This window comes from Marinomonas sp. BSi20584 (assembly GCF_002792415.1).
Lineage (GTDB): Bacteria > Pseudomonadota > Gammaproteobacteria > Pseudomonadales > Marinomonadaceae > Marinomonas > Marinomonas polaris.
Genome location: NZ_KZ454869.1, coordinates 1 through 57671, shown reverse-complemented (window position 1 = coordinate 57671; position 57671 = coordinate 1). Strand labels below are relative to the sequence as shown.

Below are 57671 nucleotides of genomic sequence, written 5' to 3'. Positions count from 1 at the left end.
AAATGCCACCATGCTAGCGTCTCATGCTGATAATTTTTCTAAAGCCGTATCCTCACTGGCTTTTGTTTGGCGTCACTTAACCCCAGATCAAATTTACACAGTTGGACGCTGGCCAGTGGCTAGTTCACTAACAAAAACCCTATTATCGCTTTTCCACCTCCATAATCACGATAGCTCTATCGCGCTTATGGATAACACGCCGTTAAAGGAACTACTCTCAAATCATTTGGACTTTTCGAGAATAAATAATGCAATTGATAAACATCAACTGAAAGCTTTGGCTATCACTGCAATGAGTTACAGTACAGGGGAATCGACTACTTTTTTTCAAGGTACTCCTGAGTTACAGGCCTGGCAAGGAAACCGACGAAAAGGTGTGGCAGCAAACCTAGGGGTCGATCACCTATTAGCATCTAGCGCTATTCCAACAATATTTCCTGCCCATAAAATTCATAATCACTATTATGGCGATGGCGCTATACGCCAAAAATCTGCAATTTATCCTGCTCTTAAATTAGGCGCAGATAAGCTATTTATCATTGGCGTGAGTGGCAACCGAAGTGCAAAGAAGTGGGCAACACAGGAAAAAGACGTCGACACTAGTGCACCGAGTATGGCTCAAATTCTCGGACAACTATTAAATAGCGCATTCATCGACAATCTTGAAGACGATATCTATCAATTAGAAATCATGAATAGTCTTATTCGCGATCTTCCAAAGGACAAACAAGCCAATCACCAAAACCTCCCTACGGAGACATTAATTATTTCTCCATCAGAAGAGCTAAATGAGATAGCTCATCATTACATAGCAACTTTACCTAAGAACATTAGAATTCTTTTAAAAGCCGCCGGAGGTTCAACAAGAGAAAAAATCAGTTCTGCAGCGAGTTACTTACTCTTCACACCACAGTATTGTCGAGCATTAATGGATTTAGGATATCAAGATGCCATGTGGGAAAAGGATCGAATCATCGCTTTCTTTGAAAATAGCCATTAATCACTAAATCAATACGTGCCTGCAGCCCTTAATGGCGCTTGATGATATAACCCATGAATTCAGGCGCTGCATATTTTTAAACCCAAGTGAGCTGCAAAGTTCTATACTGCCTTGATTTTCACTGCTGTCTTGATGTTTAGAAACCGCATCAAGTAACTGGCTCATATCATTCGGATAAGACTCTGTGAGGCGACGAATTAACTGAGCTGTCACTCCTTCACTAGGCTCTATGATTTCGCATTCACTTCCCAGTATTTGCTCAAACAAATGTTTAACCAAAGGATAATGAGTGCAAGCCAATACCAAGGTATCGATATTTTGAGCGAGCATTTCTTGGCTTAATTGCTCAATGGTTTGTTTAACTTTTTCTTCTGTTTCTGGCCAAGCATCAATGTCAAAGGCTAACGTTGAGCTAGACATAATAGATACATGACTGTCCTCTTTCCAAAGATCGATCAATTGATTTAAGCGCGGACTTTCAGCTGTTACAGGTGTTGCCAGTACCGCCACTCTGCGTTTTTTACTAAGGCGAAAAGCAGGTTTTACAGCAGGCTCTACACCTATAATTGGCAACAATGTGCTAGCTCGAAGTGCATCAATCGCCGCCACCGTCGCGGTATTACAAGCAACAACAATGGCGCAAACCTTTTCATTCTCAAAAAACCGTCCAACTTTTACTAGTCTATCTTGTAATTGAGTAATGCTTTTACTGCCATATGGTGCAAAAGCATCGTCGGCCAAATACACCAGATCAAGATAAGGATGTTTTTGGTGTATGGCATTAAGGATGGTTAATCCCCCTGCTCCTGAATCCATCACGCCAACTTTCACTTAAGTTTCTCCATACCAAGAGGCAACTGAACGGGCTCTCGCTCCAAGTGAACACCATACTTATCGAAAACCGATTGTTTTATTTGCGCTTCTAACTCTAGTAAAGCAGTCGCGTTGGTTTCTGAATGATTCACTAACACCAACGCCTGTTTTTCATACACACCGACACCTTGATATTGCTTACCCTTCCAACCAGCTTGATCAATCAGCCATCCTGCAGCCAATTTAAAACCTCCTTCAAATGGAAAAGATACCAGATTAGGAAAGCACTCTTTTAATTCATCATGCTGGATTTTGCTAACAATCGGATTTTTAAAAAAACTACCTGAGTTTGCTAACACTGCTGGATCAGGTAGTTTTTCACTTCTAACGCGACATACAGTATCAAACACAGCTTGAATGTTTGGCTTTCCTTCAATTCGTTCAGACAATCCGCCATAGCTTAATAAAAGTTCTGATTGTTTTTTCAGTGACAATTCAACCGAGGTTATGAGCAATAAATCCTTCCATTGACATTTGAAATAACTGTCGCGATAAGCAAACCCGCAGTCTCTACCGTTTATCCAGTAAACATCGCCAGTGTTTCTATTGATAACTTGAACACGAGCTAAGACATCTTTTATTTCAACACCGTAAGCGCCGATATTTTGTACTGGAGCAGCACCAGTAGTACCTGGAATTAAAGCGAGGTTTTCTATTCCATACCATCTTTGAGCGACAGCGTATTCAACTATTTTATGCCAGTTTTCACCAGCAGCAACGGTCAAACTAACAAGGTTACCTGCGTGCTCTCTTGCATTGATACCAGAGAGTCGATTAATGACAACAAGGCCAGAAACATCTGCTGAAATAAGCAAATTACTGCCACCGCCAATCATGGTGATAGTTTGTTGAAAATATTTTGCCCAGGCAAGTAAGGCTTTTAATGCCTCCAAGGTATCTGCTATCGCAAAATATTCAGCAGAGTAATCAAAGCGAAAAGTATTATATGTGGCTAAGGAAACATTTTCTTGAATGGAATTTTCAATGCGCTGCGCAAAAGCATCTTCGGTATTGAATCGCATTTTCATTGTCTGATTTAATCTTCTCTATTTGAATGAAGGTGATGCACAAACGAATCAGCTATCCGACAAAGGTGTTTTCTCATCTCAGTAAAGCCTTCATCACCACCATAATAGGGATCCGCTACCTCACCAAACGCAGCATGATCATAAAACTCACCGAACATAACTAATCTAGCTTTGCTGTCTTGAGGTTGGATTTTTTTGATATTGGACAGATTCTCTCTGTCCATCGCCAGAATCCAATCAAACTTATGAAAGTCATCTTTAGTCACTTGCCGAGCTTGTTGACGGCTAATATCAATGCCAACCTGATGAAGCGCTTTAATAGATCGTGAGTCTGGCGGGTTGCCCAGGTGATAAGCCGCTGTTCCAGCCGAATCAAGCTCTAAAAATACATCACGCTTAGCTGCAACACTTTCTAAAATACCCTGCGCCGCTGGTGATCGACAAATATTGCCTAAGCACACTGTCAGCACTTTATAGGATTTCATTTTGCCGAGCCAGTATCTAAACGTTCATCAGCTGTTAATGTGCGCGCTTCTGTTTCCAACAAAACTGGAATGCCGTCGCGAACTGGATATGCCATGCCGCCCACTTTGCTAATCAATTCAGTTCCGTCTTTACTTAAAGTAAGGGAAGCTTTAGTAACAGGACAAACAAGGATATCAAGTAAGGTTTTATTCATGGGTATGATCCATTTTTATAAGGTTAATTTTTTCTAAAAATGCTTGTTGAAAGCTTGTTGGTAACACTAAAGACACCGGCAAATACCAAATATTTGAATTCGATAATTCAAGAGATTGGCACTTCACTGCATCTTTCTCAGTCATAATTACAGCACCATCAGCTGGGATATCGGTTACTTCAAACGCATGATGATCAATAAACCACTGATGAGTGATGTTTTTCTTTTGTAATCCAAAGCGTTCTAGCGTTGCCATAAAACGTTCGGGGTTACCAATTCCCGCCATGATATGCCAGTTTGAATTACCTGAAAATGCTTCATGGCAATCTAGACTCTTGGTTCCATCCAATGAAATCAATTTAGAGGACACTAGCCTTGTTAAAGTGACTGGCAAATTCAAAGCTTCTAAGGGCTTAGTCATCGTCTCAGAAACACTAACGACAAAATCTACTTCGGCAAGTCGTTCAATGGGTTCTCGCAGTGGACCAACAGGTAACAAATGTCCGTTACCCACGCCTCGTGTCGCATCCAGCATTGCAATCTCGAGATCTCTATTGAGCTGATAATGCTGCATGCCATCATCACTCACCACGACATTCACGTCTGTTGTACTTAGTAGGAGCTTTACCGCTTCATCCCTTTTAGGGAAAACCACCATAGGACAAGCGGCTCGTCGAGCCAGCATCACAGGTTCGTCACCAACTTCGTTAGGCAAGCTATCTGGATATACATGTGTCGGCGTGTCCATTTTTGCGCCATGGCCTCGGGAAACAATACCTGGGTGAAACCCATGTTCAATTAAAAGCTCACATAGCGCCACAACCATGGGTGACTTTCCCGTTCCACCAACGCTAATATTTCCCACAACAATCACTGGAACCGGAGCTTTGTATGAGAGTTCTGGATGAGCTAAAAAAGCTTTGCGTTTATTATGCACCGCTTTTTTAATCAACGGCTGTAGCGGCCGAAATACATTTGTCCAACCACAACGACCATACCAGGAACGTGTAAATAATGACTCTACGCTCACTGGACCGGCTCTTTCTGTGCAGTATGGGCAAGTTTTGTAATACCAAGACTTGCTGCCGCATCGTAAACCCGTAGAACCATGTCATAAGATGCTTTCGCGTCTGCGGTAATAATCAGCGGTCGAGTATAATCCCCTGCAGTTACTTCTTTTAAGCCTTGAATTAAAGTACCGACTTTTTCATTGATAAGTGTCTGGCCATTAATGACATACTGACCATCTGCTGTAATCACCAGTTCTACGTTCTTAGAGCGATCAGAACTTGGGGCATTTGACGTTGCGGTTGGCAAATCAATCGTCAACTCAGTACTTTGGTTAAAAGTCGTGCTAACCATAAAGAAAATAAGTAATAAAAAGACGACGTCGATCAGAGGCGTTATATTGATTTGAACGTCATCTATTTTTTGACGACGGAATTTCACTGTGCGACTCCTGACTTATCTCGATCACCATGCAGCGAATCAATCAACTTAGTGGATTGCTGCTCCATAGTGACAACAAGCTCATCTATTCTACGACTAAAAAAACGATGGAAAATCAAAGCTGGAATAGCAACACCAAGACCTGCCGCCGTTGTTAGTAATGCTTCAGAAATGCCGCCAGCCAATAACGCAGTATTGCCTGCGCCACTTTCCATCAACACTGAAAAGACTTTAATCATACCGACAACCGTACCCAACAAGCCAAGTAATGGCGAAATCGCTGCAATTGTACCAAGCGTATTCATAAAACGTTCTAATTCATGAATAACATGACTTGCCGCTTCCTGAACACTTTCTTTCATTGCGCCACGACCATGCTTTGAATTTAATAGTCCCGCAGCAAAAATAGAAGCCAGCCCAGTTTTAGCCTGCATTGAACGAATGTACTCAATGGTCATTCTGTCATCACGCAATCTCGCCATAACATCAGACAAGAGCCCCTTTGGTGCAACACCCGCTTTGCGAAGCGTCCAAAAACGCTCAATAATAATAGCCAGCGTAAGGATGGAACACGCCATTAACGGCCACATGAAAAAACCACCAGTTTGAATAAAGGCTAACACTTCGCTCTCCAATTTAAGTTTGCACGTAATTTAACACACTCTCTAACTTTTCTACACGTTTGCAAGTGTCAGATTTTAAGAGAAAAAATGAATAGATACAGGAAGAATGGCGTATTGAAACACGGCTGCTTTGAAAATAAAAAGCCAAAGATTCGTCAGCAGAAATCACCAACCAATCAACACTTAATGCATCCAGCATCGCCAGTGTTTGCTCTGATTCCTTTCGTTTTAGTATTACCCACTCAATACCGTAATCTAGCAGCATTTGAGGAGTGAGATCCTTCACTGCTCTAGGCGATAAAATGTAAGCATTCTGTCGTTCCGATTTCAAATAAGAACCAAACACCAGTCTTGAAGGATCAGCACCAGCCCAAGAGTCAGCTAACAATAATTCATTTTGCTCTAAAATAATTAGGCTATTTTCTTTATTTTTCAGAGTAATGTCAGCATTTGAGCCATTAAATAACATCGAAGAAAATAAAACACACCAAATACCAAGTGCACAAACAAGCCCCCGATTTAAAGGGCTCTGATAAACCCAATAGCCTATCAGCAGCAACATGATTAATCTCGGAACACTTGAAGTAAATTGCTCAAAAAATAATAAGGGCAATTCAAAAGCGGTCCAATCCACAGGTGTCATTACGTAATAGAGCAATCTATCTAATAACTCATAACTATACGTCGACCCAATAACCGATGCCTCAAAGGAAGATAACACTCCCCATGGAAACCATAAAAAAGCCGCGAAAGGAATCAGTAAAACATTAACTAGAATAGAGGCACTGGATATAGCTTCTTGCCACCCTAATATCAACACCATTGAGGCGGTACTAAGCATGACTTGCACCATGAGTAATCGTGACAATTTTGCTGACGTTTGGCAGTAGCCAATTAGCAAGTACACCATACTAAAAGACAGCCACAATCCTGGGCTAAGTACTGCTCTAGGGTTAATAAGTAGCACTAGCCACAAGGCAAAAGTAATGATGCCATATGGTGAGACTTTCAGAGTCAACATGCGAGAGCACAAATAAACACTGAGCATAATCGATGCTCTTACCACAGGCTCTCCCCAGTTTGTTATATAAGCATAAGCAAGTAACAAGGGCATGACAATTATTGCATCACAATGCCAGCGAGTTAGACCAGAAAGCATTATTTGATTGGGTAACAACCTCCAAACAGCTCTACTCACCAAGCATCCGATAGCGAACATAAAACCAGTATGTAACCCCGAAACGACAAATAGATGAGCCAAGCCAAGCGTACGAATTACCCAAGTATCTCGTTCACTCCATAAATCATTCTGCCCTAACAGCAAGGCTTTGGAGAAGCGCCAAGAATTGAATGCCCCAAACATCATATCAAGCTTAGTGAGCAGCTCATCACGGAAAGAGAAATGAACCTGGTCAATACTAGAAAGATCCTTATCAGAAAATTGAATAGTTAGCTGGGCAACTTGTCTTTTTACATAGAGCTGCTTTTGCCACCACGGCCCATTTTTATCTGGTAACAAGATACTTTTTAGCTCGCCTCGATATGATAAATTCGAACGAGATTCGTGAATGGAAGCCTTACCAGACCCTGTCAGATAAAAATTATCTTGTCTTTGTCTTTGGCCTTTTCCAGAGAAATACACAATACTGACCGGACCTATTTCAGACAAATCCCATTCATTTGAAGATTGATCCTGGTTGACGATTAAACTTTTCCTTTCAAAATCAACAAACACCACGCTACCAGCCTGTAAAAGCAAAGATGGTGCAGGTAGAAGTTCACTAGAAATGATCGAAATAAAGGAGAGAAGTGTCAAAAACAAAACTATTAAACGCTTTGACCATATTAAGTAGAGACACACTAGAATGATATGAGTAGAATACACCCACAAATAATCGCTCGGCACCAGTATGGCGCCCATCAATATGGACAAACTACTTAGTAACATAAGACCTCCTTGTCTTAGATCGCTAAATTATTTTTTACCTGATTATGCCGAAGAATTATCTTAAAAAATTCATACCTAATCCAGAAAAGTTAAAGCAAAGTAAAGCCTTGGGCCTTTTAGGTGCTCAAATTTATGAAGCCAACTTATGGCATTTAAATCGTAAATCTGTAGCAAGAGCTTTCTTTAACGGCTTATTTTGGGCCTTTATTCCGATGCCATTTCAAATGCTTGCATCGGCCTTACTTGCGGTACCGCTGCGAGCAAATATTCCTTTGTCAATTGCTCTCGTATGGATTACCAACCCCCTAACTATGCCCTTTGTGTTTTATTTCAACTACAAGGTCGGTACGTTAATTTTAGGTTCCCATGACGAAAAAAACTTTCAACTCTCCGTTGAATGGATCTGGGATAAAATGGAACATATTTGGATGCCGCTTTATGTTGGATCAATTGTATCAGGTTTGATTGTTGGTGCGATCAGCTATGCCGCAATCACCATATTATGGCGTCTTCATGTCATCAAACGCTGGAAAGAGCGCAAACTTAGAAACAACAAATAATTCATTTTAGTAAAAACAAAAAAAGCCAAGATTTTTAAATCTTGGCTTTTTTATGACTCAAAAAACTTAACTCAACTAAACATTAGTTTGCTTTAGCGGATGCAAAGCTCCTTGCGATAAACGATAAGCGCAATCCATCCAGCTCAACATTTTCTCATCATGAGTAACCACAAGAAACGCCATATCGTAAGTAGTTTTAAGTGTATTAATAAGGTTTTGAATTTCTAGAGAGGTAGTTTCATCTAGATTACCCGTTGGCTCGTCCATCAATACACAAGCAGGTCGATTTGCCAAGGCACGAGCAATCGCAACACGCTGCCGCTCTCCGCCGGACAATTGAGAAGGCTTATGATTAAAACGATCTTTTAGACCAACCTGACCCAAAAGCTCCTCTCCACGCTGTTTGGCTTCTTTTTTATCCATGCCAGCAATCCACATTGGCATCAATACATTTTCTAACGCCGTAAACTCAGGCAATAGGTGGTGAAATTGATACACGAACCCCATTTCTTTATTTCGCATCTTAGCCCGCTTTGAGTCCTTCATGCTAGACCAAGACACACCCGCCAAACTAACATCACCTGTTGTAGCTAAATCCAGACCAGCCAAAAGGTTCAGTAATGTCGTTTTACCTGAGCCCGATGAACCAACAATGGCACAAGCTTCACCTTTACTTAAGGTTAGATCGATAGAGCGAAAAACGTCGACCACCTGCTTACCGTCTTGATATTGCTTAGAAAGTTCACGACATTCTAAAACGATACTGTTATTCATAACGCAGTGCCTCCGCAGGTTCTACTTTCGAAGCTCGCCAAGCCGGGTAAATAGTTGCCGCTACCGTCATAATAAATGCAGATATAACAATTAGCTTCACATCAGGCCATTGAAGCTCTGAAGGCAAGTAGTTAATAAAATAGACGTCCGCACTTAAAAACTGGACATTTAATAATGTCTGTAGAGCAGCAATAATTTCACTCACATTGAGCGCTAAGGTTACACCCAAGACGACACCAATAAGCGTCCCAAGCATACCGATAAACATCCCTTGAACAACAAATATCCACATAACCTGACTCGAGGTTAAACCCATTGTTCTAAGAATAGCGATATCGTTACGTTTATCTGTTACCACCATTACCAAGGTCGAAACGATATTAAAAGCAGCCACGGCGACAATTAACAACAGCAATAAACCAATCATGGTTTTTTCCATCTTTATCGCTTGAAAAAGACTGCCATGAGTACGAGTCCAGTCGCTCACTCTATTTTGCCCTGGCACAGCTCGGGCGATATCCCAAATGCGTGAAGGAGCCACAAATAAATCATCGAATGAAATTCGCAGCGCTTCCACATCGTCAGCTTTATAGCGCTTTAACTTAGCCGCATCTGTAATATTGATGTAAGCAAGACTGCTATCTAACTCGGCCCCAACTTCAAAGGTTCCCACCACAGTAAATCGCTTGAGAACAGGCGCAACACCCGCAATAGACACATTAGCTTTAGGTAATATAGCCGTTACTTTATCGCCTATATCGACTCTTAGCATCTTGGCTAATTGAGCACCGAGGACGATCCCAAAGCTAGTATCCTTGAGGGCATCTAAAGAACCAGACGCAATATTGTCGCCAATGATTGAGACTTTTTTCTCCATGTCTGGGTTTATGCCATTTAAAATAGCTCCATGAACACTTTCGCCAGACTGAAACATGACTTGCGCTTGGATATGTGGAGCAACGCCAACAACATCAGGCATTTTAGCAACCAGCTTTGCTGTATCACGCCAATCATTGAGCACTGGATCTCCCCACAAAGTCGCATGAGGAACCATACCTAATATCCGTTGACGTAATTCACGGTCAAAGCCATTCATTACAGACAAAACAGTAATAAGAACCATCACACCGAGTGCAAGACCGGCAATAGAAGAAAAGCTAATAAAGGAAATGAAGTGATTGGAGCGTTTTGCTCGGGCATAACGCAGACCGATAGCAAAAGGAAGGAAGTTAATCAATGTATGTCCTTGTATGACAAGCTTGCGTGGTAAAAATAGAGGAGCAAAGCTCCTCTATTTTGGACTAAGTTACCAATCCGCTTATGCGTCGAAATCGATACCTATACGACGACCTACATCTTCGTAAGCTTCGATCACGCCACCCAAGCCTTGGCGGAAACGATCTTTATCTAATTTTTCTTTGGTTTTAGCATCCCATAAACGGCAGCCATCAGGAGAAAACTCATCGCCCAATAAAACCTCACCCTTATATAGGCCAAATTCCAATTTGTAATCAACTAGAATCATGCCGCCTTCTGCAAAAATCGCTTTTAATACATCATTCACCTTGAATGTAAGCTCTTTTGCTTTAGCTAGGTCAGATGTTTTTGCCCAACCGAATGATTCAACATGAGATTCGTTGATCATTGGATCACCTAATGCATCGTTCTTTAAAAACAATTCAAACGTTGGTGGGGTAAGAGTAATACCCTCTTCAACACCTAAACGTCGGCATAGACTACCAGCAGCAACATTTCGAACGACACACTCAACAGGTATCATATCAAGACATTTAACCAGTGATTCTGTATCGCTTAAAAGCTTTTCAAAATGTGTTGGAATGCCTGCTTCCTGTAATTTTGTCATGATGAATGCATTAAACTTATTGTTCACCATACCCTTACGGTCAAGCTGTTCAATTCTTTTACCGTCAAATGCAGAGGTGTCATCACGAAACACTAGAACCATTTTGTCAGGATCATCTGTACGAAATACAGATTTTGCCTTACCTGCATATAGCTCTTGTCGTTTTTCCATTGGAGGGTCTCCGGTTTTCTTTTGTGAGGGGTTAATCTAATTAAATTTAATTTACAAAACGTTGCGCCAAGTGATACGAAACCACTTCAGGTAAGTCCATAGAGGAAACATCAATAACTAAAAAGTCACCTGCTTTTTGATGAGTTATTTTGTAGGAATATTCACGCTCTTCCCAGCTAACATCATCCAAGTTTCGGCGAATAGTTTTAAGTGATTTTATTTTATCACTATCTACTAATGGCAACGTTAGATCTACAACGTCACCAACACGAGCTACGTCTTCTGGCGGAACTGGCGCAAGTAATTGGTTTGATCCAGGTATAAGATAAATACCTGCTGCGTTCAATTTAGCTTCAACATCAGAAGGTGAAACCTTATCACCTAGATGAATTGCAAATATTCCATGATGATCTACCCAAATAGGAAAAGATGCCGCATCACCACGATTAGAAAGATATGCAGATGATTGATTCAGCTGACGTCCCACTGTCCCCCATAAACGTACAGCGACAGAATAAGCGTCATCATTTTGAACTGGACTCATCCAATTTCCTGGGCCGACATCTTGCTGCTCATCACGAAATTGTACTGTAACCAATGTTTTACCTTCTTCTTGTTCATTGAAGCGAAAAGAGAATGCAGTTTGAGCTGGATGAATACGAGTAATATCGCTCCATAATGATGCCCACCAACCTTGCGGATGAAAATCAAATGGCACACTTATTATCTGATCATCGCTTTGTGAAGCAATCGATGCCCCATCGCCATGAAGTGCGGTAAGAAAATCTGTAACAATACGTTTCGTTTGAGCAATATCAGCAGGGACAGTGAACTCAATAGCATCATCTTGCTCTTCAGTACCAACAGCAACCATTGGATAAAATACAAATGGAGCCCTAGGCGTAGTATACGCAGTCTTCCCTTCTAGGTTAGCAATGTTTTTTTCATTAGGGATAACTAAAACATCGCTTGCTGGCATAGATCCAGCCGGCATATCCAGTGTTGAAGTAACTGGTTTTTCTTCTTGATAATCATCTGAATGATCCGTGAAAAAAACACTGCACCCAGACAACAAAATAGTCAACGAGCTTGCGCTCACCAACTGTAAGGTAAACTTATTCATACTAATAAAACTCCAGCTTCTATCATGGCTTGTCGAACGGCTGAATGATGCTGTTCAGAAAGAGGTGTGAGCGGCAATCGAATTCCTTCTTCGCATAGTCCTAGTTGACTACAAGCCCATTTGACAGGGATAGGATTAGACTCTAAAAATAAATTTTTATGAAGCGAAGAAATCGTTGTATCAATTGAATGTGCTTGATCCGCTTTTCCAGCTAATGCTGATTCAGCTGCTTGGGCAACGGCTTTAGGCGCTACATTTGCCGTAACGGAAATATTTCCTTTACCACCCAAAAGCATCAATGAAACTGCCGTTGGATCATCTCCAGAGTATACGGCAAAGCTTTCTGGTAAGGCTTTAATCAATGCCTCACCGCGCTCTAGATTACCAGTAGCGTCTTTTATACCAACAATATTCTTAACCGAAGCTAGACGCACCACAGTATCATTTTGCATATCGCACGCAGTTCGACCCGGTACGTTGTATAGAATTTGAGGGATATCAACTGCATCTGCTATCGCTTTAAAATGCTGATACAAACCTTCTTGAGTTGGTTTGTTGTAATAAGGAGTCACAAGTAAGCAGGCATCTGCGCCAGCTTCTTTAGCACTACGAGTAAGGTCGATGGCTTCATGTGTTGCGTTTGCACCAGTGCCTGCAATAACAGGAACACGACCATTAACCGTATTAACAACCTGACGAATCACATTAGCATGTTCTACTGGTGTAAGAGTGGAAGATTCACCTGTGGTTCCTACGGCTACGATCCCGTGAGTACCCTCGTTAATATGAAACTCTATTAGATCATCTAATTTTTTAGTATCTACAGCGCCATCTGGTGACATAGGTGTGATAAGCGCAACTAAACTACCTGTGATCATTTCGAGTCTCCGATAAAATTATAAGCGCGCCTATAGTAACGTCCAGACTCTTGTTTAACAATAATTGACAGACGTAAAGCCGGAGTAAATTAACAAGAAACGCCATTCGGGAGGATTTTTAACTGATGTCTTGTTAAGCTAACGACTGCTAAACAAATACTAATAATAGGCAAACTATTTTTCTTTAAATATTTCGTTGAACTGTAGAGAAACTTTATGACAATCGAAATCGGACAAATTGCACCAAACTTTAACGCCAAAGATCAGAACGGCGACACCATTACACTAAGCCAATTTAAAGGCAAAAAAGTCGTTTTGTATTTTTACCCTAGGGATTCCACTCCTGGATGTACAGCTCAAGCTTGTGACTTACGTGATAACTACCAAGCACTATTAGATCAAGGTTTTGTAATTCTTGGGATCAGCACCGACACAGAGAAAAAGCACCAAAACTTTATCGCCAAATATGATCTACCTTTTCCACTGATCGCAGATACAGAGAAAGAAGTGCATGAATTGTATGGCACTTGGCAACTAAAGAAATTTATGGGCCGTGAATCAATGGGCACGGTAAGAACGACTTTTATCATTGATGAAAATGGTGTTATTTCAGACATTATCAGCAAGGTCAAAACCAAAGCCCACGCTGAGCAAATCTTGAAATAAACAGAACAAAAAATGGCGCGATAATTTCCGCGCCATTTTTTCATTTAGTCACTCAAATTCAAATACCACCGCGAATATGCTCTCTAACCTCTTCCCGATAAAATTCCGCTAATAACGCGTGCAACTCTTTACTCAAAGGCGGCAGAGACGATACGGCCGCATTGCGTACCACTTGGGAAGATCGACTAGCGCCAGCAATAATACTTGATACTTGAGGCTGATCTAAAATCCAGCGTAAAGATACATCCAATATATTATGCCCTTCTGGCATCTTTCCCTTTAACGCTTCAACTAACTCAATACCTTTTTCAAAGGGTATACCATTAAAGGTTTCTCCAACATGAAATGCAGCGCCATCTTTATTATATGAACGATGATCCCGCTCACTAAAGGCGTGATTAAGACTCATCTTTCCTGACAGCAAACCACTTGCTAATGGCAAGCGCACAATGACACCCACACCATTTTTTTCAGCTAGCGGCAATAGTGATTCTGCCGCATCCTGACGAAATACATTGAACAATATCTGTAAGCTGGCTAACTCCGTATGACCACAACAAAACATCGCTTCATCCAACATTTCCACACTGGCACCAAAATGTTTAATGACACCTTCTGTTTTTAGGTCTTCCATCCAAGCCAATATATCACCTGAAAACAACACATCACGAGGAACACAGTGCAATTGAGCAAGATCGATTATTTCAACACCTAAACGCTGAGCGGAAGCCTGCAAACTTTTCTTCACTGCCGCTTTACTGTAACCATTAGGATAAAGCTCAGCGTTCCTACCTACTTTGGTCGCTATAACAGGTGATTTTTTCAACGACTTACGCCATTGCCCTATTCGCTGTTCACTTAGACCACCACCGTAAACATCCGCCGTATCAAAGAAGCGAATGCCTTCATCCACTGCTGTTTGCAGTATTGCTATCGCTTCGTTATCTTCCACCGGGCCAAAATCATTACCAAGCTGCCAGCAACCCAAGCCAATTTCCGACACCTCAAATCCTGTTTTCCCTAATGTTCTGGTTTTCATACACGCTCCCATAAACGAATTAATGATTAATGACACTACTATACGAGGGTTTTAACCGTTTATAATTATCGATATATTGAATTTATTGTTTAACAAGGCTTAACAATATGAGTACTTCTTTTCCAGAAGGCATAAGAGAATTTTTAGCAGTAGTTGAAGTGCACAGTTTTTCAAAAGCCGCTGAGCAGCTCAATATTTCTCGCGCTAGAGTCTCACAAATCATCAGCCGTTTAGAAAAAGATTTAGGTGTCCAGTTACTCTATCGATCGACCCGCTCTCTTTCTTTGTCTCCGGCTGGAGAAACTTTTTATCAACTTGCACGACAAGGAGTGAATCAACTAGAGGATGCAGTGCTGTCAGCTCAAAACGCTCATTCAAGCATTGGAGGTCAAATCAGAATCAATTCCGTTGGCGGTTTATTTGGCGAAGAGATACTTGCACCGATTTTGATTCGATTTATGAATGAAAACCCTAAAGTAGAAATAGAACTTAGCTTTTCGAGCACGAGGGAAGATTTGATTGAATCGCAATACGATCTTGTGGTCAGAATGGGCACACTTTCTAATTCAAATTTAATTGGACGAAAACTAACAAGTTATACCAACTACTTAGTTGCTAGCCCTACTTATTTTGATAGCATGCCGAAACTAAATAGTCCGAAAGATTTGCTTGATCACACGCTAATCAACGGCTCAGTAAAAAGATGGTCGTTCACACACATTAGCAGCAAAGAGAAGTATGAGCTTCCAGTGCTAGGTAAACTAAAATGCTCCAACGGACATGTCGTAAAGTTGGCAACCCTGGAAGGAACAGGCATCTCTAGACAACCTTCCTATTATGTAAAGCAAGACATTCAATCGGGTCGACTGATAGTGCTACTGCCAGACTGGCAATTGCCTAACTCTGATGTCACTTTACTTTATCCTCAATCAAGAAATATCAGCCTTAGGGTAAAAGCCTTGGTGCACTACCTTGTGAAAGCCTTTAATATTAAGGCTGATTAATTCTCATAGAGACTTTTGCACGACGACTGCACTTACCTATCCTTTGTGCAAAAATCTCTCATAGATAAAAATGTCTCACTAAGGATTTCTATGCTCTCGGCATTAACTAACTCACTGACACCAATCTTATTGATGATTTGCTTGGGCTTCTTTCTTGGTAAAAAGACAGACTATCTAGAAAACCCATCACTGGCCGCACTGGTTTCAAACTTAGGCTTGCCTGCCTTGCTACTTTATTCTGTTTTATCGATGCAGATGCAAGTTTTCAGCATGCTCAAAATTATCGCAGCGACAGCTCTAGTATTAGTTTTGGTGTCGCTCATGTCATTTGTTTTTCTAAAAGCACTCAAGTTGCCTACACGCTTTTATCTGCCACCTTTAGTCAATCCTAATACGGGTAATCTTGGTATCCCTGTTGCCTACGCATTATTTGGTGCCGAAGGTATGGCTATCGCCGTGGTAATTTCATCAGTGGTACAAATTAGTCATTTTACCTTGGGCGTTGGTTTTATGTCTGGCACCTATCAACCTAAGCAGCTGTTAAAAAATGGCCCCGTTATTGCCTTAGTGATTGGTGCGCTTTTCCTAAGTTTTAATATTAGCTTACCCACGCCTTTGATGAATACACTGAACATGCTCAGCCATATAACATTGCCTATTATGCTAATGCTACTAGGTAGATCCATTAGTGGTCTATCTGTAAAAGAAAGCAGCAAAATCGGTCGCGCTTCTCTCTTATCACTATTTCGCCCAGTGGTAGGCGTTCTTTGTGCATGTTTGGTTGTCTACTTTTTTCCACTTAGCCGCCTGGAAGGCTCTGTATTAATTGTACTCAGTGCCATGCCTGTGGCAGTTATTAGTTATATGCTAGCAAGCAAGTTTAAGGGGCCAGTAGATGAAATTGCCCTCATGATTCTTATTTCTTTACCCATGTCACTTTGTATTGTTAGCTTGCTCTGGTGGCTGTATCTTTAAGTTGCCTTAAAAAATAAATTTCCGAAAAAAAACCGCATAATTTTAATATTATGCGGTTTGAATTTTAAAGCTAAGTAAAAACTACTGTCGCGTTAAACGATCATTCCCCAACACTAATGGTGCTGTTGAACGATATGGATTGATATCCAATCCTCCGCGCCTTACATAACGAGCATAGACAGTTAAACTCTCCGGCTTACACTGACGCATGATATCAATAAAAATTCGCTCAACGCATTGCTCATGAAAGTCGGTATGCTCACGGAATGAAATAACATACTTCAACAAGCTTTCGTGGTGAATCTTAGGGCCTTTATAATCAATAAAAACCGAACCCCAATCTGGTTGATTGGTCACAGGGCAATTTGATTTTAAAAGATGGCTAACCAATCGCTCTTCAACCACCCCCATTGTCTCATCAGTCTCTAATAAGCCTGCATTTGGATGGTATTCTGATACATCAACATCCAGTTCATCGATGCAATAATCAGGCGTTAATACTACCAACGATGCCATTGAATCAACATCGCGAATAATAACCGTCACTTCAGCACCAGCGGCCCGCGAAAGATCTTTCTCAAGAATGGCTTGGACTTCTTCAGCTGAGTCATACCGCATTTGATTCAATGAATTCAAATACAATTTAAACGATTTTGATTCAATAATATTTGGCGAATCACAAGGTAAACGAAATTCAGCCAAGGCAACAATTGGCTTTCCTTTCAAGTTTAACCATGACAGTTCATAAGCATTCCAAACATCTTCACCAAAAAACGGCAGTCGCTCAGACTCGATAGCCATCTCAGTCCATTTATCAACTCTTGCAATGGGGTAAAGCAACCCTGCATCGTACTCAGAAACATATTCTGTTTGCTGACCTAAGGGTAAAAAGCCCATATAACACTACCTCAACTTCTAATACCTTTGCCCTGATTGAGCAAACGCAGACCGAATCCAAACAACACCACAATAAATACGCAAACAATAACAAGTGCCCAATATACGTTAATATCAGAAACACCCAAAATGCCGTAACGAAACGCATTAACCATATAAAGAACTGGGTTTAATAGCGAAACGGATTGCCAGAAATCAGGCAGCAAATCGATAGAATAAAACACTCCACCTAAGTAAGTGAGCGGCGTTAAAATAAAAGTCGGAACAATAGATACATCATCAAAACTTCTAGCGTAAATAGCGTTAACAAAACCGCCTAGAGAAAACATAATTGCCGTCAAACACACCACAAGAATCGTTAGGAATAAGCTTTCTAACGCCAAATGAGTAAAAAACAGCGACAACACAGTAACAATCAAACCAACACACAAACCACGAGCCACACCGCCAAGCGTGTACCCCATTAGAATCACCCAGTTTGGTGTAGGAGAGACCAACAACTCTTGCACACTATGTTGAAACTTCGCAGAAAAGAACGACGAAGACACGTTGGAATATGAGTTTGTGATGACAGACATCATGATCAAGCCTGGCACAATGTATTGCATATAACTAAAGCCACCCATTTCACCAATTCGATCGCCGATTAAGTTGCCGAAAATAGCAAAATACAATGTCATCGTGATTGCTGGTGGCAATAATGTTTGTGGCCAAATACGAGTAAAACGACGAATTTCTCTTACCAAAATCGTATAAAATGCGACCCAAATTTCCGAATTTTTCATCTATCTAGCCTTTAATTAATTTAACGAAGAGCTCTTCGAGTCGATTAGACTTGTTACGCATACTCACAACGTTGACGGAGATCGCATCAAGCGCTTGAAAGATGGCATTGATAGACTGCCCTTTAATAACTTCAACTTCGATCGTACTCGCGTCTTTACTGACTAACACGCTGAAGCCAGGTAAAGCCCAGTCATTAGGCAGACTAGTATCTAAATCCAAAATAAAGGTTTCTTGATTAAGTGTTTTCAACAAAGCCTTCACACTGGTATTTTCAACAATTTGACCCGCATTAATAATGGCAATGTTGCGGCACAACTGTTCTGCTTCTTCCAGATAATGTGTGGTTAAGATAATTGTCGTTCCTTGCTCATTTAGTTTTTTGATAAACTCCCACATAGAACGGCGAAGCTCAATATCGACACCGGCGGTTGGCTCATCCAAAATAAGCACTTCAGGCTCATGAATTAATGCTCTGGCTATCATTAAACGACGTTTCATACCTCCAGATAGCATTCGCGATTGATCGTTTCTTTTATCCCAAAGATCCAACTGCTTCAAATATTTTTCCGCTCGCTCCTCTGCTACAGAGCGACTAATTCCATAAAAGCCCGCCTGAGTTACCACCACATTAAAGACGGTCTCAAAAACGTTAAAATTAAACTCTTGAGGTACAACACCTAAATATTTTTTAGCTTTAGCAAAATCCTTATCAATATTTGTACCAAAAATGGAAACATTGCCCGATGTTTTATTCACTAACGAGCATAAAATACCGATTGTCGTAGATTTGCCCGCTCCATTTGGGCCGAGTAACGCAAAGAAATCTCCTTTTTCAACTTTTAAATCGATACCTTTTAATGCCTCAAAGCCGCTGTCATAGCGCTTTTTAAGGTCACTAATTTCGATTGCATATGTCATAATTGAAGTTCTCGTACGGCAGTAGCCGACTAAATAGTTACTAACTTGAATAGGTTTTTACGTGGAATCACGCACACAATACATACTTGACGCTTTTGCTGATTTACGTCAGCGCATCGCAGAACACGCACCTTTTGATCAACCGGAATTGGCAGAAGAAGAATTAGACTTCTTAGAAAAGTGGGACAGCCTGATAAAAAACATTCAGGAAAATACCCATGATTATACTTTCGATGCCCAAGAGGTATTATCACGCTTCATACGATGCTACGCAAATCTAGTCCCTCTAATAAAGAGAGAGCTATTATGGTTTGTCGGTGGCGAATGCCTGCATTTTCTAGGTGATGAGGAAATTGCTCTTTATCAACAGCTGGAAGACCATTTATATGAGCTAGACAGTCAAAATAAGAGCTATGATATATCAAAAGAAATCAGTGCATTACGCGGCACACCAACTCAAATCCATTAATAAAACTAGCTACGGTGGGCAGATTATAATCTGCCCACCTAGTATTTAAAATATTTTCTTAAATACTAATGTTCCATTCGTACCACCAAAACCAAACGAGTTATTTAAAACAACGTCTATTTTACGTTTTTGTGGTGTTCCAGGAACATAATTCAAATCACAACCTTCACTCGGCTCATCTAAATTAATGGTAGGTGGAGCAACTTGATCTCGAATAGCAAGTATCGAAAAAATTGATTCAACTGCTCCCGAGGCACCAAGCAAATGCCCTATCATGGACTTAGTCGAGCTAATTGCGACATCTGATGCATCTTCACCCATTAACGCTTTTACCGCATTAGTTTCTGCTAAATCACCAGCAGGAGTTGATGTACCATGAGCATTAATATAATCGATATCTAAAGGCGTAAGACGAGCATCGTTCAGAGCAGCCCTCATAGCCGACGCAGCTCCTTCACCACTCTCTGGTGGAGCAGTCATGTGATAAGCATCGTCACTCATACCAAAACCCACAAGCTCTGCATAAATTTTTGCACCACGTGCAATAGCATGTTCGTATTCTTCTAGTACTAAAATACCAGCACCATCCCCCATCACAAAACCATCACGGTCTTTATCCCATGGACGACTTGCTGTTTTATGATCATCGTTACGAGTGGACAATGCTCTAGCCGCTCCAAAACCGCCGATACCCAATGGAGTAATAGCCATTTCAGCACCGCCAGCAATCATCACATCAGCATCACCATAAGCGATCATACGCCCTGCCATACCAATATTATGCGTACCAGTAGTACACGCGGTAACAATAGAGATATTAGGGCCTTTAAAACCAAAACGAATCGCAACATGACCTGAAATCATATTAATAATCGCGCCTGGAACAAAAAAAGGAGAAATACGTTTTGGGCCTGACTCATTCAACAGCTCAAGGTTCTTTTCAATCATTGGCAAACCACCAATACCAGAACCTATCGCGCAACCAACACGGCTTAAATCCGCTGTATCGGCATTAAGATTGGCATCTTCCAAAGCTTGCACTGCGGCTGCGATACCATATTGAATGAAAAGATCCATTTTGCGAGCCTCTTTAACGCTCATATATTGAGTCGCATCAAAGCCATTTACTTGCGCTGCAAAACGGGTGGAAAACAGACTGGCGTCAAAAGAAGTGATCTCAGATACACCACTTTTTCCTTCCAAGATGCTATCCCACGTATCTTTCACATTATTGCCAAGGGGTGTCACCATTCCCATTCCTGTGACTACAACCCGACGACGAGACATAAGATTTCTCCAGCAATTCGCCCTCAATTCTTTAAGAGCTATTAATAAGAAAAGCCGCTGTAACGAATACAAGCGGCTTTTCGGAAAACTCAGTTCACCAATATCTTACAAGTTAGCGTTGATGTAGTCGTTCGCTGCTTGTACGGTAGTGATTTTTTCAGCTTCTTCATCAGGAATTTCAGTATCAAATTCCTCTTCAAGAGCCATTACTAGCTCTACTGTATCTAGGGAATCTGCACCTAGGTCATCAACAAAAGATGCTGAAGCAACAACATCTTCTTCTTTAACGCCTAGTTGTTCACAAACGATTTTCTTAACGCGTTCTTCAATGCTACTCATTAGAAGTTCCTACTCTACTCATTAACAGCTCAGTGTGAGCATATTATAAAAATTCGATCACCAAAAAAGGTGTGATTCTCGACATGAACCGGAGACGTATTTTCGTTGAATTAAACATAAAATTCAACTCAAATTACGACATATACATACCGCCATTGACATGTAATGTCTCACCGGTAATGTAAGCAGCGCCATTTGACGCCAAAAATGCGACAGCTGCCGCAATTTCTTCTGGTTGACCAAGACGTGATGAAGGCACTTTTTCGACCAATTTGGCCTTATGCTCTTCAGATAACACCTTAGTCATATCCGTTTCAATGAACCCCGGAGCCACACAATTTACAGTGATACCGCGAGATGCAATTTCTGCTGCCAAAGAACGACTAAAACCTTCTAGCCCAGCTTTTGCTGCAGAATAATTTGTTTGTCCGCCATTGCCCATAGAGCCAACAACAGAACTAATACTAATAACACGACCGAATTTTGCTTTAGTCATGCCGCGTAAGCAAGCCTTTGTAACACGAAAAACAGAAGTTAGATTAGTATTAATCACTTGATCCCACTCATCTTCCTTCATTCGCATCATCAAGTTATCACGAGTAATGCCGGCGTTGTTAACAAGAACCGTTGGCGCACCAAATTCAGCAGTAATTTCTTTAATTACCGCATCAACTGACTCACTTGATGACACATCAAGCACCCAGCCTTTACCATTAGCGCCCAAATATTCAGTAATACTTTGCGCGCCAGACTCACTAGTTGCCGTACCAATAACGGTCGCACCTTGCTCAACTAGAGCAACAGCAATCGCTTTACCAATGCCGCGAGTAGCTCCAGTCACTAGAGCAATTTTTCCTTCAAGACCCATGCCTGTCTCCAACAATCTATTTCAAAAAGTGCATTTCGAACAAATAATAAAATACTATTACGCAGACAAAGCCGCTTCAAATCCAGCCAAATCACCCAAAGAAGATGTTTCTAAACCTTTGACTATTCGCTTATTAAGACCACTCAGCACTTTACCAGGACCACACTCCACCGTAGACGTTACACCTAATTCCGAAAGTAACACAACAGATTGTGTCCACAAAACTGGCTCACTTAATTGAGAAACCAAGTTTGCCTTGATCACAGAAGGGTCAGAAACAGCTTGAGCAGTAACATTCTGCACCAAAGTGCAGGAAGGCGATTTAAAAACAATAGTCTCAAGTTTCTCGGCTAATTTAGCGCCAGCAGGAATCATAAGCTCGCAATGCGATGGAACACTCACCGGTAAAGGCAATGCACGCTTAGCTCCTGCTTCTTTTGCATTTACCATCGCAGCCTCAACAGCTGCAACATGACCCGCAATCACAACTTGCCCTGGCGAGTTAAAATTAACCGCACTAACAATACCTGGAGCCGCAGCACACGCAGCAACAACTTTATCATCATCAAGACCAATAATCGCAGCCATTGCACCCTCGCCCGCAGGAACCGCTTGCTGCATGTATTCACCACGCAACTTAACAAGCTCTACCGCGTCAGTAAAAGCAATCACACCAGCACACACCAAAGCAGAATACTCGCCAAGACTATGGCCTGCAACATACGCTGGCTTATCACCACCCTGCTGCTCCCAAAGGCGCCATAGAGCAACACTGGCCGTCAACAGCGCCGGCTGAGTTTTATCCGTTTGACTAAGTCTCTCAGCATCATTCTGCACAAGATCCCATAAATCATAACCAAGAACATCAGATGCTTCGGCGAAAGTTTGCTTTATTATTTCATGTTTTTCCGCCAAATCAGCCAACATCCCTAACTGCTGAGAACCCTGACCTGGAAAAACAAAAGCTAATTTAGTGCTCATTTAATCTCCTAGCTATAAAGCTTAACTACAAAGACGCGCTTCTATCGCAGAATACAAATCCGCTCGCGCAATATCAATTCCATACTCTATCGCACCGATCATCGCAGGCAAATCTGAACGACCATGACCTTTTACCAAATTGCCACGCACACCTACTAAACAAGCACCATGCCTACGCTCAGTTTGGTAAAAAGTCTCAAACAAGGATGATACGCCGTCAACCCCTTTAAATTTACTCATCATGAAAGACAGCAGCCCCTCTGATGCTTTTAGTACAGCATTACCAACCATGCCATCACATACAATGACATTTTTATCGCCATCAAACAGCTCAGTTCCTTCTGCATAACCAAAATAATCAGGCCATATTTTGCTTGCTAAAAGCCGATCCGTTTCTCGAATAACCGCACTACCTTTCGAGCTTTCGACACCAACATTTAACAGGCCAACCCTTGGCTTTTCATCACTGAGCGCCTCAATATAAGCCGCACCTAACTCTGCAAAGCCAACCAACATTGATGGCGGGCAATGGACATTAGCCCCTAAATCCACCAAACATCGCAACGGATTAGAATAAAGCTCCCTTATTAATGCAGGATACAGCTTCGGACGTAACACACCCAGTATATGGCGAGCTAATGCAACCATAGCACCTGTATTACCCAAGGTCACAACAACGTCCGACGACCGCTGAGCCAATGCACTTAAAGACTGATAAAGCGTACTATTTCGACGACGAAATAAAGACAAGACTATCTCTTCATCTCCATCAATAACGTCAGTGCAAGCAATCAGAGACAAACGTTCATGAGGCGCAGGAAGTTCAAGACCTGGATTAGGGAAATAATAGATGGTGATGACGACATCTGGATAGCGAGAAAGAATCTCTACTGCACCGTCAAATGCAATGCGGGGACCTAAGTCCCCGCCCATAGCGTCTAAAGCTACCCTGATCATGGGTATCTTAGTTACTCACCTTTAGGGGTGATAACTTGACGACCACGGTAAAAACCATCTGCAGAAATGTGGTGACGACGGTGAAGTTCACCAGTAGTCTTTTCTACAGAAAGAGTTGGACCTGTCAAAGCATCGTGTGAACGGCGCTGGCCGCGACGTGAACGAGTTACTTTACTTTTTTGTACTGCCATTTTTGGAGCTCCTAACTTTACTTAGCCTTTAATTGGGCCAATATACTAAATGGATTCGGTTTTTCGTCATCCGGTGCGTCATCGGTAGACGAGGCATACTTTACAGCTGTTGGGTTGCAACCACTTTCTTCGTGATAAGCGACAATTGGTAGGGCAAGTATAATTTCTTGCTCGACCATATCTGCCAAAATTACTTCACCATCGGTCATGACAACAGGATCATAACTATTCGGTAGATTCTTAGCATGATCTTCGTCATAAACGAATCCCAGCGACAAATCTAACGCTAGATCATGTGAAACAGCCCCCATACAACGCTGACAAACAACCTGTACTTGAGCTGTTAATGATCCAGTAGCAATATAGCGCCTATCCTCATCAACTCTAAAGTCTAGATGAATAAAAGCATTACCCTCATCAGAGGCTAATATAGCACAAAGCTCCTTAAATTCATTAAGGGGCACGTACCCTTCGAACGCTTGCTCATAGCTAGCGTATTTACGAGGGTCAAAATATTTAGGTAACGTATCATTCAACATGGCGGGGGATAATATTGCTAAGGGCCCTTTTTGTCAAAGTCTAACTGCTCTTAAAGCGCTTTTTTTCACTTTTTTAAGTCATTAGAGGTAAAAAAAAGTAAAATCATCTTTCATCCCAATAAAATGATTAAAAAACAATGCAAAAAAAACTCATACTCGGCTCGTCTTCTCCTTACCGAAAAGTGCTCTTAGAACGTTTAAGAATTCCTTTTGAATGCCATTCGCCCAACATTGACGAAAGCCCACGCCCCCTAGAATCCGCTGTCGATTTAGTCAAACGCCTTAGTGTTGCCAAAGCGCATGCCGTAAATAACGAACGCCAACAAAATAATCAAAGCTCAAACGAGCTGATTATAACTTCTGATCAGGTTGCAGTATTAAATGGCCAGATTTTAGGAAAGCCTCATACAGAACAAAATGCCATAAAGCAGCTTTCTTGCTTCAGTGGTAAAAGAGTAAGTTTTCTAACAGGTCTTTGCGTTTTAAACCAACAAGATCAATCTTATAAGTACACATTAAATGAATACCACGTTCATTTTAGGGTACTAACGACACAAGAAATTACTCAATATGTTTCAATCGAGCAACCTCTTGACTGCGCAGGTAGTTTTAAATGCGAAGGGCTTGGAGTATGTCTTTTTGAAAAAATGGAAGGTGATGACCCTAATAGTTTAATTGGTTTACCACTTATATCTCTATCTCGATCACTTAGAGAGCTAGGAGTAAACCCTATAGGCTAAACTATTGTTAGTAGCCTTTAGGGAAAGAAAAATAGCTCGACTTTGGTGATTCAAGGCCATCAATCGCCTTTAAAGCGGTTTCATAACCAAACTCCACCAATTCTTTAGCCCGCCAGAACTCATAGAAACCAGAGATATCTTTAGGTATAGAGATAAGCAAATCTGGCGGATATCCAGCTAATTTATACTGAGTAAGAGATTCTTGCATAGTCTCAAACATCATATTGATAGTCTGTAATCGCCCCCAACTTTCTGGAGAATACTTAGCCTTCTCATCTGTTTCTTCTTTGTTTTTTCCAAAAAAACCTTTAGTACTCAACCACCAAGCAGGCCCTTCTGGATCACTCTCAGAAACATTGTTCACAACTCTTTCAGCAGGACCATTAAGATCAACCGCAACAATATAGTCCGCCCCAGCTGGCACAGAAGGGATGATAGGTAAAGGATTCAACACCCCACCATCAACATACATTTGACCATTAAGCGTCACAGGCAACACTAGAGAAGGTATAGCTGAGGATGCACGCATAGCACTTATCAAATCACCACGCTGAAACCAAAATTCTTTCTGATTCAATAAATCGACAGCTACAGAGGTGTAAGCTATCGGTAAGGACTCAATAGTTGGCTCCCCTATCATGTCTTGAATTTTCTCAAAAAAACGATCACCTTTTACATAGCCACCGTTCAATATAGACATATCTAATAGACGAATAACATTCATTCGATCTAAAGATTCAGCCCATTCACGATACTCAGACAACTTACCCGCAGCATAAATACCACCGACTATCGCCCCAATAGAACAACCAGAAATACTGACAATTTCATATCCACGATCTTCAAATGCTTGAATCACACCTATATGTGCATTACCGCGCGCCGCTCCACTCCCTAAAACCAGAGCAACTGTCTTTTTCGTATTCACTGCTACCGCCTAAGGACGAACATAAACAAAAGATATGCGATTAACACCAAGTGATTCGCGACCAAGATCTGCTAAGTTAATAAATCTAACCTTATCTTTAAGCTGATCCCCTAGACCTGCCGACGCCATTGAAATAAGCCGATCCCCCGACTCAATAGCACTTAGAGTTCCTATTTTTTGACTTGTAACAAAACCAACCACATTTTGGCCAGCCGGTAAATCACTGACGAAACGACGTATTCTAGGAATATCCTGCACATCCATCTGGGCTACAATTTCGAACTCTGTATCATTTGCTTCTGCCGATTTCACTTCATCTAAACGAACCATCACGTCACCAGCACCGCGACGATTAAGGTATAAGATCTGATAAGTATCTTGTTTATTTTTAACAACAAGCAAAAACTGACTTTGATCCGAACCATACAAAAGATAATCACCAAAGAAATTATTCGCCCAAGCATTGCTACTACCACAGCTTCGACTATCACACTCGAATAAGATACTGCGGCCGTCACTCAACATTTGTGATCGGTAGTGAGTATATACATCAGACAAAAGCGCATTGCGATTGATTTTGTATAACGAAGAAAAGTAATCACCTTTCAAACGAATAACCGTTTCAGGCTCCCATCCACTGCCAGCACGGCGAATTTTACTCAAAGGAATTTCTACAAACTGCTCAGCTTGAGAATTACTTTTAACTAACTGTGCATCACGATAAGGCTCAATCCCTAATACCCCCGCAAAAGAAACACTACTAAAAGCAGCCAATAGGCACAACACGCCTCGAAACTTAACCATACAACCTTCCTTTCATCCCAACTAAGGATGGGCTAACGCATTAGTTTTGATCAATAAATCGCTGAATTTCAGTTGCTACTGCAAAGCAACTCTCCGGTTCAAGGTGAAAATGGTGATTACCTTCAAGCCATTTTAACTTTATCCATGGAAATTGAGCCGCGCGCTTTTCAACTAACTGATGATCATTCTGATAAATCCCATCTTTAGCAACCAAAGCCAAAGTTGGGCATTTAATTTCCTGAATAAAGGCCTGAACGCTTTCTTCATCCATCCGAAATGGCGAAGGAAAGGTCAACTTTCCATCATGACGCCACGTCCAAATCCCATCAGCATTTTGCTTAGCACCACGTTCAACTAACACTTTTGACGCGAATTTGGACAATTGAGTGAAACCATCCATTCGAGCAAGTACCATATCTTCTTTCGTTTGATAGCTTGTATCCCTACCCAAGCGATATTTGGCCATTTTATTAACAGCTCGTTGTAACGTCACCACACGATCCGCTGGCGCCCCACTCAAGGGCCCCATATTATCAAGCACAATCAGTCCGCGAACCTTATCAGGAGCAATAGCAGCCACCAACATAGCAACAGCACCGCCCATACTATGACCAATTAACCAAACACTTTGCTTGGATTGGTTTAAAATAGACACCACATCCAAAACATAATCCCATAAATGATAAAAACTTCCCGCTGGTCGATGTAAAGACAAGCCATGTCCAGCAAGATCTAATGCAACATGAGAAAAATCGGAGAGATGAGGAGATAAGTTAGAAAAACTAGCTGCATTATCAAGCCACCCATGTAGCGACAATACTTTAAATGCCGAGGTATTTTTAGGCAGCCATTGCAAAGCAGCTATTTCAGTATGCGCAAGCTTATAAACGATTTCATTTCCCATATTTACTTTTAACCAACCCACTAAATTCAATTAAATAATTTATGATGGTGAAATACACCAACAGAATTGACAGCATGCTCCGGCAAAAAACTCACCTTCTACAGAAGCTAACGTCGCCGTCGTCATCGAAAAGCTAACCGGCAAGGGCTCATCAACCAAAAAGTCCACAAACTGATGTGCAAAAGGCTGATGTGTAACCAATAAAATGGATTCATAGGGCAGATCATTTAGCCAAGTAGCCACATCCATGCTTTGGCCTTCCGGGGTAATTAGAGGGCAGTTTTCAACCTCAACAGAAACATCAAGATCGGCCAAAAAGACTTTTGCAGTTTGCTGCGCCCTAACATAAGGACTAACAAAAACCACATCAAACATCTCACTCTTATTACGAAAAGCTCGAGCAGCTGTTTTTACTTCAGCCACTCCAAGCTCTGTCAGCTCACGAAGTTCATCTTGATCATAACCATACGGTTGAGCATTTCCATGGCGCAATATATATAGGCGCTTAAGCTTCTTCATCCGAATTTACCTGAGGCCATGGCTGAAATGGGAAAGGTTTTTCTTCTGACTCAAAAGACAAAAATGAGAAAATCTGACCGATGAAAGCTGTCACACTTTTTAACCAAGAAGACAAAGTGACTGGCTCATACTTGGAGCCTAATTTCACCAAGCTTACCAAAACAAGCAAAACACCAAATACAGTGACAGCAATATTCAAAACCACCCAATACAGCAGCATAAAAATCACACGAAACCAAAAACCTTGATCAGCATAACCTGGCTTAGACATTGTTATTCCCCTCATTTGTCGCAAATTCGACATCCCATTTTTGCTCGCCAGTCATCATTGAACCAATCAATGATTCCAGCGTAGCACCTTCAAACAATAATTTAGACAAACCTTCTGCAAGAGGCATATATAAGCCATGTTTATGGGCTTCATCTACCACCATTTTTAAGGTATTGACCCCTTCAGCAACCTCACCTATTCCACCAATGGCTTCATCTAAGTCTTGACCCGAACCAATAGCAAAGCCGACACGGTAATTTCGACTCAAAGGTGAAGTACAGGTTGCGATCAAATCTCCCATTCCCGCCAACCCAAGAAAGGTCATAGGATTAGCACCAAAATGCACAGCAAACCGGCTCATCTCTGCAAGACTTCGAGTCATAATCATCGACATGGTGTTTTCGCCAACATTTAGAGCTTTAGCAAGACCACACACAATCGCATAAATATTTTTTAACGCGCCGGCCAACTCAACACCTGTACTGTCGGTATTTTCATACACTCGAAAAGTAGGTGATTTCAACAACTCAATCACTCGCTGGCGAACCTTATCATCAGCACTAGCAATTACCGACCCCGTCATTTGACCTGCAGCAATTTCTTTTGCTAAGTTTGGACCACTCAACACGCCAATTTTTTGAGTAATAGGGTTTCGACGCAAAACATCGCTCATAAGTTCAAATCGATTTGGATTAAAACCCTTAGTAGTGCTAATTAATATTTTATCCGCCGTCAATAAAGGCTCAATGCGCTGAACTACTTGTTCGAATGATTTAGAAGGAATTGACACAAAAACAGTATCACTATCTCGTATTGCCTGTTCTAAATTACTGGTCGCCAGTAGTTCTCGATGCAATGGCGCATTGGGTAAATAACGACTATTCAGACCTGTCAAATTAATCTCTTCAACCTGTTCTTCATTACGCATCCACTGACTAACTTGATGACCATTTTTAGCCATGATATTGGCCAAGGCTGTGCCAAAACTACCACCACCTAATACACACACAGAATGCTTCATAATGACTGTTTCTCTTTAAAAAATATCGTCTAACTATATAAAAACGAACAATACTAAGACGAACAACTAACTTCTAATGACCTACCCCACTCTGGCGCTCTTTGCGCGAGCACATCCGACTCTGGATGCTCATCAAATGGAGTAATGAGTACGTTCAATAAACGGCGGAAGGGTAAATAGTCACCTCGTTCTGCTGCAAGAATTGCATCATGAGCTAAATAATTTCTCAGCAGGAACTTCGGATTCACTGCCAGCATAGAAGCACTCACTTTAGGCCATGCTAGATCATTTTTCATTCGTGCAAGCTCATAGCGTTCAAGCCAAGTAGACAGCCTTTCTCTATCAACCACTTCATCAAGCAAAAGCGTAAAGCCTCCCTGTTCAAAATGGCTCAATAAACGGAAAAACACTGAGTAGTCCATTTTTTCTGCGGCCAATATTGTAAATAGCTCAGGTAATAACTCATGCATATCTTGCACAGAGTTTAAGCCCATTTTGCTCATCATTAATGAATCATAGTGAGTCTGTAGCTCTAGCTCATAGCACTGCAAGATAGCGATAAGCTGATCCCGTTCAAGGAGCTTTGAAAAGCATCGCATCAAACAATTGAGATTCCACAAACCGACCCCTGGTTGCCGCGAGAACGCATAACGACCTTCATGATCTGAATGATTGCAAACCCAATCTGGCTCATAATCCTCCATAAAACCATATGGACCATAATCGATCGTTTCACCGGTAAAAGAAAAGTTATCTGTGTTCATTACACCATGCTGAAAACCGATCGATTGCCATTTGGCAATCATTCTAGCTGTACGTTTGACAACTGCGATTAACATGCTTTCTAACGGCGACTCTGTCGCCAAGCAGTCAGGGTAATAATGCGTAAGGCAATATTCAATCAGCTGATCCAATTCCGCTTGCTTACCTTGATAAAAAAAGTATTCGAAATGACCAAAGCGGATATGACCTTGCGCAACCCTAAGCAGCATAGCTCCTGCTTCTGGCGTTTCTCGGTAAACAGCCTCTCGACTATCATAAAGTGCCAAAGCGCGGGAAGAAGGCACTGACAGAGCTGTCATGGCCTCACTCGCCAAATACTCACGAATGCAAGAACGCAATACAGCACGGCCATCACCACGACGAGAATAAGGCGTCGGCCCAGCACCTTTCATATGCAAATCATATAAAAGACCATCCTGACCACGAACCTCACCCAGTAGCACACCGCGCCCATCACCTAATTGAGGTGAAAAACCACCAAACTGATGACCTGCGTAAACCATACTTAGGCTAGAAGGCAGAGCTTCTTCTCCACTTAAGATGCGTTTGGTTTCGGTAGATTTAATATCAATAGACAGAAGAGTAGCGAGCGATTGGTTAAATTCAACCAATCGCTGCTCAAAAAGTGGCTGGACAAGGGTTTTCGAAGAAAACGCCTCACCCAAACTTGCAAAATGGTGTTCTAAAATCATCTTATCTCACTTAAAAACTAAGCGATATTTATAGAGATGTATCAACCATGTACTCACAGCGGATGCTCTCACCAACGACCCTTTCGATCTCAGGAATCATAAAAGCATCATCTTCACTGGCAAAACTCACAGATTTACCGGTTTCACCACCACGACCAGTTCGGCCGATACGATGTACATAATCTTCAGGATCTTCTGGTAACGAATAGTTTACAACTAACTCTACGTTATCCACGTGAATACCACGACCAGCAACATCTGTTGCCACAAGCACTTGGATGATGCCTTCTTTGAAGTTCGCCAGGGTTTTTACACGTTTATCTTGCGCAACTTCGCCTGATAATATCGCGCAATTAATATTAGCTTTGCGTAAGCGCTCATAAAGGTCGCGTGTTTCATCACGACGGTTAGCAAAAATAATAGTTCGTTGACCGCCATTTTTTTCGATCAATTGCTGTAAAACAGGCCATTTTTGATCCGCTTCAACAGTATAAATCACTTGATCAATATTTTGATTTGTCGCTTCTTTTGGAACAACAGATACTTCTTTAGGGAAGTAAGTCCACTGCTGTGCCAGCGCTTGAATATCTTTCGGGAAGGTCGCACTAAACAGCATGGTTTGTCTTGCTTCTTTATGCGGCGTCATGCGAATAATACTTTTCACATCAGGGATAAAACCCATAGACAACATGCGGTCAGCTTCATCTAACACCAAGCATTCCACTTTACCCAATTGCACTTTGCGGCTACGAGCAAAATCCAACAAACGACCAGGCGTGGCAACCAAAATATCAACATTTTCAGTTTCTAGTGCGATCTTTTGTTTTTCATAACTCAAGCCACCCACCAAAGTTACGACGTTCAAATGACAATTCGTTGTCAGTTTTACAGCTTCATCAGCTATTTGTATCGCCAATTCACGAGTTGGTGCGATAATCAAACCTCGCGCAAAATTATTCGCTCTTTTTTCTTCAAGAGGGTAATCAAGAAAGTCACTGATCATCGCGATGAGGAAAGCAGCTGTTTTACCAGTACCTGTTTGTGCTTGACCAATAATGTCATAACCCAACAAAGTCATTGGTAAGGTTTCAGCTTGGATTTCACTACAATATTCAAAACCCATTTCAGCAATAGACTTAATGACGCGATCAGGAAGATTTAAATCATGGAAGCGCATCTTGCCTTCAACTTCAGCAACCGGAAAATCTTCTATGGACCAAATTTTAGAGTTCGCATTCCCTGCAGGTTTTGTTTCATTGCTTGATTGCGGTGCATCCGCTTGGACGCTTGCAGGGCTATCATCGTTACTTCTTGGACCCTTATTTGGGCGACGTGTACGTTTTGGTTTTGCTGTGGTTTCTGATGGTGCTTCTTGAGTTTGGTTTTCCATATTGGAATCTATACGCTTCTATTGTGTTTTGAGGTTAATAATCTGTGCAAGGAGTGTACCTAATTGGTAAAGCTTTATCACCCCTTGCTTACGCTTTGTTGAAGCAAGCTACTGATACTTATACGGTGGTAAGCTATTAATTAATTGCTTACCATAACGTTTAGTTCTCAGACGCTTGTCTAAAATATGTATTTCACCTGAGTCTTTTTCGCTTCTTAATAGTCGCCCTGTTGCCTGCACTAAGCGCAAAGAAGCATCTGGTATGGTAATTTCCATAAAGGGGTTGCCACCACGTTTTTGAATCCATTCTGCTAGCGTTGCTTCGACTGGATCATCTGGCACCGCAAAAGGAATTTTAGCAATGTACACACAGGTTAAATAATCACCTGGTAAATCTACACCTTCGGCAAAGCTGGCTAAGCCAAGCAATAAACTGCCTTTCCCTTCATCAATGCGAGATTTATGCGAATCCAAAATAACGCGCTTAGATTGCTCACCTTGCATCAAAAGTATTTCTTGTAATCCTGCAGACACAGACTGAGCCACTTCCTCCATCTGACGACGGGAAGAAAACAACACTAAACTGCCCTTTTCTGTGTTCACATGCTTATCTAAATAAGCAACAATTTCGGCGGTATGTTGCTCAACTCTATTTGGCTCATGCTCCATATCTGGAACGACCAAAAGCCCATTTTCTTGGAAATTAAATGGGCTAATAACGCGCAAATACTCACTCTCACGAGGAACGCCTGATCGCATATTAAAACGATGAAATTGATTAAGCGCCGTTAACGTAGCTGATGTCACTACCGCACCGAAACATTTATCCCACAACTGCTGCTTTAATGTGTTTGCGGCAAGAATCGGAGAACCGCCCAGTTCAATATCTTGCTCCATCCCTTGACCAGATAAAACTAGCCAGCGTGCATTAGGCGGATAGTTTTGATCATCAACTGTAGAATACAAACGCCAAAGCCCAATACATTGCTCTAAGCGACCAAGAATGACACCTAAAATAGGCTGCCAAGTTTCTGCAGTTTCAGGTGTTACACCCATCCCTTCATTTTGTTTAGTCTTTTTACATTCGTCTTGGATGCTTTCAATGTTGTTAAACAACTTTTGATAAGACGTCTGTAAACTGTATGCCAGCTGGCGTAATTCATCTGGAATTTGGCCAAACTCGAAACGGTGCTGATTATTTTCTTGATCCAACCCCAAACCCTGAATATAAGGCGCTAACCCCTGCTGGGCATATTGGATAAAGTTCACAATACTTTGTATTTGCTGTGGGATTTTTAGTAGCAGCTGACCTGTTACACTGACATCGTCTGTTAACTCTTGCTTCAAGTTAACCAGATTTTTTTCTAATTGGCGTAACCAAGTAATACTTTGCTGCAAACGAACTTCATGACGAAAGTGCCCTATCGCTTTATCAGGAAGATGATGACCCTCATCAAAAACATAGATGGTTTCTTTTGGCGGGGTAAGAATCGCGCCACCACCCAATGACAAATCGGCCAATACCAAATCATGGTTGGCAACAATCACATCAGCCACTTCGATTTCAGCACGCGCTTTAAAAAACGGGCAGGCGGAATAATTAGCACAATTACGGTTAGTGCATTGCTGATGATCTGTGGTTAAGCGACGCCAATCTTGATCACGAACAATACCAGCCCAATTGTCTTTATCACCATCCCAGTCACCTTTTTGCAAAGCAGCATCCATCTCTTGATAAAGAACAGTATTAATATCATCGGAATGAAGGTGCTGCTCGAAAAGTCCAGCGAACATATCGTCCATTGCTTGCTCTTCTGAGCTCAAGAAGCCCTCAAGATTATTCAAGCACAAATAACGTCCTCGCCCTTTAGCAAGCGTGTACTTAAAAGTCAGCTCCGTATGTTCAAGCAAATCAGGCAACTCTTTATGCAAAATCTGCTCTTGAAGCGCAACCGTAGCAGTAGAAATAATTAATTTAAGACCACGAGCTTTCGCGATAGGAATAGCCGCAAGGCAATATGACAAAGTTTTACCCGTGCCTGTTCCTGCCTCAATTACGGCAACATGCTTTTCTTCAAGGCGCTCGCCTTCCGAGTCTTGTTTAATGTTACCCAAAGTTCGAGCGATCGCACCAATCATCTGGCGCTGTCCAGCCCTTGGTTTATGGGACTTCGCATCCAAAGATGCTCGGTATGCAAGTTGAATCTGTTTTTTTAGTTCGTCTGAAAGCATTTATATCATTGAGTATAGTTAGGAATGCTGTATATAATAACAGTAACTGTATAAACAACCAGATAACCTATGATTAAATTAACCAAAAGACAATCTGACGTACTAGAAACCATTCGCGAATTTATTAGTGAAACAGGTTTTCCACCAACCAGAGCAGAAATAGCACGCCGGCTTGGGTTTAAATCTCCTAACGCTGCTGAAGAGCACCTAAAAGCCTTGAGTAAAAAAGGTGCAATAGAGATGCTTTCTGGCGCGTCAAGGGGAATACGCTTAGTTGATCGTGCATCAAATGATGACCCCACAAACAACCTTGGCTTACCTGTCATAGGCAAAGTTGCTGCAGGTTACCCTATTTTAGCCCAAGAAAACATTGCTTCTCATGTAAACATCCCAGCAAATATGTTCTCCCCACAAGCCGATTATTTCTTATCTGTCTCAGGTACCAGCATGAAAGACATCGGAATAATGGAAGGCGACTTATTAGCAGTGCATAAAACAACTACTGTGCGTAACGGCCAAATTGTCGTTGCTCGCATTGGTGACGAAGTAACAGTTAAACGTTTCGAACAAAAAGGCAGTATTGTTCGACTTATTCCTGAGAACGAAGAGTTCAATGACATCATTGTCGACCTTGAAAGCGAAGAGTTCGCCATTGAAGGCTTATCAGTTGGTGTGATTCGCCAAGGACTTTAAGTAGCCGCTACCTCATCAACACCATACCAATAAAAAAGCGAAGCATATGCTTCGCTTTTTTATGTAAACCTACGCCTCACACCAACAACACAGACTTAATGCAGAATCTTAGGACGAAAATCTTCGTCATCAAGATATTCCGAATCTTCGTCAAAAAACGAATCATCTGAATAAACAAAATCAATTCCTGCATGGAACATGCATTTTGCCAATTCAAAATAACGATCCTTTAAATAAGATCGAGTATCATCTGATATCTGCAATGTTGCTAGTGGAACGGTTTCCTCACCATCTTCACTGGCTGGACGCAGCACAATATCGCCATTATCCAGCTCAACAATTTCTAGGTAGGATTCTTTCATATTCAATACTCTGATGACTCTTCTCTAAAACGTAACACCAATTCGACCAACTTGGCCAAATAAAAACTCACGGACGCGCCAGCGTCACTTCCACGGCCAATTAGACTATCACTTTGCACTACTGACGACATAGAGGTACGACATTCAAACTGAACCAAATATGCCTGGTTCAATTGAAAGCACCAAGAATCAGTACGTGACAACAAATCAGCGAGCTCCGCCAGCACAGGAACAACAATCTGCTTATCTTCTGACTCAGCTAATAGTTTAGCAACATCCAGAGATCCAGATAACGAATACGCTGCATTCACTTCTTTTAGCAGACCATTAAGAGCACTTCTTAACTGAAAAATAGCCGAGCTTTCCAGCCCGACCCTTAGCCACGCTTCATCACTATCTTGGCTCTGCTTAATAAAGCGTCTTGCCGTGTCTAGTTTTTGATTGGTTAAGCTAGCTAAACTGGCACCACTCATTTTTTCTTACCTTCCTCAATCACCCATTTAGAGCCGACATAAAATGCTTTCCAGCCTGTTGGCTTACCTTCCTCTTCCGTCATGACATATTGCTCTTTCGTCTTGCGGCTATATCGAATAATGGCTGGGCGACCTTCAGAATCTTTTTTAGGCGCTTTTGCAAAAAAGTGATATTTAGGATCTATTTGATCCATATATGGAAGCAATTCTTCAACCAATGGGGCACGAGTTTCACGCTTGCGTGGGAACTGACTTGCCGCCAAGAACAAGCCCGTTGCACCGTCACGAAGCACATAATGATCTTCTACTTTTTGACAAGCAAGATCTGGCATTGGCACTGGATCCATCTTTGGTGGCGCAGCTTCACCACTCTTCAATAACTTACGAGTGTTTTTGCATTCATCATTAGTACAGCCAAAGTATTTACCAAAACGACCGGTTTTAAGCTGCATCTCTGATCCGCACTTATCGCATTCAAGTGTCGGGCCATCATAGCCTTTAATTTTAAAGACTCCAGTTTCCACTTCGTAACCAGAACAAGCCGGATTGTTACCACAAACATGAAGCTTGCGATGCTCATCCATCAAATAACTGTCCATGGCCGATCCACAAATCTTGCAGCGATGCTTATTGATAAGCGCTTTAGATTCACCCTCTTCATCATCTACAGCAATGGCTTCGTCGCCACGAATAAGATTAATAGTCGCTTTGCAGCGCTCTTTGGGAGGCAAAGCATATCCAGAACAAGACATAAATACGCCTGTGCTGGCAGTACGGATCTGCATCGGGCGAGAACAAGTCGGACACTCAATATCGGTCGGTGTTGGCTCATTCAGCATCATACCGCCATCTGGCGACTCTGCCTTAGCTAACACCGAGCTAAAATCTTTATAAAACGCATTAAGCGTTTTAATCCAATCTTTATTACCTTGTGCAATTTCGTCTAGCTGTTCTTCCATTTGGGCCGTAAAACTGAAATTCATCAAAGAATTAAAGCTATCAACCAAACGTTCAGTAACGATATCACCCATTTTTTCCGCGTAAAAACGACGGTTTTCAACACGTACATACCCACGATCTTGAATCGTAGAAATGATAGATGCGTAAGTTGATGGACGACCGATTCCACGCTTCTCAAGCTCTTTAACCAAACTTGCTTCGCTAAAACGCGCAACAGGTTTAGTAAAATGTTGCTCAGGCAATAATTCTTTAAGAGCCAAATATTCACCCTGACCTACGTCAGGCAAAATATTATCTTCGCCTTTTTTAGCAACCGTCTGCATAGCACGAGTATAACCATCAAAGCGCAAAATACGCCCTTTAGCTTTAAACTCGTATTCACCACTAGTAACAGTTATGGTCGTTGACGTGTATTCTGCTGGCGTCATTTGACACGCCATGAATTGGCTGCGAATCAAATCATACAAACGATGTGCATCTTTCTCCATGCCGAGCAAGTCATCAACACGTACGGTAACATCAGAAGGTCGAATCGCTTCATGCGCCTCTTGAGCACCTTCTTTACTGCTGTAACGTATCGGATCAGCAGGCAAATAAGCCTCGCCAAAGCTGGAAAGAATATACCCTCTTAACGCCTCAACCGCGTCAACACTCAAATTGGTCGAGTCAGTACGCATGTAAGTGATATAACCGCCTTCATACAAGCGCTGTGCTAGCATCATGGTCTTCTTAACACCATAGCCTAAACGAGTACTTGCCGCCTGCTGTAACGTAGAAGTGATGAACGGCGCAGATGGCTTGCTGCTTGTCGGCTTATCTTCTCGACTACTAACAAGGTATTTCGCATCATTTAAGCGAGCAACATGCTCATCAGATTGCGCCTTGTTAACTGGACGATATTCTTTGTCTTGGTATTTTGCAGCCTCGAATTTAATGACTTCTTTCGATGGCGTCGCAAGCATTGCATCTAATTCCCAGAACTCATCAGGAATGAAAGCACGGATTTCTTTTTCACGTTCAACGATTAAGCGAACTGCAACGGACTGAACTCGCCCAGCAGATAAACCTCTCGCTACTTTTGACCAAAGCAAAGGTGACACCATAAAGCCAACTACTCGGTCCAAGAAACGACGAGCTTGTTGAGCGTTTACACGATCCATGTCTAATTCAGATGGCGTGTCAAACGCAGCTTTAATGGCTTTTTTTGTAATCTCGTTAAATACCACACGCTTATAGCGACTATCATCACCACCAATAGCTTCACGAAGATGCCAAGCGATTGCTTCTCCCTCTCTATCCAAATCGGTTGCGAGATAGATGGTGTCAGCATTTTTTGCCAAACGTTTTAGTTCATCGACAACTTTTTCTTTACCTGGCAGAATTTCATAGTGAGCTTTCCAGTTGCTCTCTGGATCAACCCCCATTCTAGAAATCAACTGCTGACGTGATTTGCTACTTTTATACTCAAGTTTTTCTTCCGGACTCATTTTACGCGTCAAAGCAGCCTGCTTTGCACGCTCTTGAGGCGTAGAGGTGGCAGTTGTACCTGAAGGCAGGTCACGTATGTGCCCGACACTAGATTTGACAATAAAGTCGTTGCCCAGGTATTTGTTGATGGTTTTCGCCTTAGCAGGCGATTCCACGATAACCAGTGATTTTCCCATTGAACTGTGTAAGCCTTTTAATAAAGTAGGTCTGCAAATCCACGTTGCACGAAGTTTAATCTCTAGGGGCGCTGATATTAAGCAAACACCTTTTATATGACAAGCGATCCCTGTATTGTTTCACACATTATATCTTGCTGAACTTAGTATTTCTTATTTAACATACTGAATTCGTTGCTTAAGGACAATCATGGCTACCCTCCAAATATTAACAATTGCATTTTTGATCATTATTGTACTTTTATCTGTGGTCATTGGATCAAGAGCACATCAAAAAGAAAAAGAAATCACTCAAAGACGTGTAAAACAATTGCAACTGTCAAATCGCGCGGATCGTGTCGAACAACATATCCGCGGTTTAAAAGATATTAATACCGATACCATTGCCACCGATGTGCTTTATGATTTCTATCTAGACACACTTCGAGAGCTTCTGCAATATTCCGATGATCCCGAAAAGATTGAAGTTCGCATTGCAACCGCCGAAGAAGGCAGGAATAACGACCCCGTTCCATTCAATCCAGAACCTGAACCTTTTAGCTTCCAAGAAAAAAGCAACTACAAAGAGCGCCTTACTAAACTTGCTAAAATGTTGCTTTATTTACGCCGAAAAGGACGTATTAGTAATACGCATTATCAAGCCTGCTACGAATATCTGCGCTGGCTTAACTTGTGGATTCAATTAAATCGCCAAATGGTTCAAGCAAATAAAAACTTTGCTGGTGGAGACATGCGCGTAGCACAAACTCTTTATGGGGTAATTTTGTCGCACATTAAATCCGATGCCACAGAGCGCCCAGAAAAAAACACCCTCAAAAACTTCGTAACAGATCGAATGAAACAGATACTGTCACCTAAAATTGAAGCGATGAAAGCCAGTGATAACCCAGAAGAAGTATTGAGTGAACTCCTTCACAACCTAGAAATACCTAAGAATTCTTAATTCAATATTATTAACACCATAATAAGCGTCACTCTTATTTCTAATTAGGGACGCTTTTTACTTCAGCCAATGAAAACACCAGTGTAGCCAACTCATCCAAAACCGACTCATCACCAGCCTCATCCCAATACAATGACACACACTCAGGTGTGATTTTTACCCCTACAAGCAATGCTCCGTATTTTTCTAATGCTTTTTGGGCATCAGCAGCCAGTGCAAATAAGTCACTAGACCACCACCCACTAAGCAGGGCATTATATTTCCATACTTCATAAGGTAGCAGCCAAATACAATCAGGCAATGAAGTTACAGGTTTCAGCCGATAAAAAGAATAGGCAATCGTTTTTTGCCTATTCATTGATTTATCCCACTTGTCAGGAAGGTCAATTGATGTAAGCTGAACAGTAAGACCAAGTTTTCGAGCATGCATGCGTAAAGCCATGCGTTGACGCTCTTTTTTAGGAGGCATAATCCATAACGCCGACCCCATTAATGATAGTGTAATAAAAATAACAATAAGAGCGGTCATATTTTAATGTCTCTCTAGTTTTAAACTAAAATAAATTAATCGAGCCAAATTTGGAGGTGTTCTATGATGTATAGCAGAATTTTACTCGCTGTTGACCTAACTGATGAAAGTATTAAAGTAGCTAATAAAGCCGTCGCGCTATGCAAAGCAACGGGTGCGGAACTTACCATACTCCATGTTATTGAATCACTCAATTACGCCTATGGTGGTGATGTACCAATCGATATCACAGATATTCAAGCACAATTACAAGAAACTGCTAAAGAGCGCATTGCCATCCTTGAAGCCCAATTGGACGTTCCAGTTCAAGAAAGCTGTATTTCACAAGGCGGCATAGAAAGCGAAATACACCGTATTGCTGAAGAAAAACGAGTCGATCTTATTGTTGTAGGAAGTCATGGTCGTCATGGTCTTGCTCTATTATTAGGATCCACAGCAAATGGCGTTCTTCATGGCGCACCATGTGACGTATTAGCAGTTAAAGTGGTAAAAGACAAAGACTAGCAACAATTAGTCATATAATAAAAAGGCGATGGATTACATCGCCTTTTTATTATTCTCAATTTACTACTTTAACTTCTGGTCCAAGTCGTCCCTTCTCGACTATCAAGAAGTTCAATTCCTTGACTAGCCAGTTCATCACGAATTTCATCGCTACGAGCAAAGTTTTTGTCTTTCCGAGCTTGAGTTCTTTCGTCGATCAAAGCCTGTATTGCCACCTCATCTAATCCTTCAGACACAGTGCTGTTTTGCAAAAAGTACTCTGGATCTTGATACAACAACCCAAGCAATTCTGCCAAAGAGCGTAACTCCGCAGCCAGCACCAAGGCCTTATCTGCATCTTCTGTTTTTGCTTTATTTAGCTCACGAACTAGCTCAAACAACACAGAAACAGCGACTGCAGTGTTAAAGTCATCCTTCATGGCCTCTTCAAAGCGCTCAGTAAAGACGGTTGGCTCGAATGACTCAGCAACCTGCTGTTGACGTAAAGCAGTGTAAAGGCGCTCTAAAGCAACCTTAGCCTCTAGCAAACTTTGATCTGAGTAATCAATCGCACTGCGATATTGGCTTGAAACCATCAGGTAGCGAACCACCTCAGGATTAAACTTGGCCAATACATCGCGCACGGTGAAAAAATTACCCAAAGACTTGGACATTTTTTCGTTGTTAACACGAACTGCACCACAGTGCATCCAATAGTTCACATAGTCTTTGCCTGTCGCCGCCTCTGATTGAGCAATTTCGTTTTCGTGATGAGGGAACTTAAGATCAGGCCCACCACCATGAATATCAAAATGACTACCAAGACAATTAGTCGACATAGCAGAACATTCAATATGCCAACCAGGACGACCATCACCCCAAGGAGAAGACCAAGACACTTCGCCAGCTTTCGCTTGTTTCCACAAAACGAAATCCGCTGGATGCTCTTTTGCCACCTCAACATCAATACGCGCACCAGCCAACATATCTTCAAGCTTACGGTTATTTAATTTGCCGTAATCTTTGAATTTAGTGGCTCGATAATAAACGTCGCCAGAAGTGCCCTGATAAGCAAAACCTTTATCAATAAGGATTTGCACCATATCGATAATTTCTTGCATAAACTCAGTCGCCTTTGGCTCACGATCTGGCATTTTATTGCCAAGACGCAGTTCATCTTCGCGCTGCGCAGCAATCATGCGCTCAGTCAACGACTGAGTTGATTCGTTATTTTCTTCTGCACGCTTAATAATTTTGTCGTCAACATCAGTAATATTGCGAACGTAATTCAGCTCATAGCCAAGATGACGAATAAAACGCGAAATAATATCAAAGGAGATCATCGCGCGAGCATGACCAATGTGACAGAAGTCGTATACCGTGTTACCACAGACATACATCCCCACTTTGCCCTCTTCAATTGGTTTGAAAATTTCTTTCTTCCCGCTTAGGGTGTTGTAAATCTTCAACATGCGCTTAATTTCCTTTTGCTTCGATTTTCGCCCAAGAGTCACGTAATGTCACAGTACGGTTAAATACCATACCGTCTTCTTTCAGATCGCGACAAAAATACCCTTCACGCTCAAACTGGAAGCCTTGACCTTTGTCAGACGTCAACAAAGATGGCTCAACTTTAGCATTTGTTAATACCGTCAAAGACTCTGGATTAATAAAGTCTAAGAAGTTCTTATCTTCATAATTTGCATCAGGTGCTTCGTTTACGAATAAGCGATCATAAAGATTAACTGTTGCATCTACTGCATGTTTTGCGCTCACCCAATGAATCACACCTTTTGGTTTGTAATCTTCAGGATTCACACCAAGAGTGTTTTCATCATAGCGACAAAGTAGTTCAACCACTTCGCCCGCTTCGTTTTTGATCGCTTCATCACAAGTAATGACGTAACCGCCACGAAGACGAACAGCACCATCCAGTGTCAAACGTTTCCATTTACGAGGTGGCACTTCAGCAAAATCAGCAGCGTCTATGTATAGATCTTTGCTAAACGGCACTTCGCGAGTACCCGCTTCTTCGCTTTTCGGGTGATTACCTACGGTGAAGATTTCTTCTTTGTCTGCTGGATAGTTGGTCAAGGTCACCTTAATTGGATTTAAAACGACCATGACTCGATTTGCGCTCGCATCCAGATCTTCACGAATAGCATGTTCGAGCATGCCAACATCTACAACGCTGTCAGACTTGGTCACACCAATGCGCTCACAGAAGTTGCGGATAGACAGCGACGTATAACCACGACGGCGCAAACCAGAAATCGTTGGCATACGAGGATCATCCCAACCATGAACATGTTTTTCGTCTACCAGTAACTTCAACTTACGTTTGCTTGTTACCGTGTAGTTCAAATTCAAACGCGCAAATTCAATTTGCTGCGGATGTGCCGTATCTAATGTCTCTAGAACCCAATCGTACAATGGACGATGGTCTTGGAATTCAAGCGTACATACAGAATGCGTAATATTTTCTAATGCATCGGACAAGCAATGAGTAAAGTCGTACATGGGGTAGACACACCATTTGTCACCCGTTTGGTGATGGTGTACATGACGAACTCGATAAATGATCGGATCACGCATATTGATGTTTGGGCTTGCCATATCTATCTTGGCACGCAAAACAACTTCGCCGTCTTTATACTTACCGTTTTTCATGTCCATAAAGATGGCCATATTTTCTTCAACGGTACGATCACGGAATGGGCTGTTTTTACCTGGCTCTTTTAAGGTGCCACGGTATTCGCGCATTTGCTCAGCATTAAGCTCACAAGCATAAGCTTTGCCTGCTTGAATAAGCTGCACAGCAAAATCAAATAACTGATCAAAATAGTCTGAAGCAAACTTAGGTTCGCCTTTCCATTCAAAACCAAGCCACTCAACATCGCGTTTAATAGATTCAATGTATTCAACACTTTCCTTCTCTGGGTTAGTGTCATCGAAACGTAGATTACATTGACCATTGTAACGCTGCGCTAAGCCAAAATTAAGGCAAATAGATTTAGCATGGCCAATGTGTAAGTAGCCATTTGGTTCAGGTGGAAAGCGAGTAAGAACCTTACCGCCATGCTTGCCTGATTCGTTATCTTTATCAATGATTTGGGTAATGAAATTACTTGGTTTAGACGTTTCTGACATGTTTGATGTAAGTCCCGATAAGTGTTGGTCTAACAATATTGTTACTTCGACCGACAAGTATATAGTATTTAGGTTTGCATGGGATATTGAGCAGAAAATCTTTTCTGCCTTTTTCTCTTTTTTTTATAAAGAAAATCCGTATTTCGCCGCAAAGAAAACCAAAACGCCCACTAAAATAGTCAGCAGCTGTTGCTGACGCCAAATACCCACAACAAAAGCCGCCAACGCACCAAGTAACCAAGGATTAGATGACGAGAAATCCACGTGCTGATTCGGCATCAAAATCATCGGCGTAATGATTGCAGTCAAAACCGCAACTGGAACAAACTTTAACGCTTTTTCAATAAAAGCAGGCATAACAACTTTGTCCGCTCGCGCGAACAGAACAAACCGCACACCAAAAGTAACAACAAACATACCCAGAATTATGAGAGACCCTTGCCATAAAGTCATTTGCTCACCTCTTGCATATTCTCATTTGAGTCCGAAATTGTTTTATTAGTAGAATCCACCACATACCCCATCACCACACCAATTACTGCAGAGACCAACAATCCTAAATTATTTGGCAGACCAGATAATATGATTGAAGATGCACCTGCACTTAATAAACACAACCAAAATGCTTTATGTTTTAAATATGGCGTAATGATTCCAACAAAGGTCGCTACCATAGCAAATTCCAGTCCCCATTCGCTCATACCGGGAATTAGCTCTCCAGACAACACACCTAAAATGGTAGTCACATTCCACATTACATAAAACGAGAGAAAAGAACCTAGATAGACCTTGTGTCCATTTTTTTCATCGGCCGCTCCCACTTCATACATTGGACGAACGGCAGCATAAGTTTCATCAATCAACCCAAAGCCCATAATAATTCGCATTGGCATTGGTAGATGCTTCACAAATTTGACCAAATCCGCGGCGTATAAAAGATGACGAAGATTAACAATAAAGGTGGTCGAAATAATTACCCATAAAGGAGCGTGTAGTGCTATTAATCCAAGTGCAACAAATTGCGCTGAGCCCGCAAAAACAAAAGCTGACATAGCCACAGCAAACCAAGGACTCAACCCATAACTCGACGCTAACGAACCAAAAAGCAAACCAAAAGGAATACCGCCAATAATCATAGGTATGGAGGCTACAGCACCTCGTCGCATATGTTGCATTGTATTCATGAAGGATCTCGATGCATTTTTAATATTAATGATTTTTCCATATAGACATCCGCTCTTGCGTACAAAGAAGGATTGGGAAATGGCTTCTCAACAAAACCATTTTTATCATAGAGACGCCTTGCCAATTTTAGGCACGACGCTGTCTCTAGCGACAACACAGAAAAGCCGCCTTGAGTAGCAAAATCAATAGCAGTAGACAGCAAACGTTGAGCAATTCCTTTTCCTTGAGCGTGCTCAGCAACTGACAATTTAAATACTTCACCTCTTTTATTATCCAAAGCACTGTCTTTCAGAGGAGCAAAAGCAATGGTTCCAACGACAGAATCTACCGATTTTGTTTTGCGAATCGCCACCCAAACCACACCGCCTTTTTCAATAACTTCTTCTTGCGGATTACTCAACACGATCCGATCTTTCTCTGCAATCTGTTCTGGAAAATATCGCTCAAGCCAAGCCATATTTAGATCATAAAACGCTTTATCATGCTGACTTTCTAGCGATACAATTTGAATAGATTCTAAGCGGTCTAGCACTTTATCCGCTAAGCTTCCGCCTAAAACCTGCGATTCCAAATAAGACAGGCCGTTCATAAAATTATCACTAGAAAAAGCCGTCATTTTTTCAAGGATGATTTTCATTTCATGTAAGACGGGCTCCACACGAAGCATAGCACTTAAACCAAACTCAGAAAGGCGTAAGGAAGATCTTCGCTGATCTTGCTCATCCACTGTTTTCTCTAACAGCGCTTCTTTGATCATCTTAGTAGTTTGCTTGCTCACCGCAGGGTGACTTAGATGCAAACGGTCAGCAATTTCCATCACAGATAAACTTCCCGTTTTCTGCAACAACCTAAGAATAGGAAAATAGGTTGCCGAAATAGGTATATCGCACTGGGAATAAATTTCTTGCACTTGAATAAACAAATGATCACTTAATCGCTTTAATCGACTGCCAAGTGTTAGTACTCCGAACTGTTCCATGAAGTTTCCAGCATATAAAATTTTTACAATAGAGTAAGGTCGACCAAAAAATAGGTAACCAGTTACGGATATAAAAATATCGCAAAGTTCTAATCGTTACAAGCACAACTTCCTCTTAGATTTCTAGTTTGAGTTATTGGCTGTCTGCTATACTCCGCGTTTTATAAACTCTGGCCTTGTTACTGTCATTTTTGCAGTACCAAATAAGGCTTATTTTGAGGAACCAAAAGATGTCTGAAAAAGCTGTCGTTGTGTATTCAGGAGGAATGGATTCTTTTACCGTTCTGAATACGGCAATTCAAAACGGACTAGATGTTTATGCTTTATCTTTTAACTACGGACAAAAGCACAGCAAAGAATTAGAGGTCGCCGCACAGGTATGTCGTGAATTAGGCGTTTCTCATAAAATTATTGATATCACCGCAATTAATAGTTTAATGGCAAACTCATCGCTAACTGGCGATACTGAAATTCCAGAAGGCCATTATGAAGACGACAACATGAAGTCTACCGTAGTACCAAATCGCAACATGGTTTTGCTTTCAATGGCAATTGCTTATGCTGTTTCGTTAGAAGCTGGCAAAGTCTATTACGGTGCTCATTCTGGCGATCATCATATTTACCCTGATTGCCGTCCAGAGTTTGTGGAAGCCATGAACGCGGTATCTAAAATTGCCAACTACCAGTCTGTAGAAATCGTCACTCCGTTTTTACATTCTTCAAAGGGCGAAATTTTAAAAACCGGATTGAAAATGGATCTCGACTATGCCAACACATGGACTTGTTACAATGGCCGTGAAAAATCTTGTGGTAAATGTGGTGCCTGCTACGAACGCCTAGAAGCGTTTGCTGAACAAGGTAAAACAGATCCATTGGATTATGAAGTTTAACCACCGAGTTAAACAAATTACTTATTCTGATTTTAGTGTGTTTGTTTTAGTGCTGATTGGTTTTTGTTCCACAAATGTCCAATTTTAGTCATTAAATTATCAACTAAAGTTATAACCCTTACCTCGACTGTTTTCGAGATGTAATAGGTGTAACCAAATGTATTCTATTAAAGAAGCCTTTTATTCATTACAAGGCGAAGGCGCTCATGCTGGTCGCCCTGCTCTATTTTGCCGTTTTACCGGCTGCAATTTGTGGTCTGGTTCAGAAAAAACGCGCGCCACATCTGAATGCCAATTTTGTGATACTGATTTTATCGGAACAAATGGGCAACATGGCGGAAAATTTAAAACCGCCGAACAATTACGCACCCATATAGATGTGCTTTGGCCTGGCGGTCAAGGACATAAATACGTTGTTTTTACTGGCGGCGAACCCGCTCTTCAGCTAGACGATGAGCTCATCGTTGAAATGAAACAGCATGGATATACCATCGCGATTGAAACGAATGGAACAATGGCATTACCCGATGGGATTGATTGGATATGTGTTAGCCCTAAAACAGCTAAACCTTTGGTTGTAACCAAAGGAGACGAACTCAAGTTGGTTTATCCGCAGTCACATATATCCCCAGATTACTTTGAAACACTGGATTTTTCACATTTTTATTTACAGCCCATGGATCAAAGCCACCTAACAACGGATCAAATCCCACTCATTGATACGCAACAAGCCACTTTACACTATTGTTTATCGCATCCGCGGTGGCGTCTTAGCTTACAAACACATAAAATGCTCAATATCGATTAAGCATTGAATACGATTTACTTATTACCACATTGTTATATTAACCATACAAGGAATCTTAAATGATCATTCTACATACAAACCACGGTGACATTCACGTTGAACTAGATTACGAAAAAGCGCCAAAATCTGCGAAAAACTTCGAAGACTATGTAACCTCAGGTTTTTACGATGGTGTTATTTTCCACCGTGTAATTAATGGCTTCATGGTTCAAGGCGGCGGTTTTGAACCAGGCATGACACAAAAAGAATCACGTACAGCGATTGAAAATGAAGCGGACAATGGCCTAAAAAATGAAATCGGCACATTGGCGATGGCTCGCACCATGGACCCACATTCAGCTTCTGCGCAGTTTTTCATCAACGTTGCAGACAACAGCTTCTTAAATCACCGCAGCAAAACTCCAGATGGTTGGGGTTACGCAGTATTTGGTAAAGTTACTGCAGGTATGGACGTAGTAAACAAAATCAAAGAAGTGAAAACAACAATGAAGTCTGGACACCAAGATGTTCCTGCAGAAGACGTTATCATTGAAAGCGCTGAATTAGTAAAAAGCGAAGGCTAATGATTCGTTATTTTATTTCAGATTTACATCTAAGTGATAAACGCCCGGATCTTATCCGAGCGTTTATACGAATGAGCAAAGAACTTATTTCACGCGATGAAAAGGCCGAACTCTATATTTTAGGTGACTTCTACGAAGCTTGGATCGGTGACGATTATCAGGCAGATTGGAATACTCAAATAGAAAATGCCTTGGCAGAAATATCTCAGTCAGGAATCGCTTTGTATTTTTTGCATGGCAACCGAGATTTCTTGATTGGTAGCGATTGGATTAACCGTGTAGGTGCTAAACTCATTCATGAGCAAACCAAATTACCTCTTGAAAGTTGTACTGTACTACTAACACATGGTGACGAATACTGCATAGAAGATACTGAGTATCAAGCGTTCAGAAAAACGGTACGTTCTAGCGCATGGCAAGAACACATTCTCGCTATGCCACTTGAGCAACGTATCTCGCTAGCAGCTCAACTTCGCAATGACAGTAAATCCATGGCGACAGAAAAATCCATGGCAATCATGGATGTCACGCCATCAGCTGTTGAAGACTCTTTGTCTCAACATAACTGCAAAAGCGTGATTCATGGTCACACGCATAGACCAGACGTTCATAAAGGTGATCTCTATTTGCGCTGCGTATTAGGCGATTGGGATACCTTTGTCTGGCTAGCAAGCATTAAGGACGGTATTTATTCTCAATCAAAATCATTGGTAGAGGATTTTAACGAAAATGGGCTTGCTGGACTGCAAGAAGTTCATCGTAAAACTTTACTTATTTGTTAGCACTCTGCATCAAAACTACGCTTCACCTCTGGTTAGCACAGGCTGAAGCGTTTTCTCCCCACAAACTATAGCGTGAAATAATCAACAACCCACCTATTGCGATACAAAAACAATCCTATCGGACTTGACCGTGTATCAAAAAATAGAGAGTATTCTGCCTTACTATATTCTTTTTCGTGATCCGAAAGAGCGGTCTGGTAACTAATTCGTACGCCCAACTTACCATGTTGAGCACTACCATAAAAATAAATAAAAAGGTACAACCTTCATGTCTGATAACTATTCCTCGGCTGGATATTCTGGCTCTACTAAATCGTCACCTACTCGTGTTCAATGGTCAACTCGAATGGCATTCATTCTTGCTGCCGTCGGTTCAGCTGTTGGCTTAGGCAACATATGGAAATTTCCTTACATAACCGGCGAGCATGGTGGTGGTGCATTCGTACTAGTTTATCTAGGCTGTATTCTGATAATTGGCATCCCCGTTATGATGGCTGAAATCGCTTTAGGCCGACGCGGTCGACACAACCCAGCCCAAGGTATTGCTACATTAGCACGAGAAGCGGGTGCGCATCCTTTCTGGAAAATCATCGGGGTCATGGCATTGTTGTGTGGCTTTATGATCCTTATGTTTTATACGGTTGTGGCTGGCTGGGCATTCGCGTACGTCCCGAAAGCAGCTTCCGGAAGCTTTGTCGGAGAAAATGGAGACACGATTGGCTCCATGTTTGGCGGCATGTTGGCGGACCCTATTGCTCTAACCATCTGGATGACTGTTGTTTTGGGCTTAACTATGGGCATTGTTTTACGCGGCCTACATGGTGGACTTGAAAAAGCAATTAATTTATTAATGCCGGGCTTGCTAATTTTGTTACTGATTCTAGTAGGGTACGCAATGACCAGCGGACACTTTATGGAAGGTGTTAGCTTTTTGTTCAAAGCAGATTTTAGCAAAATGACTGGGACAGGGTTCTTAGTCGCGCTCGGTCACGCCTTTTTCACTCTAAGTCTAGCGTCAGGCGCCATTATGACTTACGGCTCATACCTACCTGAAAATGTCTCGATTGGCAAAACTACCATGATAATAGCGATCATGGACACGGTTGTTGCACTGGCTGCAGGTCTCGCCATCTTCCCACTTGTCTTTGCAAATGGTTTGGAACCGGGTGCTGGACCGGGACTGATCTTCGTAACCCTACCTATTGCCTTTGGTCAAATGCCTTTTGGCAGTACATTTGGCACTTTGTTTTTCTTATTGCTAGCGGTTGCGGCTTTGACATCAGCTATCTCAATGCTTGAGCCAACTATTTCTTGGCTAACCGAAAAATTTAAAATGACACGTTTTAAAGCTTGCATGTTAGCAGGTTCATTGCTTTGGCTTGGTGGCTTAGGTGTCGTGGTCTCTCTCAATATCGGCTCCGAATGGACACTATTCGGGAAAACATTCTTTGACATGCTTGATTATCTAACCTCCAGCTGGCTTATGCCCCTTGGTGGCTTATTGATGGCTATTTTTAGTGGCTGGATATTGAAGAAAACAGTCATGCAAGATGAGCTAGGCTTAAGCTCTACCATCATGCATCAACTCTGGTTATTTACCATGCGCTACATTACGCCATTGGCTATTATTATTGTATTCCTAAACGTATTAGGTATTGTTAATTTCTAAGGTTGCCAAAAAAATTAAGCCCAAGACCGAATTGCCTGTTGGTCTTGGGCTTATTTGATTATGCTAAGATGTAAATTTACTGCTTTAAATGATTTGTCTATCATAAATCAAAATCCCCCTAGTTTATGTTACCGCGGCTTCTGACTCCCCCTCGATAACAACTCCCTCACCCAAACCGTCTCATCTGCATTTCTAGACCTAGAAAATTCTATATTACGGTTATGCAGCATGGCCACAGCACGAAAAAAGGCGTTATTTACAATTACTGGACTTAATTGAATACCATAGGCTTGCCACCAATGTTGTTGCACTTTGCAAGTAAGTAGTTGGTACAAAAAATCTAGCTCCAGAGAGCCTTTATACATCACGTCTAAGTCCACCACAGGGTCTACTTTCGCAATTTCCAGTGCAAGCCAATACGTGACATCTGGCAGGGTTTCGCTCTTATGTATGCCCATTATATTCTCCAGAAGATCTGACTGATAATATGAGTGTAGCATCCTGCCTAAAAGTCACCATTAAGATGCGTAAGTAGATTGTGGCATTTTGTAACTTACATCAGGCTTGGTGGCCCACTGTGCATACGGAACTCTTCATCAGGTTCAGTAATAAGCTTTTCTTCTAAATCACGGAAAAAAGCCACGCGATCGTCAATTGGTTCGTTTGAATATTCTTTTGCAAGCTCAAGGTAATCTTCAAAATGTCTTGCTTCTGATTTTAGTAATGAAATATAGAACTTCGACAACTCATCATCTAGATGCGGAGCTAAGGCAGCAAAACGCTCACAAGAACGTGCCTCAACAAAAGCGCCAATAATCATGGTATCAACTAAACGCGCAGGTTCATGGGTTCGAATATGTTTTCGTAGACCATCAGCATAGCGTGAAGCCGACAAATGATCGTAGGCGACGCCACGTTTTCGCATGATTTTATGAACTTGCTCGAAATGCAATAGCTCTTCACGAGCCAAGCGAGACATTTTATGAAGCAAATTATCACGATCAACATAGCGATACATTAGACTCATAGCCGTTGAAGCTGCTTTTTTTTCACAGTGAGCATGATCATTTAATAGCAGAGTTTGATTCTCAAGAGCCCAATTTACCCATGCCTCAGGAGATTTACAGGGAAGAAATTCAACAAGCTCTGGGTACGCTGATAACATTACTCTACCTTTTTATGTTAAAAAACGTGATTATACCCTGTATTAAGCACTTAGGCAGCAACGTCTTGATTTGGATATCAAATTCGTAATGAATGATTTTTATGATCCTACAAAACTAAAAATTGGCCAACATGTTGGCGTCGAGCTAGATCCGTATGTTTTAAATTACCCTATGGATAGCCATAAAACCACTTGGGTTGCAGATCAAGGTGGACGCCCTTTTGTCCTGCGCTTCTTTCAATCCAACAAAGGCAAGGTTGAAGACTTCTTACAAAACTCTAGGAAATACGCCAGTGTAAAACACCCTGCCATCACTCCAAATTACCCTCCGTTTTATTCTAATTTGTGGGTGTTTTCATGCTCTGCTGTCTGTGGTGGCGAAAACCTCTACAGCTTTTTAGGTAAATACCCAGACGGAGCGCCTCTTAATGTCGTCATTAGTTTATTCGACAACATCGCCAAAGCATTGGATCAAGTTCACCGAAACGGCCTCTTCCATGGCCATTTGGATTTAAATTCGATTCATGTGGTTAATGGCCTAGGCTTAATGACAGGATTTGGTTCTCATAACTGGATGAAGCGAATTGAAAGCAGCGAAATGGATGTACGCTTCTTCCCTCCTGAGTATCTAAAAAAAGACCAACAACGCACAGCGGCTTCGGATAGCTTTGCTTTTATGCGACTCTTAATGGCGGCGTTATTGGGAGAATCTATCCTTGATAAAGATTTCACTACAAGCCTTCCAGACACCCACCCTAATTTAAGCGATTCTACATGGGGCCGTTTACTAAAATGGAGTCGTGAAAGCGAACGCCATCGTCCCAAATCGTTAACTGAAGTAATTCGAATCATTCGAGCCAATCTTTATAAACCAGAAGTTAGCGATAGTTCAGCAACAAAACGAGCTGTTAAACGCTATATTCGCACTTTATCTCCCATCACTATTGGTGCTGGCGTTTTTGTTACCACAAGTCTTATTGCTGCGATTGTCTTATGGCCTGATACGCCACCGCCTGAAAAGGTTGTTATCACACCCAAAGCAGTGCAGCCAGAAGTCGTAATAGAAACGCCATTCGAAGCCTTGCCACAAATCCTAGAAGAACCACTTATATCAGGAGGAACAGCGCCAAGAATTGAAAAAATCCCTCCTGCTACCTTTATAATGGGTGATCAAAGCAAAATGGGTGATGATAATGAAAAGCCAGCTCATGAAGTTGATATTCCAAACGGTTTTTACATCAGTAAATATGAAGTTACTTTTGACCAGTACGACAAATTTGCAAGAGCTACTAGCCGAGAGCTCCCTCCTGATAATGGCTGGGGGCGAGGAAAGCGACCAGTTATAAATGTTAGCTGGTACGACGCAAAAGCCTATACCGCGTGGATTTCTAGCGAAACAAATGCAGAGTACCGCTTGCCTACAGAAATTGAGTGGGAATACTCCGCCAGAGCAGATTCAAATACTGCTTTTTGGTATGGCGACAATGTTAAGCAAGGTTATAGCGTTTGTGATAGCTGTGGAAGTCAATGGGATGGCATATCTTCAGCGCCAGTTGGCAGTCAAGCAAGTAATCCGCTAGGCTTATTTGATATGCACGGTAATGTCGCAGAATGGGTAGAAGACTGCTATCACGATACTTATGATGGAGCGCCAACTAATAACCAAGTTTGGTTGGCAAATCAGTGCGACAACAGAGTACTTCGAGGTGGATCTTGGTTTGATATCCCAAGAGTTGGTCGTAGCTCTACTCGTTACAGGGCTCAACCTGATTTAAAAGCCAGTAATTGGGGTTTTAGGGTAGTGAGGATTATTCAGCAATCTGATGACTTACCTAAATCAGAATAATTCCGCTAAATGTCACCTATTCGAAATTGTTATGGCGCATAGTAAGTCTTGAGCACTTTTTTTCTATAAAATAAGCGCATCAAAAAATGATAAGAGTGTCGATTGACTTGATTTTGCTTTAAATCAAGCCAATGTTTTTAACGTTACGATCAGTAAAGTCGAAAATGAAAACTAAGGGGAATCAATATGCTAGAAACATATTGTAGACAGGTCGGAAGACTTGTACTTGGGTTAATTCCTGCATCTACCCCTTGATGCAAAAACGATCTGTATAGAAACCGCTAGTCAAGGGAATGAAGAAATAAGGTTAAATGCACTATTTTCTTTAGAGCAAATATAGTTAACCTAAATTCCATTATTAGCACATAACATTATCGTAAATTATTATTCAGAGGTGCAAATGAGCTTATATTTAGAGTACTTACAAGAAATAGAGAATCGTAAAAGCCAAGGATTGCATCCTAAACCAATTGATGGCGGCGATTTATTATCTGAAATCATCGCTCAAATCAAAGATTCTGAGCATGAACACCGTAAAGAATCTCTAGACTTTTTCATCTACAATACTTTGCCTGGCACAACAAGCGCTGCGATAGTTAAAGCAGAATTTTTGAAAGAAATCATCCTAGGCGAAAGCAGTGTAAAAGAAATTTCACCTGAGTTTGCTCTAGAATTACTTTCTCACATGAAAGGCGGCCCATCAGTTGAAGTGTTGATTGACCTTGCATTGTCTGATGATACAGCTATTGCGGCTCCTGCTGCTGAAGTGTTAAAAACTCAAGTATTCTTATATGAAGCGGATATGGAACGCCTAGAATCAGCTTATAAAGCAGGCAACTCCATTGCTAAAGACATTCTAGAGAGCTATGCCAAAGCAGAGTTCTTCACTAAACTGCCTGACATCAGCGAAAAAATTGAAGTTGTAACTTACATTGCAGCTGAAGGCGATATCTCAACAGATTTACTATCTCCAGGTAACCAAGCTCATTCTCGTTCAGACCGTGAACTGCATGGTAAGTGCATGATCACACCTGAAGCTCAGCAAGAAATCAAAGAATTACAAATCAAACACCCAACGGCGAAAGTTATGCTTATCGCTGAGAAAGGCACAATGGGTGTTGGTTCTTCACGTATGTCTGGTGTAAATAACGTCGCACTTTGGGCTGGTCAACAAGCAAGCCCATACATTCCATTCGTTAACTTTGCTCCAGTTGTTGCTGGCACCAACGGTATCTCCCCTATTTTCATGACAACTGTGGGTGTTACTGGCGGTATTGGTCTAGACCTGAAAAACTGGGTTAAGAAAGTAGATGCCAATGGCAAACCAGTTCTTGATGCCAATGGTGACACGATTCTTGAACAAGCCTACTCAGTAGAAACAGGCACAGTTCTAACAATCAATACTAAAGAAAAGAAACTTTACAACGGTGATAAAGAGTTGGTTGATGTTTCTTCCGCTTTCACTCCTCAACAAGTTGAGTTTATGAAAGCAGGCAGCTCCTACGCTGTTGTTTTTGGTAAAAAATTACAAACATTTGCAGCAGAAACTTTAGGCATCCCAACACCAACTGTTTACGCTCCAGCACAAGAAATTTCAAACGATGATCAAGGCCTAACGGCTGTTGAGAAAATTTTCAACAAAAACGCAGTAGGTGTTAAATCTAAAAAAGCACTTCACGCTGGCTCTGATGTTCGCGTAAAAGTAAACATTGTTGGGTCACAAGATACTACTGGCTTAATGACAGCTCAAGAATTGGAGTCTATGGCTGCCACTGTTATTTCTCCAAGCGTTGATGGTGCTTATCAATCTGGCTGTCACACTGCGTCCGTTTGGGACTCTAAAGCCCAAGCTAACATTCCAAAACTTATGTCTTTCATGAACAAGTTTGGATTGATAACTGGCCGTGACCCTAAAGGCGTTTATCCTCCAATGACAGACGTTATTCATAAAGTATTGAATGACATTACTGTTGATGACACAGCAATTATCATTGGTGGTGACTCTCATACTCGTATGTCTAAAGGCGTTGCTTTTGGTGCCGATTCAGGAACAGTTGCATTAGCTCTTGCTACAGGTGAAGCAACTATGCCAATCCCTGAGTCTGTAAAAGTAACCTTTAAAGGTGAAATGAAGAGCTACATGGATTTCCGTGACGTTGTACACGCTACCCAAGCTCAGATGCTTAAACAGTTTGGCGGCGAAAACGTATTCCAAGGTCGTGTAATCGAAGTGCACATCGGCACACTTATGGCTGACCAAGCTTTTACCTTCACTGACTGGACTGCTGAGATGAAAGCTAAAGCTTCCATCTGTATTTCTCAAGATAAGACTCTTATCCAGTCCCTTGAATTAGCTAAAAAACGCATCCAGATCATGATAGACAAAGGCATGGAGAATGAAGCACAAACTCTACATGGCCTTATCAAGCTTGCAGACAAGCGTATTGCTGGTATCACTTCAGGTGAACAACCTGCACTAGTTCCAGACAACAATGCTCATTACTATGCTGATGTCGTTGTTGACCTTGACGAAATCGTTGAACCAATGATTGCCGACCCAGATGTCAACAATGATGACGTGTCTAAACGTTACACTCACGATGTGATTCGCCAAGTTTCTTTCTATAAAGACAAGCCTGTTGATCTAGGTTTTGTTGGCTCTTGCATGGTTCACAAAGGCGATATGCAAATCATCGCCCAAATGTTGCGTAACCTTGAAAAACAAAACGGTAGCGTATCATTCAAAGTTCCATTAGTTGTTGCGCCACCAACGTATAACATCGTTGATGAGTTAAAAGCTGAGGGTGATTGGGATATTCTGAAAAAATATGCTGGCTTCGAATTTGATGATGCTAAGCCAAAAGGCGAAGCACGCACTAAATACGAAAACATCATGTACTTAGAACGCCCTGGTTGTAACCTATGCATGGGTAACCAAGAAAAAGCAGAGCCAGGTGATACGGTTATTGCCACCTCTACTCGATTATTCCAAGGCCGTGTTGTAGCAGACTCTAAAGAGAAGAAAGGTGAGTCTTTGCTTGGTTCTACTCCAGTAGTCGTGCTTTCTACAATATTGGGACGTTTCCCAACATTGGAAGAATACAAAGCAGCTGTGGATGGCATTACTCTAACGGACTTCGCTCCACCACTAGATGCAATGACAATGGCTCCAGTAGAGTTTATTCCTGTAAACAACATCTAAACTCTACTGTAAGATCATATTGTTAATATAATGCAATGCCAGTGTTAACCTTCAAAAAGCCTTACAGGCAATATGTGGAGGTTGCACTGGCATTTTTTATTGGCCTTAAACGATAAAGCCCGTAACTGAACTGACCCCATAAAGTTGGACTCTAT

General features: G+C 41.6%; 61 protein-coding genes (1 of these 61 running past the window's edge). 17 read left to right on the top strand and 44 right to left on the bottom strand.

The features are described 5' to 3' along the window. A protein-coding gene (locus TY87_RS01885) for a patatin-like phospholipase family protein (RefSeq protein ID WP_232617040.1) crosses the window boundary here: on the top strand, positions 1 to 1000 show its 3' portion. Its footprint begins 146 nt before the window's first position; 1000 of the gene's 1146 nt are visible here — the last part of the coding sequence; its start codon lies off the left edge, out of view; it ends in the stop codon at positions 998 to 1000. A gap of 3 nt (positions 1001 to 1003) precedes the next feature. Here the strand turns inward: TY87_RS01885 and murI are convergent, their stop codons facing one another. The 8 genes from murI to TY87_RS01845 are packed head-to-tail and all read right to left on the bottom strand — an operon-like array spanning position 1004 to position 7600. Continuing rightward, the gene (gene murI, locus TY87_RS01880) at positions 1004 to 1831 is read right to left on the bottom strand and encodes a glutamate racemase (protein WP_100185789.1); all 828 of its coding nucleotides are present in this window, start codon (positions 1829 to 1831) and stop codon (positions 1004 to 1006) included. Further along, positions 1828 to 2901 (bottom strand): UDP-N-acetylmuramate dehydrogenase, encoded by a 1074-nt coding sequence (gene murB, locus TY87_RS01875; protein WP_100185788.1) that lies wholly within the window; start codon positions 2899 to 2901, stop codon positions 1828 to 1830. Before murB ends, murI begins: the two co-directional genes overlap by 4 nt. A gap of 8 nt (positions 2902 to 2909) precedes the next feature. After that, positions 2910 to 3386, bottom strand: a complete 477-nt coding sequence (locus tag TY87_RS01870) for a low molecular weight protein-tyrosine-phosphatase (protein ID WP_100185787.1) — start codon at positions 3384 to 3386, stop codon at positions 2910 to 2912. Next, positions 3383 to 3580 (bottom strand): Trm112 family protein, encoded by a 198-nt coding sequence (locus TY87_RS01865; RefSeq protein WP_100185786.1) that lies wholly within the window; start codon positions 3578 to 3580, stop codon positions 3383 to 3385. The genes TY87_RS01870 and TY87_RS01865 overlap by 4 nt, the downstream gene beginning before the upstream one ends. Continuing rightward, entirely contained in the window at positions 3573 to 4610 is a 1038-nt protein-coding gene (lpxK, locus tag TY87_RS01860; protein ID WP_100185785.1) for a tetraacyldisaccharide 4'-kinase, read from the bottom strand. Before lpxK ends, TY87_RS01865 begins: the two co-directional genes overlap by 8 nt. Then, the gene (locus TY87_RS01855; RefSeq protein WP_072839109.1) at positions 4607 to 5029 is read right to left on the bottom strand and encodes an ExbD/TolR family protein; all 423 of its coding nucleotides are present in this window, start codon (positions 5027 to 5029) and stop codon (positions 4607 to 4609) included. Before TY87_RS01855 ends, lpxK begins: the two co-directional genes overlap by 4 nt. After that, entirely contained in the window at positions 5026 to 5652 is a 627-nt protein-coding gene (locus TY87_RS01850) for a MotA/TolQ/ExbB proton channel family protein (protein ID WP_072839110.1), read from the bottom strand. The genes TY87_RS01855 and TY87_RS01850 overlap by 4 nt, the downstream gene beginning before the upstream one ends. A gap of 13 nt (positions 5653 to 5665) precedes the next feature. Next, entirely contained in the window at positions 5666 to 7600 is a 1935-nt protein-coding gene (locus TY87_RS01845) for a ComEC/Rec2 family competence protein (RefSeq protein WP_100185784.1), read from the bottom strand. Between the two features lie 44 nt (positions 7601 to 7644). On the opposite strand from TY87_RS01845, the gene TY87_RS01840 reads away from it, so the two are divergent. Further along, positions 7645 to 8160, top strand: a complete 516-nt coding sequence (locus TY87_RS01840; RefSeq protein WP_012069849.1) for a DUF2062 domain-containing protein — start codon at positions 7645 to 7647, stop codon at positions 8158 to 8160. 75 nt (positions 8161 to 8235) lie between these two features. Here TY87_RS01840 and TY87_RS01835 read toward each other — a convergent pair whose 3' ends face one another. The 5 genes from TY87_RS01835 to dapA all read right to left on the bottom strand — a co-directional run bounded on the left by TY87_RS01835 (position 8236) and on the right by dapA (position 12970). Continuing rightward, positions 8236 to 8934: an ABC transporter ATP-binding protein gene (locus tag TY87_RS01835; RefSeq protein WP_100185782.1), complete on the bottom strand. Its 699-nt coding sequence runs from the start codon at positions 8932 to 8934 to the stop codon at positions 8236 to 8238. Further along, complete coding sequence (locus tag TY87_RS01830) at positions 8927 to 10171, bottom strand: lipoprotein-releasing ABC transporter permease subunit (RefSeq protein WP_100185781.1); 1245 nt, start codon at positions 10169 to 10171, stop codon at positions 8927 to 8929. Before TY87_RS01830 ends, TY87_RS01835 begins: the two co-directional genes overlap by 8 nt. Before the next feature lie 81 nt (positions 10172 to 10252). Next, entirely contained in the window at positions 10253 to 10969 is a 717-nt protein-coding gene (gene purC / locus TY87_RS01825) for a phosphoribosylaminoimidazolesuccinocarboxamide synthase (RefSeq protein ID WP_072839114.1), read from the bottom strand. A 46-nt stretch (positions 10970 to 11015) separates the two neighbouring features. Continuing rightward, complete coding sequence (locus tag TY87_RS01820; RefSeq protein ID WP_100185780.1) at positions 11016 to 12092, bottom strand: hypothetical protein; 1077 nt, start codon at positions 12090 to 12092, stop codon at positions 11016 to 11018. Next, entirely contained in the window at positions 12089 to 12970 is an 882-nt protein-coding gene (gene dapA, locus TY87_RS01815) for a 4-hydroxy-tetrahydrodipicolinate synthase (RefSeq protein WP_072839116.1), read from the bottom strand. The genes TY87_RS01820 and dapA overlap by 4 nt, the downstream gene beginning before the upstream one ends. A 216-nt stretch (positions 12971 to 13186) precedes the next feature. Between dapA and bcp the strand changes: the two genes are divergently transcribed. Continuing rightward, positions 13187 to 13636: a thioredoxin-dependent thiol peroxidase gene (bcp, locus tag TY87_RS01810; RefSeq protein ID WP_100185779.1), complete on the top strand. Its 450-nt coding sequence runs from the start codon at positions 13187 to 13189 to the stop codon at positions 13634 to 13636. 58 nt (positions 13637 to 13694) lie between these two features. Here bcp and TY87_RS01805 read toward each other — a convergent pair whose 3' ends face one another. Beyond that, the gene (locus TY87_RS01805; RefSeq protein WP_100185778.1) at positions 13695 to 14675 is read right to left on the bottom strand and encodes an aldo/keto reductase; all 981 of its coding nucleotides are present in this window, start codon (positions 14673 to 14675) and stop codon (positions 13695 to 13697) included. A gap of 107 nt (positions 14676 to 14782) precedes the next feature. Between TY87_RS01805 and TY87_RS01800 the strand changes: the two genes are divergently transcribed. Both TY87_RS01800 and TY87_RS01795 read left to right on the top strand, forming a co-directional pair. Next, on the top strand, positions 14783 to 15679 hold the full coding sequence (locus TY87_RS01800) for a LysR family transcriptional regulator (RefSeq protein ID WP_100185777.1): 897 nt from the start codon (positions 14783 to 14785) through the stop codon (positions 15677 to 15679). A gap of 90 nt (positions 15680 to 15769) precedes the next feature. Beyond that, positions 15770 to 16654 carry an AEC family transporter gene (locus TY87_RS01795; protein WP_100185776.1) on the top strand — a complete coding sequence of 295 codons (885 nt, stop codon included), beginning with the start codon at positions 15770 to 15772 and terminating at the stop codon, positions 16652 to 16654. 81 nt (positions 16655 to 16735) lie between these two features. Here TY87_RS01795 and queF read toward each other — a convergent pair whose 3' ends face one another. The 3 genes from queF to TY87_RS01780 are packed head-to-tail and all read right to left on the bottom strand — an operon-like array spanning position 16736 to position 19255. Then, positions 16736 to 17551, bottom strand: coding sequence for an NADPH-dependent 7-cyano-7-deazaguanine reductase QueF (gene queF / locus TY87_RS01790; protein ID WP_100185775.1), 816 nt, complete (start codon positions 17549 to 17551; stop codon positions 16736 to 16738). Between the two features lie 11 nt (positions 17552 to 17562). Then, complete coding sequence (locus TY87_RS01785) at positions 17563 to 18336, bottom strand: ABC transporter permease (protein WP_012069838.1); 774 nt, start codon at positions 18334 to 18336, stop codon at positions 17563 to 17565. A gap of 4 nt (positions 18337 to 18340) precedes the next feature. Beyond that, a complete protein-coding gene (locus TY87_RS01780) occupies positions 18341 to 19255 on the bottom strand; it encodes an ABC transporter ATP-binding protein (protein ID WP_100185774.1) in 915 nt (304 codons plus the stop codon). Between the two features lie 61 nt (positions 19256 to 19316). Between TY87_RS01780 and TY87_RS01775 the strand changes: the two genes are divergently transcribed. Further along, complete coding sequence (locus tag TY87_RS01775; protein ID WP_100185773.1) at positions 19317 to 19724, top strand: PA2817 family protein; 408 nt, start codon at positions 19317 to 19319, stop codon at positions 19722 to 19724. A 45-nt stretch (positions 19725 to 19769) separates the two neighbouring features. Here the strand turns inward: TY87_RS01775 and fabF are convergent, their stop codons facing one another. From fabF to TY87_RS01740, 7 genes are all read right to left on the bottom strand, one after another. Continuing rightward, complete coding sequence (gene fabF / locus TY87_RS01770) at positions 19770 to 21011, bottom strand: beta-ketoacyl-ACP synthase II (protein ID WP_100185772.1); 1242 nt, start codon at positions 21009 to 21011, stop codon at positions 19770 to 19772. A 105-nt stretch (positions 21012 to 21116) separates the two neighbouring features. Next, positions 21117 to 21350: an acyl carrier protein gene (gene acpP / locus TY87_RS01765; protein WP_012069834.1), complete on the bottom strand. Its 234-nt coding sequence runs from the start codon at positions 21348 to 21350 to the stop codon at positions 21117 to 21119. A gap of 133 nt (positions 21351 to 21483) precedes the next feature. Next, positions 21484 to 22218, bottom strand: coding sequence for a 3-oxoacyl-ACP reductase FabG (gene fabG, locus TY87_RS01760; RefSeq protein WP_072839125.1), 735 nt, complete (start codon positions 22216 to 22218; stop codon positions 21484 to 21486). Positions 22219 to 22275: 57 nt separating this feature from the next. Next, entirely contained in the window at positions 22276 to 23199 is a 924-nt protein-coding gene (gene fabD / locus TY87_RS01755; RefSeq protein WP_072839126.1) for an ACP S-malonyltransferase, read from the bottom strand. Between the two features lie 21 nt (positions 23200 to 23220). Next, positions 23221 to 24156 carry a fatty acid synthesis protein gene (locus TY87_RS01750; RefSeq protein WP_100185771.1) on the bottom strand — a complete coding sequence of 312 codons (936 nt, stop codon included), beginning with the start codon at positions 24154 to 24156 and terminating at the stop codon, positions 23221 to 23223. 11 nt (positions 24157 to 24167) lie between these two features. After that, positions 24168 to 24347: a 50S ribosomal protein L32 gene (rpmF, locus tag TY87_RS01745; RefSeq protein WP_072839128.1), complete on the bottom strand. Its 180-nt coding sequence runs from the start codon at positions 24345 to 24347 to the stop codon at positions 24168 to 24170. A gap of 17 nt (positions 24348 to 24364) precedes the next feature. Continuing rightward, positions 24365 to 24886, bottom strand: coding sequence for a YceD family protein (locus TY87_RS01740; RefSeq protein ID WP_072839129.1), 522 nt, complete (start codon positions 24884 to 24886; stop codon positions 24365 to 24367). 137 nt (positions 24887 to 25023) lie between these two features. Between TY87_RS01740 and TY87_RS01735 the strand changes: the two genes are divergently transcribed. Then, complete coding sequence (locus tag TY87_RS01735; protein ID WP_100185770.1) at positions 25024 to 25626, top strand: Maf family protein; 603 nt, start codon at positions 25024 to 25026, stop codon at positions 25624 to 25626. A gap of 7 nt (positions 25627 to 25633) precedes the next feature. On the opposite strand, the gene TY87_RS01730 is transcribed toward TY87_RS01735, so the two are convergent. From TY87_RS01730 to dinG, 9 genes are all read right to left on the bottom strand, one after another. Next, a complete protein-coding gene (locus TY87_RS01730) occupies positions 25634 to 26554 on the bottom strand; it encodes a patatin-like phospholipase family protein (protein WP_100185769.1) in 921 nt (306 codons plus the stop codon). Between the two features lie 9 nt (positions 26555 to 26563). Beyond that, entirely contained in the window at positions 26564 to 27358 is a 795-nt protein-coding gene (locus TY87_RS01725) for a DUF4892 domain-containing protein (RefSeq protein ID WP_100185768.1), read from the bottom strand. A 40-nt stretch (positions 27359 to 27398) separates the two neighbouring features. Then, positions 27399 to 28262: an alpha/beta fold hydrolase gene (locus tag TY87_RS01720; RefSeq protein WP_232617039.1), complete on the bottom strand. Its 864-nt coding sequence runs from the start codon at positions 28260 to 28262 to the stop codon at positions 27399 to 27401. Positions 28263 to 28301: 39 nt separating this feature from the next. After that, positions 28302 to 28781, bottom strand: coding sequence for a phosphohistidine phosphatase SixA (gene sixA / locus TY87_RS01715; RefSeq protein WP_072839133.1), 480 nt, complete (start codon positions 28779 to 28781; stop codon positions 28302 to 28304). Then, positions 28768 to 29052: a DUF4389 domain-containing protein gene (locus TY87_RS01710; protein ID WP_100185766.1), complete on the bottom strand. Its 285-nt coding sequence runs from the start codon at positions 29050 to 29052 to the stop codon at positions 28768 to 28770. The genes sixA and TY87_RS01710 overlap by 14 nt, the downstream gene beginning before the upstream one ends. Next, a complete protein-coding gene (locus tag TY87_RS01705) occupies positions 29045 to 30073 on the bottom strand; it encodes an NAD(P)H-dependent glycerol-3-phosphate dehydrogenase (protein ID WP_100185765.1) in 1029 nt (342 codons plus the stop codon). Before TY87_RS01705 ends, TY87_RS01710 begins: the two co-directional genes overlap by 8 nt. Positions 30074 to 30126: 53 nt before the next feature. Further along, positions 30127 to 31548 (bottom strand): protein adenylyltransferase SelO, encoded by a 1422-nt coding sequence (locus tag TY87_RS01700; RefSeq protein WP_100185764.1) that lies wholly within the window; start codon positions 31546 to 31548, stop codon positions 30127 to 30129. A gap of 28 nt (positions 31549 to 31576) precedes the next feature. After that, positions 31577 to 32938 (bottom strand): DEAD/DEAH box helicase, encoded by a 1362-nt coding sequence (locus TY87_RS01695; protein WP_072839137.1) that lies wholly within the window; start codon positions 32936 to 32938, stop codon positions 31577 to 31579. A 108-nt stretch (positions 32939 to 33046) separates the two neighbouring features. Continuing rightward, the gene (dinG, locus tag TY87_RS01690; protein WP_100185763.1) at positions 33047 to 35170 is read right to left on the bottom strand and encodes an ATP-dependent DNA helicase DinG; all 2124 of its coding nucleotides are present in this window, start codon (positions 35168 to 35170) and stop codon (positions 33047 to 33049) included. A gap of 69 nt (positions 35171 to 35239) precedes the next feature. On the opposite strand from dinG, the gene lexA reads away from it, so the two are divergent. After that, a complete protein-coding gene (gene lexA / locus TY87_RS01685; protein ID WP_072839139.1) occupies positions 35240 to 35863 on the top strand; it encodes a transcriptional repressor LexA in 624 nt (207 codons plus the stop codon). A gap of 95 nt (positions 35864 to 35958) precedes the next feature. Here lexA and TY87_RS01680 read toward each other — a convergent pair whose 3' ends face one another. The 3 genes from TY87_RS01680 to topA are packed head-to-tail and all read right to left on the bottom strand — an operon-like array spanning position 35959 to position 39322. Then, positions 35959 to 36225, bottom strand: a complete 267-nt coding sequence (locus tag TY87_RS01680) for a hypothetical protein (protein ID WP_072839140.1) — start codon at positions 36223 to 36225, stop codon at positions 35959 to 35961. A gap of 2 nt (positions 36226 to 36227) precedes the next feature. Next, a complete protein-coding gene (locus TY87_RS01675) occupies positions 36228 to 36698 on the bottom strand; it encodes a DUF6586 family protein (protein WP_072839141.1) in 471 nt (156 codons plus the stop codon). After that, positions 36695 to 39322 (bottom strand): type I DNA topoisomerase, encoded by a 2628-nt coding sequence (gene topA, locus TY87_RS01670; protein ID WP_100185762.1) that lies wholly within the window; start codon positions 39320 to 39322, stop codon positions 36695 to 36697. The genes TY87_RS01675 and topA overlap by 4 nt, the downstream gene beginning before the upstream one ends. Positions 39323 to 39512: 190 nt before the next feature. Here topA and TY87_RS01665 point away from each other — a divergent pair, with 190 nt between their 5' ends. Then, positions 39513 to 40265, top strand: coding sequence for a DNA topoisomerase I (locus TY87_RS01665; protein ID WP_072839143.1), 753 nt, complete (start codon positions 39513 to 39515; stop codon positions 40263 to 40265). A gap of 40 nt (positions 40266 to 40305) precedes the next feature. Here the strand turns inward: TY87_RS01665 and TY87_RS01660 are convergent, their stop codons facing one another. Further along, positions 40306 to 40794 carry a hypothetical protein gene (locus TY87_RS01660; RefSeq protein ID WP_100185761.1) on the bottom strand — a complete coding sequence of 163 codons (489 nt, stop codon included), beginning with the start codon at positions 40792 to 40794 and terminating at the stop codon, positions 40306 to 40308. A 63-nt stretch (positions 40795 to 40857) separates the two neighbouring features. Between TY87_RS01660 and TY87_RS01655 the strand changes: the two genes are divergently transcribed. Next, entirely contained in the window at positions 40858 to 41298 is a 441-nt protein-coding gene (locus TY87_RS01655) for a universal stress protein (protein WP_072839145.1), read from the top strand. Between the two features lie 68 nt (positions 41299 to 41366). Here the strand turns inward: TY87_RS01655 and cysS are convergent, their stop codons facing one another. The 5 genes from cysS to TY87_RS01630 all read right to left on the bottom strand — a co-directional run bounded on the left by cysS (position 41367) and on the right by TY87_RS01630 (position 46591). Next, positions 41367 to 42749, bottom strand: coding sequence for a cysteine--tRNA ligase (cysS, locus tag TY87_RS01650; RefSeq protein WP_072839146.1), 1383 nt, complete (start codon positions 42747 to 42749; stop codon positions 41367 to 41369). Between the two features lie 4 nt (positions 42750 to 42753). Beyond that, positions 42754 to 44427, bottom strand: coding sequence for a glutamine--tRNA ligase/YqeY domain fusion protein (locus TY87_RS01645; protein ID WP_100185760.1), 1674 nt, complete (start codon positions 44425 to 44427; stop codon positions 42754 to 42756). Between the two features lie 123 nt (positions 44428 to 44550). Beyond that, positions 44551 to 44880, bottom strand: a complete 330-nt coding sequence (locus TY87_RS01640) for an AzlD domain-containing protein (RefSeq protein ID WP_100185759.1) — start codon at positions 44878 to 44880, stop codon at positions 44551 to 44553. Next, entirely contained in the window at positions 44877 to 45611 is a 735-nt protein-coding gene (locus TY87_RS01635; RefSeq protein WP_100185758.1) for an AzlC family ABC transporter permease, read from the bottom strand. The genes TY87_RS01640 and TY87_RS01635 overlap by 4 nt, the downstream gene beginning before the upstream one ends. Beyond that, complete coding sequence (locus tag TY87_RS01630; protein WP_100185757.1) at positions 45608 to 46591, bottom strand: bifunctional helix-turn-helix transcriptional regulator/GNAT family N-acetyltransferase; 984 nt, start codon at positions 46589 to 46591, stop codon at positions 45608 to 45610. Before TY87_RS01630 ends, TY87_RS01635 begins: the two co-directional genes overlap by 4 nt. A 230-nt stretch (positions 46592 to 46821) precedes the next feature. Between TY87_RS01630 and queC the strand changes: the two genes are divergently transcribed. The 5 genes from queC to TY87_RS01605 all read left to right on the top strand — a co-directional run bounded on the left by queC (position 46822) and on the right by TY87_RS01605 (position 51303). After that, positions 46822 to 47481: a 7-cyano-7-deazaguanine synthase QueC gene (gene queC / locus TY87_RS01625; RefSeq protein WP_100185756.1), complete on the top strand. Its 660-nt coding sequence runs from the start codon at positions 46822 to 46824 to the stop codon at positions 47479 to 47481. 157 nt (positions 47482 to 47638) lie between these two features. After that, positions 47639 to 48289 carry a 7-carboxy-7-deazaguanine synthase gene (queE, locus tag TY87_RS01620; protein WP_100185755.1) on the top strand — a complete coding sequence of 217 codons (651 nt, stop codon included), beginning with the start codon at positions 47639 to 47641 and terminating at the stop codon, positions 48287 to 48289. 59 nt (positions 48290 to 48348) lie between these two features. Continuing rightward, complete coding sequence (locus TY87_RS01615; protein ID WP_072839153.1) at positions 48349 to 48852, top strand: peptidylprolyl isomerase; 504 nt, start codon at positions 48349 to 48351, stop codon at positions 48850 to 48852. Further along, positions 48852 to 49634, top strand: a complete 783-nt coding sequence (locus tag TY87_RS01610) for a UDP-2,3-diacylglucosamine diphosphatase (protein ID WP_100185754.1) — start codon at positions 48852 to 48854, stop codon at positions 49632 to 49634. The genes TY87_RS01615 and TY87_RS01610 overlap by 1 nt, the downstream gene beginning before the upstream one ends. Before the next feature lie 268 nt (positions 49635 to 49902). Then, positions 49903 to 51303, top strand: coding sequence for a sodium-dependent transporter (locus TY87_RS01605; protein ID WP_100185753.1), 1401 nt, complete (start codon positions 49903 to 49905; stop codon positions 51301 to 51303). A gap of 128 nt (positions 51304 to 51431) precedes the next feature. Here TY87_RS01605 and TY87_RS01600 read toward each other — a convergent pair whose 3' ends face one another. Next, entirely contained in the window at positions 51432 to 51761 is a 330-nt protein-coding gene (locus TY87_RS01600; RefSeq protein ID WP_232617038.1) for a hypothetical protein, read from the bottom strand. A gap of 95 nt (positions 51762 to 51856) precedes the next feature. Then, positions 51857 to 52468: a MiaE family protein gene (locus TY87_RS01595; RefSeq protein WP_100185751.1), complete on the bottom strand. Its 612-nt coding sequence runs from the start codon at positions 52466 to 52468 to the stop codon at positions 51857 to 51859. An 88-nt stretch (positions 52469 to 52556) separates the two neighbouring features. Here TY87_RS01595 and TY87_RS01590 point away from each other — a divergent pair, with 88 nt between their 5' ends. Further along, positions 52557 to 54314: a formylglycine-generating enzyme family protein gene (locus TY87_RS01590; protein WP_100185750.1), complete on the top strand. Its 1758-nt coding sequence runs from the start codon at positions 52557 to 52559 to the stop codon at positions 54312 to 54314. A gap of 400 nt (positions 54315 to 54714) precedes the next feature. After that, positions 54715 to 57516 (top strand): bifunctional aconitate hydratase 2/2-methylisocitrate dehydratase, encoded by a 2802-nt coding sequence (locus TY87_RS01585; RefSeq protein WP_100185749.1) that lies wholly within the window; start codon positions 54715 to 54717, stop codon positions 57514 to 57516. The last annotated feature ends 155 nt before the right edge of the window (positions 57517 to 57671 follow it).

Excerpts from the sequence above, each read along its gene's own strand:
- TY87_RS01600 (WP_232617038.1), bottom strand. The coding sequence starts at position 51,761 with ATGGGCATACATAAGAGCGAAACCCTGCCAGATGTCACGTATTGGCTT.
- TY87_RS01585 (WP_100185749.1), top strand. The coding sequence starts at position 54,715 with ATGAGCTTATATTTAGAGTACTTACAAGAAATAGAGAATCGTAAAAGC.
- dapA (WP_072839116.1), bottom strand. The coding sequence starts at position 12,970 with ATGATCACAGGTAGTTTAGTTGCGCTTATCACACCTATGTCACCAGAT.
- TY87_RS01735 (WP_100185770.1), top strand. The coding sequence starts at position 25,024 with ATGCAAAAAAAACTCATACTCGGCTCGTCTTCTCCTTACCGAAAAGTG.
- TY87_RS01610 (WP_100185754.1), top strand. The coding sequence starts at position 48,852 with ATGATTCGTTATTTTATTTCAGATTTACATCTAAGTGATAAACGCCCG.
- TY87_RS01655 (WP_072839145.1), top strand. The coding sequence starts at position 40,858 with ATGATGTATAGCAGAATTTTACTCGCTGTTGACCTAACTGATGAAAGT.
- TY87_RS01795 (WP_100185776.1), top strand. The coding sequence starts at position 15,770 with ATGCTCTCGGCATTAACTAACTCACTGACACCAATCTTATTGATGATT.
- TY87_RS01865 (WP_100185786.1), bottom strand. The coding sequence starts at position 3,580 with ATGAATAAAACCTTACTTGATATCCTTGTTTGTCCTGTTACTAAAGCT.
- TY87_RS01805 (WP_100185778.1), bottom strand. The coding sequence starts at position 14,675 with ATGAAAACCAGAACATTAGGGAAAACAGGATTTGAGGTGTCGGAAATT.
- TY87_RS01870 (WP_100185787.1), bottom strand. The coding sequence starts at position 3,386 with ATGAAATCCTATAAAGTGCTGACAGTGTGCTTAGGCAATATTTGTCGA.
- TY87_RS01845 (WP_100185784.1), bottom strand. The coding sequence starts at position 7,600 with ATGTTACTAAGTAGTTTGTCCATATTGATGGGCGCCATACTGGTGCCG.
- TY87_RS01740 (WP_072839129.1), bottom strand. The coding sequence starts at position 24,886 with ATGTTGAATGATACGTTACCTAAATATTTTGACCCTCGTAAATACGCT.
- rpmF (WP_072839128.1), bottom strand. The coding sequence starts at position 24,347 with ATGGCAGTACAAAAAAGTAAAGTAACTCGTTCACGTCGCGGCCAGCGC.
- purC (WP_072839114.1), bottom strand. The coding sequence starts at position 10,969 with ATGGAAAAACGACAAGAGCTATATGCAGGTAAGGCAAAATCTGTATTT.
- TY87_RS01785 (WP_012069838.1), bottom strand. The coding sequence starts at position 18,336 with ATGAAAAATTCGGAAATTTGGGTCGCATTTTATACGATTTTGGTAAGA.
- TY87_RS01640 (WP_100185759.1), bottom strand. The coding sequence starts at position 44,880 with ATGACTTTATGGCAAGGGTCTCTCATAATTCTGGGTATGTTTGTTGTT.
- cysS (WP_072839146.1), bottom strand. The coding sequence starts at position 42,749 with ATGTTGAAGATTTACAACACCCTAAGCGGGAAGAAAGAAATTTTCAAA.
- TY87_RS01720 (WP_232617039.1), bottom strand. The coding sequence starts at position 28,262 with ATGGGAAATGAAATCGTTTATAAGCTTGCGCATACTGAAATAGCTGCT.
- TY87_RS01835 (WP_100185782.1), bottom strand. The coding sequence starts at position 8,934 with ATGAATAACAGTATCGTTTTAGAATGTCGTGAACTTTCTAAGCAATAT.
- fabF (WP_100185772.1), bottom strand. The coding sequence starts at position 21,011 with ATGTCTCGTCGTCGGGTTGTAGTCACAGGAATGGGAATGGTGACACCC.
- TY87_RS01665 (WP_072839143.1), top strand. The coding sequence starts at position 39,513 with ATGGCTACCCTCCAAATATTAACAATTGCATTTTTGATCATTATTGTA.
- murB (WP_100185788.1), bottom strand. The coding sequence starts at position 2,901 with ATGAAAATGCGATTCAATACCGAAGATGCTTTTGCGCAGCGCATTGAA.
- queE (WP_100185755.1), top strand. The coding sequence starts at position 47,639 with ATGTATTCTATTAAAGAAGCCTTTTATTCATTACAAGGCGAAGGCGCT.
- TY87_RS01710 (WP_100185766.1), bottom strand. The coding sequence starts at position 29,052 with ATGTCTAAGCCAGGTTATGCTGATCAAGGTTTTTGGTTTCGTGTGATT.
- bcp (WP_100185779.1), top strand. The coding sequence starts at position 13,187 with ATGACAATCGAAATCGGACAAATTGCACCAAACTTTAACGCCAAAGAT.
- fabD (WP_072839126.1), bottom strand. The coding sequence starts at position 23,199 with ATGAGCACTAAATTAGCTTTTGTTTTTCCAGGTCAGGGTTCTCAGCAG.
- TY87_RS01820 (WP_100185780.1), bottom strand. The coding sequence starts at position 12,092 with ATGAATAAGTTTACCTTACAGTTGGTGAGCGCAAGCTCGTTGACTATT.
- queC (WP_100185756.1), top strand. The coding sequence starts at position 46,822 with ATGTCTGAAAAAGCTGTCGTTGTGTATTCAGGAGGAATGGATTCTTTT.
- TY87_RS01645 (WP_100185760.1), bottom strand. The coding sequence starts at position 44,427 with ATGTCAGAAACGTCTAAACCAAGTAATTTCATTACCCAAATCATTGAT.
- TY87_RS01595 (WP_100185751.1), bottom strand. The coding sequence starts at position 52,468 with ATGTTATCAGCGTACCCAGAGCTTGTTGAATTTCTTCCCTGTAAATCT.
- TY87_RS01615 (WP_072839153.1), top strand. The coding sequence starts at position 48,349 with ATGATCATTCTACATACAAACCACGGTGACATTCACGTTGAACTAGAT.
- TY87_RS01635 (WP_100185758.1), bottom strand. The coding sequence starts at position 45,611 with ATGAATACAATGCAACATATGCGACGAGGTGCTGTAGCCTCCATACCT.
- TY87_RS01660 (WP_100185761.1), bottom strand. The coding sequence starts at position 40,794 with ATGACCGCTCTTATTGTTATTTTTATTACACTATCATTAATGGGGTCG.
- TY87_RS01705 (WP_100185765.1), bottom strand. The coding sequence starts at position 30,073 with ATGAAGCATTCTGTGTGTGTATTAGGTGGTGGTAGTTTTGGCACAGCC.
- TY87_RS01700 (WP_100185764.1), bottom strand. The coding sequence starts at position 31,548 with ATGATTTTAGAACACCATTTTGCAAGTTTGGGTGAGGCGTTTTCTTCG.
- TY87_RS01630 (WP_100185757.1), bottom strand. The coding sequence starts at position 46,591 with ATGGAACAGTTCGGAGTACTAACACTTGGCAGTCGATTAAAGCGATTA.
- TY87_RS01725 (WP_100185768.1), bottom strand. The coding sequence starts at position 27,358 with ATGGTTAAGTTTCGAGGCGTGTTGTGCCTATTGGCTGCTTTTAGTAGT.
- TY87_RS01750 (WP_100185771.1), bottom strand. The coding sequence starts at position 24,156 with ATGATCAGGGTAGCTTTAGACGCTATGGGCGGGGACTTAGGTCCCCGC.
- dinG (WP_100185763.1), bottom strand. The coding sequence starts at position 35,170 with ATGCTTTCAGACGAACTAAAAAAACAGATTCAACTTGCATACCGAGCA.
- TY87_RS01680 (WP_072839140.1), bottom strand. The coding sequence starts at position 36,225 with ATGAAAGAATCCTACCTAGAAATTGTTGAGCTGGATAATGGCGATATT.
- TY87_RS01695 (WP_072839137.1), bottom strand. The coding sequence starts at position 32,938 with ATGGAAAACCAAACTCAAGAAGCACCATCAGAAACCACAGCAAAACCA.
- lexA (WP_072839139.1), top strand. The coding sequence starts at position 35,240 with ATGATTAAATTAACCAAAAGACAATCTGACGTACTAGAAACCATTCGC.
- TY87_RS01800 (WP_100185777.1), top strand. The coding sequence starts at position 14,783 with ATGAGTACTTCTTTTCCAGAAGGCATAAGAGAATTTTTAGCAGTAGTT.
- TY87_RS01840 (WP_012069849.1), top strand. The coding sequence starts at position 7,645 with ATGCCGAAGAATTATCTTAAAAAATTCATACCTAATCCAGAAAAGTTA.
- TY87_RS01605 (WP_100185753.1), top strand. The coding sequence starts at position 49,903 with ATGTCTGATAACTATTCCTCGGCTGGATATTCTGGCTCTACTAAATCG.
- topA (WP_100185762.1), bottom strand. The coding sequence starts at position 39,322 with ATGGGAAAATCACTGGTTATCGTGGAATCGCCTGCTAAGGCGAAAACC.
- TY87_RS01675 (WP_072839141.1), bottom strand. The coding sequence starts at position 36,698 with ATGAGTGGTGCCAGTTTAGCTAGCTTAACCAATCAAAAACTAGACACG.
- sixA (WP_072839133.1), bottom strand. The coding sequence starts at position 28,781 with ATGAAGAAGCTTAAGCGCCTATATATATTGCGCCATGGAAATGCTCAA.
- queF (WP_100185775.1), bottom strand. The coding sequence starts at position 17,551 with ATGGGCTTTTTACCCTTAGGTCAGCAAACAGAATATGTTTCTGAGTAC.
- acpP (WP_012069834.1), bottom strand. The coding sequence starts at position 21,350 with ATGAGTAGCATTGAAGAACGCGTTAAGAAAATCGTTTGTGAACAACTA.
- TY87_RS01590 (WP_100185750.1), top strand. The coding sequence starts at position 52,557 with ATGAATGATTTTTATGATCCTACAAAACTAAAAATTGGCCAACATGTT.
- fabG (WP_072839125.1), bottom strand. The coding sequence starts at position 22,218 with ATGGGTCTTGAAGGAAAAATTGCTCTAGTGACTGGAGCTACTCGCGGC.
- TY87_RS01780 (WP_100185774.1), bottom strand. The coding sequence starts at position 19,255 with ATGACATATGCAATCGAAATTAGTGACCTTAAAAAGCGCTATGACAGC.